The sequence below is a fragment of the Rhizobium sp. FKY42 genome (assembly GCF_005222835.1).
Lineage (GTDB): Bacteria > Pseudomonadota > Alphaproteobacteria > Rhizobiales > Rhizobiaceae > Neorhizobium.
The window spans coordinates 1-43,660 of record NZ_STGA01000025.1 but is presented as its reverse complement, the minus strand read 5'-3'; the positions used below and the strand labels follow the sequence as shown (position 1 = coordinate 43,660).

The window sequence follows — 43,660 nt, the reverse complement described above, 5'->3', positions numbered from 1 at the left end:
AAACGGCGCCGGTATAGTTGCTTCGATGACCGAGTAGTCAGTCAAGGCGAGGGGACATGGTCTCTTCGCTCGTAGGTTTGAAATAATCGTGCGCAAGCTCTTTTAGGGGCTTGCGTATGACATCAAAATGTTGCAAATGGCGCGCGAGCGCGATTTCCGACCTGCTTCGTAGTTTGCAGGTCCAATAATCCAAAAGGTGGGCCCTCTGGCCCGAAGAGTGGATGATGATCAATTTGGTCATCCTCGATCTTTGACACCGGTGGTCCGCCTTTAGATAGAAACGCCCCATGCTGCTTGTCAGTATTGGGTCAAGTTAGAACAAGGATAACGTCGAATGAACGGCCAAAATATCCGCATTCGCCTGAAGGCATTCGATCATCGTATTCTCGACGCTTCCACGCGCGAGATCGTGTCGACGGCGAAGCGCACCGGTGCTAGCGTCCGGGGCCCCGTTCCGCTTCCGACTCGCATCGAGAAGTTTACGGTAAACCGGTCCCCTCACATTGATAAGAAAAGCCGCGAGCAGTTCGAGATGCGCACTCATAAGCGCTTGCTCGATATCGTGGATCCCACCCCGCAGACGGTAGACGCGCTGATGAAGCTCGATCTCGCCGCAGGCGTAGACGTGGAAATCAAGCTCTGAGGTCTGCCCTCGGGCTGAGTGAGAAGGATTGAACCGATGCGTTCAGGTGTAATTGCACAGAAGGTCGGAATGACCCGCGTCTATAATGACGCTGGCGAGCATGTTCCAGTCACGGTTCTTCGTGTTGAGAACTGCCAGGTCGTTGCCCACCGTACAGACGAAAAGAATGGCTACACAGCTGTTCAGCTTGGTGCAGGCCAGGCGAAGGTTAAGAATACAAGCAAGGCTCTTCGTGGCCATTTTGCTGTGGCTCAGGTTGAGCCTAAGCAGAAGGTTGTCGAATTTCGCGTTGATGCAGACAATCTCATTGATGTTGGTGCTACGGTTTCCCCTAGCCACTTTACCGCAGGTCAACTGGTCGATGTGACCGGTACGACGATCGGTAAGGGTTTTGCCGGTGCTATGAAGCGTCACAACTTCGGTGGTTTGCGCGCGACTCACGGTGTTTCCGTATCGCACCGTTCGCACGGTTCGACCGGTAACAACCAGGATCCGGGCAAGGTCTGGAAGGGTAAGCGCATGGCTGGTCATATGGGCCAGACTCGCGTAACGACCCAGAACCTGGAAGTCGTGTCTACCGATGAAGATCGCGGCCTGATCCTGGTCAAGGGTGCCGTTCCCGGCTCCAAGGGCGCCTGGATTATCGTCCGCGACGCCATCAAGTCGGCTGCGAAGTAAGGGAGCCTAGTAACATGGAATTCAACGTCAAGACCCTCGAGGGTACGGACGCTGGCAAGGTCTCCCTTTCTGACGAGATCTTTGGCCTCGATCCGCGCCAGGATATCCTGGCACGTATGGTGCGTTGGCAGCTTGCAAAGAAGCAGCAGGGCACTCACAAGTCCAAGGGCCGTTCCGAGGTAGCTCGCACCGGTTCTAAGATGTACAAGCAAAAGGGTACGGGTCGCGCTCGTCACCATTCCGCTCGTGCTCCACAGTTCCGTGGCGGTGGTAAGGCTCACGGTCCGGTTGTTCGCAGCCATGAACATGACCTTCCGAAGAAGGTTCGGGCATTGGCCCTGCGTCACGCGCTTTCGGCGAAGCTGAAGGCAGAAGACCTGATCATCGTTGACCAGCTCGTTGCTTCTGAAGCTAAGACCAAGATTGTTGCTGGTACGCTGGCTTCGCTTGGCCTGACGAACGCTCTCGTTGTTGGCGGTGCTGAACTGGACAACAACTTCAAGCTCGCCGCTCAGAACATTCCGAACATCGACGTTCTGCCGGTTCAGGGCATCAACGTTTACGATATCCTGCGTCGTGGCAAGCTCGTGCTGTCCAAGGCTGCGGTTGAAGCTCTGGAGGAGCGGTTCAAATGACAGATCTTCGCCACTATGATGTGATCGTAGCTCCTTCGATCACGGAAAAGTCGACGCTGCTCTCTGAACAGAACCAGGTCGTCTTCAACGTCGCCAAGGATGCGTCGAAGCCTGAAATCAAGGCTGCTGTCGAAGCTCTCTTTGGCGTCAAGGTTAAGGCCGTCAATACGCTCGTTCGCCTTGGCAAGACCAAGCGGTTCCGCGGCTTTATCGGCAAGCAGAAGGACGTCAAGAAGGCGATCGTCACGCTTGCCGACGGTCAGTCCATCGACGTTTCGACGGGCGTCTGAGGTAGGGAACAAGAACAATGGCATTGAAAAGCTTTAACCCGACGACCCCAAGCCAGCGTCAGCTGGTTATCGTCGACCGCTCTGGCCTTTGGAAGGGCAAGCCGGTCAAGGCGTTGACGGAAGGCCTCTCCAAGAGCGGCGGCCGCAACAACCTTGGTCGTATTACGGCTCGCTTCATCGGCGGCGGTCACAAGCGTACCTACCGTCTCGTAGACTTCAAGCGTCGCAAGTTCGACGTTGAAGGTACAGTGGAGCGTCTTGAGTACGACCCTAACCGCACCGCGTTCATCGCGCTGATCAGCTACGCCGATGGCGAGCAGGCCTACATCATCGCTCCTCAGCGTCTGGCTGTCGGCGATAAGGTCATCGCTTCGGATAAGGCGGTAGACGTGAAGCCCGGCAACACCATGCCGCTTCAGTACATCCCGGTTGGCTCCATTCTCCACAATGTTGAGATGAAGCCAGGCAAGGGTGGTCAGATTGCTCGTTCTGCTGGTACCTACGTCCAGCTCGTTGGTCGTGACCAGGGGATGGCAATCCTTCGCCTGAACTCCGGCGAGCAGCGTCTGGTTCATGGGACTTGCCTTGCGTCTGTTGGTGCAGTTTCCAACCCGGACCATGGCAACATCAACGACGGTAAGGCTGGTCGTACGCGCTGGCGCGGCAAGACCCCGCATAACCGCGGTGTCGTCATGAACCCTGTCGATCACCCACACGGTGGTGGTGAAGGTCGTACCTCTGGTGGCCGTCATCCGGTTTCGCCTTGGGGCAAGCCGACGAAGGGCAAGCGCACTCGTTCGAACAAGTCCACGGACAAGTTCATCATGCGTTCGCGCCACTTGAAGAAGAAGTAAGAGAGGTAGTCAGGAATGGCTCGTTCAGTTTGGAAAGGCCCGTTTGTTGACGGCTATCTTCTCAAGAAGGCTGAGAAGGTTCGTGAAGGCGGCCGAAGCGAAGTAATCAAGATCTGGAGCCGTCGCTCCACGATTCTTCCTCAGTTCGTCGGTTTGACGTTCGGCGTCTACAACGGCAACAAGCATGTGCCGGTCAGTGTCAACGAAGACATGGTCGGTCACAAGTTTGGTGAATTCTCTCCGACCCGGACCTATTACGGTCACGGTGCGGACAAGAAGGCGAAGAGGAAGTAATCATGGCGAAGGCAAAGACCGAACGCCGGCTGAAGGACAACGAAGCACAGGCTGTCGCCCGTACGCTTCGCGTCAGCCCGCAGAAGCTCAACCTTGTTGCTGCCATGATCCGTGGTAAAAAGGTCGAGCGCGCCCTGGCGGAACTCGAGTTCTCCCGTAAGCGCATCGCTGGCACCGTGAAGAAGACTCTCGAGTCTGCTATCGCGAATGCAGAAAACAACCACGACCTCGACGTCGACTCGCTTGTCGTTGCAGAGGCCTATGTCGGCAAGTCGATCGTCATGAAGCGGTTCCACGCTCGTGGTCGCGGTCGTGCTTCCCGCATTGAAAAGCCCTACGCGCACCTCACGATCGTCGTGCGCGAAGTCGAGGAAAAAGGGGAGGCCGCATAATGGGTCAGAAAATCAATCCAATCGGCTTCCGTCTTGGCATTAACCGGACTTGGGATAGCCGTTGGTTCGCCGACAATGCGGAGTACGGCCAGCTTCTTCATGAAGACCTGAAGATTCGTGCCTACCTCATGTCAGAACTGAAGCAGGCAGGCATTGCTAAGGTGGTCATCGAGCGTCCGCACAAGAAGTGCCGCGTCACGATCCACTCCGCACGTCCGGGTTTGATCATCGGTAAGAAGGGTGCAGACATCGAAAAGCTTCGCAAGAAGATCTCTTCGATGACCAACTCTGAAACGCACCTCAACATCGTTGAAGTTCGCAAGCCAGAAGTTGACGCAACACTCGTTGCTCAGTCGATTGCTCAGCAGCTTGAACGCCGCGTTGCTTTCCGTCGCGCTATGAAGCGTGCCGTTCAGTCGGCTATGCGTCTGGGCGCAGAAGGCATCAAGATCACCTGCGCAGGTCGTCTTGGTGGCGCTGAAATCGCTCGTACCGAATGGTACCGCGAAGGCCGCGTTCCGCTTCATACGCTGCGCGCAGACATCGACTACGGTACGGCTGAAGCTGAAACCGCGTTCGGTATCTGCGGCATCAAGGTCTGGATCTTCAAGGGCGAAATCCTTGAGCACGATCCGATGGCTTCTGAACGCCGTGCTCTCGAGGGTGATGCTCAGGGTCCGGCTAGCCGTGACCGCGATCGTCGTCGCGAGAACGCTTGATTAGCGCTGGCGAAAGATAAGTTCGAGGAATAAGAAAATGTTGCAGCCAAAGCGTACCAAGTATCGCAAGCAGTTCAAGGGTCGCATCAAGGGCGTTGCCAAGGGCGGTTTCGACCTGGCATTCGGCGAATTCGGCCTCAAGGCTCAGGAGCCTAACCGCGTGAATGCACGTGAGATCGAAGCGGCCCGCCGCGCGATCACCCGTTATATGAAGCGCGCAGGCCGAGTCTGGATCCGCGTTTTCCCTGACACTCCGGTCACTGCAAAGCCGACCGAAGTTCGTATGGGTAAGGGTAAGGGTTCTGTCGAGTACTGGGCTTGCAAGGTCAAGCCTGGTCGAATGATGTTCGAAATCGATGGTGTATCCGAGGATATCGCACGCGAGGCACTTCGTCTCGGCGCTGCCAAGCTCTCGGTTAAGACGCGCTTTGTACAGCGCATCGCAGAGTAAGGGGTTAGGCACATGAAAGCCGAAGAAGTTCGCGGCCTCACGGCCGACCAGCTCAAGGACAAGCTCGCAGACCTGAAGAAGGAGCAGTTCAATCTGCGCTTTCAGAAGGCGACGGGCCAGCTTGAGAAGTCCTCGCGCATCAACGAAGTTCGTAAGGACATCGCTCGCGTAAAAACCATTGCCCGCCAGAAGGCGGCAGAAGCAAAGGCCTAAGGGAAGAATAATATGCCGAAGCGCATTCTGCAGGGCGTCGTGGTCAGCGACAAGAACGAAAAGACCGTTGTGGTCCGGGTTGAGCGTCGTTTCGCTCACCCGCTGCTTCAGAAGACAGTTCGTCGTTCGAAGAAGTACAAGGCCCACGACGAAAACAATCAATACAAGGTCGGCGATGTTGTCTCCATTCAGGAGTGCGCGCCGATCTCCAAGGATAAGTGCTGGACGGTTATCGCCGCCCAGGCTTAATTTGCAGGAAACTACGGCAGGCCCTTGCGTCTGCCGTAGAATTCTGTATGAAGCAGCGCATTGGCGCAGGACGCCCGTACTCGCGGGCGTTCTTTTGCTTTGAAGCGCAGGGAAGGTCCTGGTCAGGAAACCACCTTGGCAAGTACCCACCTCGCGCGAAAATAAGTATGTCATTGAGCTGGAATAGGGGGCGCATGCCCAACCGTTCCAGTCATTACGAGAAGGCGACCTGACATGATTCAGATGCAAACAAACCTCGACGTTGCCGATAATTCCGGCGCGCGTCGTGTCATGTGCATCAAGGTGCTGGGCGGCTCAAAGCGTAAGTATGCTTCCGTAGGCGACATTATTGTCGTCTCCATCAAGGAAGCTATTCCGCGCGGCCGCGTGAAGAAGGGCGACGTTATGAAAGCCGTCGTTGTTCGCACCGCAAAGGACATCCGCCGCCCGGACGGCAGCGTGATTCGCTTCGATAACAACGCAGCGGTCCTCATCGACAACAAGAAAGAGCCCATCGGCACCCGCATCTTCGGACCGGTTCCGCGCGAACTTCGCGCCAAGAACCATATGAAGATCATCTCGCTGGCTCCGGAAGTACTCTAAGGGAGCGGATAGCCATGCAGAAGATTCGTAAAGGCGACAACGTTGTCGTTATTGCTGGTAAGGACAAGGGCCGTACCGGTGAAGTAGTCCAGGTGCTGCCGAAGGAAGACCGTGCGGTGGTCCGTGGGATCAATATGGTAAAGCGCCACCAGCGCCAGACCCAGACCCAGGAAGCTGGCATCATCAACAAGGAAGCTTCGATCCATCTGTCGAACATCGCGATCGTCGCGAAGGACGGAAAGCCCACACGTGTTGGCTTTAGCGTTGTCGATGGCAAGAAGGTCCGTGTAGCCAAGCGTACGGGAGATGTGATCGATGGCTGAGAACAAGTACGAGCCCCGTCTGAAGACGGAGTACGTTTCTCGTATTCGTAAGGCGCTTCTGGAGCAGTTCTCCTACGCCAACGAGATGCAGATTCCGAAGATCGACAAGATCGTCATCAACATGGGTGTTGGTGAAGCGACTGCCGACTCGAAGAAGCCTACGATCGCTGCTGCCGATCTGGCTGCGATCGCCGGTCAGAAGCCGGTCATCACGCGCGCCCGCAATTCGATTGCAGGCTTCAAGGTGCGTGAAAACATGCCGATTGGCGCAAAGGTAACTCTGCGCGGCGCTCGCATGTACGAATTCCTGGATCGTCTGGTCAACATCGCGCTTCCGCGCGTTCGCGACTTCCGCGGTCTGAACCCGAAGAGCTTTGACGGCCGTGGCAACTTCGCCATGGGTATCAAGGAGCACATCGTGTTCCCTGAGATCAACTACGATAAGGTTGATCAGATGTGGGGCATGGACATCATCGTTTGCACGACGGCAAACACGGACGACGAAGCACGGGCTCTTCTGAAAGAGTTCAACTTCCCGTTCCGTCAGTAACCGTAACGACGAGCGTAGAAAAGGAACTCGATATGGCGAAGACAAGCGCAATCGAAAAGAACAAGCGCCGCCGCAAGACGGTCGCCAACCAGGCAGCGAAGCGCGCTGCTTTGAAGGCGATCATCATGAAACAGGACCTGCCGATCGAAGAGCGTTTCAAGGCTACCTTGAAGCTCGCTTCGTTGCCGCGCGATGGTTCCAAGACCCGCATCCGCAATCGCTGCGAAGTCACCGGTCGTCCGCGTGCCTTCTACCGGAAGCTCAAGATGTCCCGTATCGCCCTGCGCGAACTCGGCAATCTGGGCAAGGTTCCGGGCGTTGTGAAGTCCAGCTGGTAAGGAGACGGTTAACATGACCATGACTGATCCTCTGGGCGATATGCTCACACGTATCCGCAACGGCGCTGCCCGTCGCAAGTCTTCCGTTACGACGCCGGCTTCCAAGCTGCGCGTTCGCGTTCTCGACGTTCTGCAGGCTGAGGGATATATCCGCGGCTACACGCAGGTCGATCACGGCGACGGTAAGTCCGAGATTGAAATCGAACTGAAGTACTACGAAGGTGCTTCCGTAATTCGTGAAATTGGCCGCGTTTCTAAGCCCGGTCGACGGGTTTACGTTTCGGTTAAGTCTATTCCGCAGGTCGCGAACGGCCTCGGCATCACTATCCTTTCGACTCCGAAGGGCGTGATGGCCGATCATCAGGCGCGCGAACAGAACGTAGGTGGCGAGGTTCTCTGCTCGGTCTTCTAAGGCCCGCAGGATCTCTAACGGACAGACAGGATTGAACTATGTCTCGTATCGGTAAAAAGCCCGTTCAGGTTCCCGCAGGTGTGACGGCCTCTGTCGAAGGACAGACGGTCACGGCAAAGGGTCCGAAGGGCGAGCTGATCTTTGTAGCAAACGACGAAGTAAAGCTTTCTTTCGAAAATAACGCGGTGTCTGTTGCTCCGGTAACCGACACGAAGGATGCTCGTGCAAAGTGGGGCATGTCCCGCACGATGATCGAGAACATCTTCAAGGGTGTGAAGGACGGTTTTGAGCGCAAGCTCGAGATCAACGGCGTTGGTTACCGCGCCGCCATGCAGGGCAAGAACCTGCAGCTCTCGCTTGGTTTCAGCCACGATGTGGTCTATGAGCCGCCGCAGGGTATCACTATTGCCGTGCCGAAGCCGACGGAAATCGTCGTCACCGGCATCAATAAGCAGCAGGTCGGTCAGGTTGCAGCGGAAATCCGCGAATACCGCGGTCCGGAGCCCTATAAGGGCAAGGGCGTCAAGTACGCCGAAGAACGGATCGTCCGCAAGGAAGGCAAGAAGAAGTAAGGTTGACGCGAAATGGCTAGCAGGAAAGAAGCACTTGCAAAGCGCGCGAGCCGTGTTCGTCGCCAGATCAAGGCGGTCGCTAACGGTCGCCCGCGTCTGTCGGTTCATCGCTCGTCGAAGAACATCTATGCCCAGATCATTGACGATGTGGCCGGTCGCACGCTTGCTGCCGCCTCCACGCTCGATGGTGGCTTGCGTACGTCTCTGAAGACCGGCGCCGACACTGCTGCCGCTGCAGCGGTCGGTAAGCTCGTTGCCGAGCGTGCAGTTGCCGCGGGTGTCAAGGAAGTCGTATTCGATCGTGGCGCATTCATTTATCACGGTCGTATCAAGGCTCTCGCAGAGGCTGCCCGCGAAGGCGGTCTGGCGTTCTAATAAATATGACGACCGGTCTTCACGGATCGGTCGTTTTGGCTTAAGAGGCCACTCATCACTGGCCGACCAGATTCCCTGACGGGCGTTTGGTCGGCTTTTCGAAGTCTGCCGTTTGTACCGGAAAAGAAAAAGGAACAGGAAAATGGCACAGGAAAAGAGAGGCTCGCGCGAAGAGCGTCAGAGCCGCGAAGAGCGCGACAGCGAGTTTGTTGATAAGCTGGTAGCTATCAACCGCGTTGCCAAAGTTGTTAAGGGTGGTCGTCGTTTCGGCTTTGCCGCCCTGGTCGTTGTCGGCGATCAGAAGGGCCGCGTGGGCTTTGGGCACGGCAAGGCTCGCGAAGTGCCGGAAGCAATCCGCAAGGCAACCGAAGCTGCCAAGCGCGATCTGATTTTCGTCCCGCTGCGCGACGGCCGTACATTGCATCACGATGTGAATGGTCGCCATGGCGCTGGTAAGGTTCTGCTTCGTTCGGCCAAGGCCGGTACGGGAATCATCGCTGGCGGTCCAATGCGTGCCGTTTTCGAAACGCTGGGCGTTCATGACGTTGTTGCCAAGTCGACCGGTTCGTCGAACCCTTACAACATGGTTCGGGCCACGTTCGACGCGTTGAAGCACCAGGTGCATCCGAAGGACATCGCAGCACAGCGCGGCATCAAGTATGCTACGCTTCAGGCTCGCCGTGCCGCTTCCGGCAATGCAGCGGAAGAATAAGGAGCTGTTTGATGGCTAACGAAACCAAGAAGACGGTTACGGTCGAGCAGATCGGTAGCCCCATTCGCCGGCCTTCCGTTCAGCGTCAGACGCTGATCGGTCTCGGCCTTAACAAGATGCACCGGGTTCGGACTCTGGAAGACACTCCATCAGTTCGTGGGATGATCCGGTCTGTCCAGCATCTCGTTCGCGTCGTCGACGAGAAGTGAGACGGGAGTAGGAACGATGAAACTTAACGAAATCAAAGACAACGAAGGCTCCAGCAAGGATCGTATTCGCGTAGGTCGCGGTATCGGTTCGGGCAAGGGCAAGACTGGTGGACGCGGCGTCAAGGGTCAGAAGGCTCGTTCTGGCGTTGCTATCAACGGTTTCGAAGGCGGTCAGATGCCAATCTACCGTCGCCTTCCGAAGCGCGGCTTCAACAACATTTTCTCGTCTGACTTCGTCATTGTATCGCTGGGCCGGATCCAGGCTGCGATTGATGCAAAGAAGCTCGATGCGTCTGCAACAATTGATGCCGCTTCCTTGAAGGCCGCTGGCGTTATCCGTCGCGAAAAGGATGGTGTTCGTATTCTCGCAGACGGCGAACTGAAGGCAAAGGTTTCGATCGAGGCTGCGGGCGCTTCCAAGGCGGCTGTAGAGAAGATTGAAAAGGCTGGCGGCTCGATCAAGCTTCCAGAAGCTGCAGCTACTGTTGAATAATGTGTCGATGAATCGCCCGGGGTGCTTCACGCCGGGCGATTTTGCTCCCATATGTGGGCCTCACGAACCCGGCGGGACGCGGCGTTTAGCCGGGGTGTAACGGAAAATGGGGTGGGGCGTCGAGATTGGTTTCTGCACCTTCCATCTCCCGATTTTCTGAAATTGGAAATGAGACTGCTTTCTGCCTGGAGCCTGTTTGGCCGGCGGAACTGGTCAGGCGGAGATAGGCATGGCATCTGCAGCTGAGCAACTGGCCTCGAATCTGAACTTTTCTACTTTCTCGAAGGCAACGGACCTGAAGAAGCGCCTGTGGTTTACCTTGGCTGCGCTTCTCGTCTATCGTCTCGGAACACATATTCCTCTTCCGGGGCTTAATCCGGAAGCCTATGCGCAGGCATTCAAGGGGCAGGCCGGGGGTATCCTGGGTTTGTTCAATATGTTCGCGGGTGGCGCCGTGCAGCGTATGGCTATCTTTGCCTTGGGCATCATGCCATACATCTCTGCTTCCATCATTGTACAGCTCATGACGTCAGTCGTCCCGTCGCTTGAAAACCTCAAGAAGGAAGGTGAGCAGGGCCGAAAGATCATCAACCAGTACACGCGATATGGCACTGTGCTGCTCGGAACGCTGCAAGCTTACGGTATTGCAGTCGGTCTTGAAGGCGGCAACGGTATTGTTTTGGATCCAGGTTGGTTCTTCCGAATTTCGACTGTGGTGACGCTGCTCGGTGGTACCATGTTCCTGATGTGGCTCGGTGAACAGATCACATCGCGCGGTATCGGTAACGGCATTTCCTTGATCATCTTCGCTGGCATTGCCGCTGGCCTGCCGACTGCATTGGCTGGCACGCTTGAGCTGGGTCGTACAGGCGCGTTGTCGACAGCACTGATTCTCACAGTAGTGGTCGTCGCAATCGGCGTTATTGCTCTGATCGTATTTGTGGAGCGGGCGCAGCGCCGCTTGCTTATTCAGTATCCGAAGCGTCAGGTCGGAAATCGGATGTTCCAGGGCGATACGTCGCACCTTCCCCTGAAGCTCAACACGTCTGGTGTCATTCCGGCAATTTTCGCATCGTCCCTGTTGCTTCTGCCCGCGACTGCGGCTGGCTTCGCTGGCAATACAAGCCTGCCAACCTGGGCAACGGCAATTATTGCCTCGCTGCAGCATGGTCAACCATTGTTCATGCTTTTCTACGGTCTGCTGATTGCCTTCTTTGCTTTCTTCTACACGGCAATCGTCTTCAACCCGAAAGACACTGCCGACAATCTCAAGAAGCATGGCGGCTTTATTCCTGGCATTCGTCCGGGCGAGCGGACTGCGGAATACATTGATTACGTCTTGACCAGAATCACAGTTGTCGGTGCGGTCTATCTCGTTTTTGTCTGCATTCTGCCTGAGACACTGATTGCACGGACCGGAATCCCATTAGCCCTTGGTGGTACTTCGCTTTTGATCGTTGTCAGTGTTACCCTTGATACGGTAGCACAGATTCAGGGGCACCTCATTGCTCAGCAATATGAGGGGCTGATCAAGAAGTCCAAGTTGCGTGGAGGAAAGAGGGGACGATGAGACTGATCTTTTTGGGACCGCCGGGAGCGGGGAAGGGTACGCAGGCCAAGCGTCTGACGGACAGGTATGGCATCCCGCAGTTGTCCACAGGAGATATGCTTCGTGCAGCCGTTAAGGCTGAGTCGGACATTGGAAAAAGGGCGAAGGCTGTCATGGATGCGGGTGGACTTGTATCCGATGACATCGTGAACCAGATCGTGTCTGAGCGTATCGAGGCTCCGGATTGCGCCAAAGGTTTCATCCTTGACGGCTATCCGCGCACAGTGCCTCAGGCGAAGGCGTTGGCGGAAAACCTTCTTGCGAAGAGTATCGAGCTCGATGCAGTTATCGAGCTGAAAGTCGATGAGGAAGCGCTTGTTCGCCGAATCGAATCGCGGGTTGCGGAAACAGTTGCTGCAGGTGGAACTGTGCGATCCGACGACAATCCCGAGTCATTCCGCAAGCGTCTCGCGGAGTATCGCGAAAAGACTGCCCCGCTGTCCGAATACTATGCAGGTCAAGGGCAATTGGTGGTCCTGGATGGTATGGCGGATATGGATGTCGTGACGAAGTCTATTGAAGACGTCCTGGAAACGTCAGCCGCTTGACCGATAGCAACGCTGTTTGTTGTTAAAGATTCTTGGCGGGGCCGGTTGCTTTTGGGCACCGATTCCGCTAAACACCGCGCCAACTCGCGACATTTGATAGCGACTGGCTCGGCCTGATGTATTGGTCCGTTCTCGTCGCTATGACTATATCGGATGAGATTTGAACTGGCGGCCTTTTGAGGCTGCTCTCATGGAAGAAGCACCACTTGCCGGATGGCAACTGGAACGCAAGGAGAATAGGCGTGGCACGTATCGCTGGCGTCAACATCCCGACTGCGAAGCGCGTTGTTATTGCGCTGACCTACATTCACGGGATCGGCCCGAAGTTTGCGCAGGAAATCGTCGAGAAGGTTGGCATTACTGCTGACCGTCGCGTACATCAGTTGACGGACGCTGAAGTTCTTCAGATCCGTGAAACGATTGACCGCGATTATCAGGTTGAGGGCGATCTTCGCCGCGAAACCGCTATGAATATCAAGCGTCTGATGGACCTTGGCTGCTACCGCGGTCTTCGTCATCGTCGTGGTCTGCCGGTGCGCGGTCAGCGTACCCATACCAATGCGCGCACGCGTAAGGGTCCGGCCAAGGCTATCGCTGGTAAGAAGAAGTAAGTTCGGTTGAATCCGGATTTCTGGAGGTTGGTGCCGCTGCATCGGCCTCCTTTTTGAGTTTGGGGTGAGCTTCACCCTGGTGGAGCCGCTGGCGTTACGGCGGTGACGAGATCAACGAAAGGAATACTATGGCCAAGGAAGCCACACGCGTACGCCGTCGCGAACGCAAAAACATCACGTCTGGCGTTGCGCACGTCAACTCGACCTTCAACAACACCATGATCACGATCACTGACGCGCAGGGCAATGCGATTGCGTGGTCGTCTGCTGGTGCAAAGGGTTTCAAGGGTTCGCGTAAGTCTACGCCGTTCGCCGCTCAGATTGCTGCTGAAGACTGCGCCAAGAAGGCCCAGGAACACGGCATGAAGTCTTTGGAAGTGGAAGTTTGCGGTCCCGGTTCTGGTCGCGAGTCTGCTCTGCGTGCACTCCAGGCTGCTGGTTTCATGATTACGTCTATTCGCGACGTAACTCCGATCCCGCACAATGGTTGCCGTCCGCGCAAGAAGCGCCGCGTCTAATGCGTGAAGGGAGGTCTGCTATTGCGGGCCTTCGTTAAGTTGGAGTGATGCCGCCTGACTTCGATATGAGGTCTGGCGGCTTTGCCGTAACGCCGATGAGCATTTATCGGTGCTTCTCATGCTCGGTTGTCACGATTGGATAGTGGCAGCGAATGGAAGGTTTGAAACATATGATCCAGAAGAACTGGCAGGAACTGATCAAGCCGAACAAGGTGGAGTTTAGCTCCTCCGGCCGTACCAAGGTTACGCTGGTTGCGGAACCGTTGGAGCGGGGATTCGGTCTGACGCTCGGCAATGCGTTGCGTCGCGTGCTCTTGTCGTCGCTGCGCGGTGCTGCGGTCACCGCAGTCCAGATCGATGGTGTTCTGCACGAGTTTTCGTCTATTCCGGGCGTCCGCGAAGATGTCACGGATATCGTTCTGAACATCAAGGAAATTGCCATCAAGATGGATGGCGATGACTCTAAGCGCATGGTTGTGCGCAAGCAGGGTCCAGGTGTTGTCAAGGCTGGTGATATCCAGACTGTCGGCGATATCGAAATCCTGAATCCGGATCACGTTATCTGCACCCTCGATGACGGTGCGGAGATCCGCATGGAATTCACGGTCAACAATGGTAAGGGCTATGTTCCTGCCGAGCGTAACCGTGCAGAAGACGCGCCGATTGGTCTCATCCCGGTCGACAGTCTCTACTCGCCGGTCAAGAAGGTGTCCTACAAGGTGGAAAACACCCGTGAAGGACAGGTTCTGGACTACGATAAGCTGACGATGACGATTGAGACAAATGGCTCAGTCACGGGTGAAGACGCTGTCGCGTTTGCTGCCCGCATTCTTCAGGACCAGTTGTCTGTCTTCGTGAACTTTGACGAACCGCAGAAGGAAGCTGAAGAAGAAGCTGTCACTGAACTTGCGTTCAATCCGGCGCTTCTCAAGAAGGTGGACGAACTGGAGCTTTCGGTCCGTTCGGCGAACTGCTTGAAGAATGACAATATCGTCTACATCGGCGATCTCATCCAGAAGACCGAGGCGGAAATGCTGCGCACGCCGAACTTCGGTCGCAAGTCGCTGAACGAGATCAAGGAAGTGCTGGCATCCATGGGTCTCCATCTTGGTATGGAAGTTCCCGCTTGGCCGCCGGAAAACATCGAAGATCTCGCAAAGCGCTACGAAGATCAGTACTAACCCGCACGCATTTCCGGGTGGGGCCAATTGTGCTTCACCTGGTTCAATGGAATGCGAATTTAAACTGCAGGCAAATGCTTGCAAGTAAAGGAGACACGAGATGCGTCACCAGAATTCCGGCCGCAAGCTCAACCGCACCGCCAGCCACCGTAAGGCAATGTTCGCCAACATGGCTGCTTCGCTCATAACGCATGAGCAGATCGTAACGACCCTGCCGAAGGCAAAGGACCTTCGTCCGATCGTTGAAAAGCTGGTTACCCTCGGCAAGCGTGGCGACCTGCATGCGCGTCGCCAGGCGATTTCTCAGATCAAGGATCAGGACGCCGTACGCAAGCTGTTCGACGCGATCGCAACCCGTTACGCTTCGCGCAACGGTGGTTACCTTCGGATCATGAAGGCTGGCTACCGTCAGGGCGACAATGCTCCGCTCGCAGTCATCGAATTCGTCGAGCGCGACGTCGATGCCAAGGGCGCCGCCGACAAGGCCCGCGTTGCAGCCGAAGCAGAAGCTGCTGAGGCCGCTTAATCTGATCCTAATCGATCAATCGCTGACTATAAGAACCGGTAGGGCGACCTACCGGTTTTTCGTTTTGTGGCGTGCGCCCTTCTCTAGATGGTGTTTGGGTTCTCGAAGATGAGGACACCGCGAGAATCCATTCGGCTGTGGTTGTGCAGTATGATGTGCGATCGAGTGCGGGCCAGCTCAGCGTCGACAATGACTTTCACCATCTCGGCTTTTCAGTTTTGTCGGACCGGTTGATTGTGACGCTTGGGTCGCTTCCATCTCAGAACCGGTTTGCGGACTACCCGGTAGCCCAGTAAGACTGCCGCGATCGCAATATATGCGGCGGGTTCAAGCGTCAGACTTTTCCGAGCCAGCATGAAATGCAGGACTGCCCCCGCCAGGATGATGTAGCTGAGTTTGTGCAGAGTATGCCATCGGGTGCCCAATGTACGAATTGACCATCCATTGGAAGTAGCGGCTAAAGGTAGCAGTAGGATCAGGCACGCCATACCGATCGTGATGTAGGGCCTTCGCACGATGTCAGCCCAGACGGCATGAATATCGAGCCGAAGATCCAGCACGGCATATACGGTAAAGTGGAAGAGCACATAGTAGAAACCGAGGAGACCAAGCGCCCGCCTGTAGCGAAGCCAGTTTATGCCCGTAAGGTCGCGCAAGGGGGTAAGGACAAGAGCAGCAAATAAAAAACGCAGCGCCCAAATGCCCAGTAGGTGCTCGAATCCCTTAACGGGATTGAAACCAAGACCACCAGTCAGTGCCTGGTAAAGATACCACGCCGCAGGCAATAGGCCCAGGAGGTAGAGGGCCCAGACGCTTGGGTCGTGCAAGCGTCGTGGAAGTACAGGGAATGAAGGCATCAGTAATTCGCCTTGAGGTCCATTCCGGCATAGAGGCTGGCAACTTCTTCGGCATAGCCGTTGAATGGTAGCGTTGGCCTGCGATCGGGGAACAGGCCGCTGCCCTCTCCAATTCGTTGTTCTGTTGCCTGGCTCCAGCGCGGGTGGTCCACGGCCGGGTTCACATTGGAATAGAAGCCATATTCTTTTGCATTGGCATTCTTCCACGTCGTTTCCGGCTGCTTTTCAACGAGCTTGATCTTGACGATCGACTTGATGCTCTTGAATCCGTATTTCCATGGCACAACCAGCCGAATGGGGGCGCCATTTTGGTTAGGAAGAGTTTCGCCGTAGAGCCCAACAGCCAGAATGGTTAAAGGATGAGTAGCCTCGTCGAGGCGTAGCCCTTCGATGTAAGGCCAGGATAAAGGCTGGAAGAAGCCGCTCTGGCCGGGCATTTCGGAAGGCCGCACAACGGTTTCGAATGCCACATACTTGGCGCTTCCCTGTGGCTCCGCCTGATCGAGCAAGGCCTTGAGCGGAAAGCCGATCCACGGAATGACCATCGACCACCCTTCGACGCAGCGCATCCGATAGGTGCGCTCCTCGAGTTGCATTTTCATCAGTTCTTCTAGACCGAAGGTCTTCGGCTTGTTTACAAGACCCTCCACCGCTACAGCCCAAGGTGTCGGCTTGAAGTCTCCCGAATTCTGGGCGGGATCGGACTTGTTGACGCCGAACTCGTAGAAATTGTTATAGGTTGTCACAGCCTCTTTCGGCGTCAGTTTTTCATCGAGCTTGTAAGGCCCAGGCTTTGCCTGCAGTGGTGCAGCAGTGGCAGTTACCGCCGTTCCTGAAAGCGCAAGCCCTGCTGCTGCGCCGCCGATAAATGTTCTGCGTGAAAGATAAACCCGCTGGGGTGTGATTTCGTTCGAGGAGATTTTGGGAGGGTGGTAGACGCTCATGGCAGTTCTCTCTCAACACTATGTTGGATCTTTCTATCACTACGTAAACTGTTGGAGGAGAGTTTCAGGCCTCACGCAAATTAAATCGAGAGGAACATTTTCGTGTATGTGGCAGAGCGGGAGGCGTACCGCTTTGACCTGTGCTGATAGTGACAGCAAAATTCCTTTGGAGTAGGGAATAGACATAACAATTGGTCTTGCCGCCTATATGGCTGGCGGATTTCTAATCGAGGATTACACCATGCCTGCTTATCGGTCCAGAACGACGACACACGGCCGCAATATGGCGGGTGCGCGCGGTTTGTGGCGTGCTACCGGCGTGAAAGACAGTGATTTTGGCAAGCCGATCATTGCCGTCGTTAACTCCTTTACTCAGTTTGTGCCTGGCCACGTTCATCTGAAGGATCTCGGCCAACTGGTCGCGCGTGAGATCGAGGCGGCGGGCGGCATCGCCAAGGAATTCAATACCATTGCGGTAGATGACGGAATCGCGATGGGACACGATGGCATGCTTTACTCGCTGCCCTCACGTGAAATCATTGCCGATAGCGTGGAATACATGGTGAATGCCCATTGTGCTGACGCCATGGTCTGCATCTCGAACTGCGACAAGATCACGCCCGGCATGCTGAATGCAGCAATGCGCCTCAATATTCCGGCTGTGTTCGTTTCCGGTGGTCCGATGGAAGCCGGAAAGGTCGTTCTGCATGGCAAGACTGTCGCGCTTGATCTGGTCGACGCAATGGTTGCTGCTGCCGACGACAAGATTTCGGATGAGGAAGTGGCCGTCATCGAGCGTTCAGCCTGTCCCACCTGCGGTTCCTGCTCCGGCATGTTCACCGCCAATTCAATGAACTGTTTGACAGAGGCCCTTGGTCTTTCGCTTCCGGGCAATGGTTCTACTCTCGCAACCCATTCGGATCGCAAGCGGCTGTTCGTCGAGGCCGGTCACCTGATCGTGGATCTCGCCCGCCGTTACTACGAGCAGGAAGACGAGTGCGTGCTGCCGCGTAACATTGCCACGAAGCAGGCGTTCGAAAATGCCATGGCACTCGATATCGCGATGGGCGGCTCGACAAACACCGTCCTGCATATCCTCGCCGCGGCCCACGAAGGCGGGGTCGATTTCACGATGGATGATATCGACCGCCTCTCGCGCAAGGTGCCATGCCTTTCGAAGGTCGCACCCGCGAAGCAGGATGTCCATATGGAGGATGTCCATCGAGCAGGCGGCATCATGCGCATTCTGGGTGAACTGGAGCGGGGCGGTCTGTTGAATACTGACTGTAAGACCGTCCACGAGGCAACGCTCGGCGACGCCATCAACAGGTGGGATATCACACGCACCAACTCCGAAACCGTTCGAACCTTTTTCAAGGCTGCGCCGGGTGGAGTGCCGACGCAAGTTGCATTTTCTCAGTCTTCACGCTGGGACGATCTCGATACGGACAGCGAAAAGGGCGTTATCCGCTCGGTTGAAAGCCCATTCTCGAAGGATGGCGGCCTCGCGGTGCTTTACGGGAATATCGCGCTGGATGGCTGCATCGTGAAAACCGCTGGTGTCGATGAATCGATTCTCAAGTTCACCGGGCCTGCCAAGGTCTACGAAAGCCAGGATGCGGCTGTTAAGTCTATTCTCGGCAATGAAGTCGTTGCTGGCGACGTCGTCGTCATCCGCTACGAGGGACCGAAGGGTGGGCCGGGCATGCAAGAAATGCTCTACCCAACGAGCTATTTGAAGTCGAAGGGCCTGGGTAAGGCCTGCGCGCTCATCACCGATGGCCGCTTTTCTGGCGGTACCTCTGGTCTCTCGATCGGTCATGCTTCACCCGAAGCGGCAAACGGCGGGGCAATTGGGTTGGTAAAGAATGGCGATCTGATCGAAATCGATATTCCGAACCGCACAATCAACCTGAAGATAACCGATGGCGAACTGGCTGCTCGCCGCGCCGAGCAGGATAAGCTGGGCTGGAAGCCGGTTGCTCCGCGCAAGCGTAACGTAACAACTGCATTGAAAGCCTATGCTGCTTTCGCGTCTAGCGCAGACAAGGGCGCGGTCCGTATTCTTCCCGAATAATCAGTTGGAAGGCTAGCCAATGTTTAGAGAGGTGCTCGCTCCGGCGGCGCCTTTCTTTGTTTGAATTTATAGTTGCAGGGAAGGCAGTAAATACAGAATACATATCGTATTTTTCATTCAGGCCGTATTCATGAACTGGAAGTATTTTGAATCACAGAAGATCGAACGATCTTCAATTATTGTTGCCCCCCGTCTTCGCTTCTGAGGATCCATCCATGAAAAAGCTCGGCTTGGCATTTTGCCTGGCGTTCGCAGCATCTGCACTTGCAAGCATTCCTGCATCTGCCAGCGATTATGCGTTTCGACTTCATAACAGAGCCAATGGTTACACCATAAATGGCTTTTATACATACCAGAATGGCAAATGGAGCGAGAACTGGCTCGATTCGCGCATTAGACCGGGCGAATACGCCAACATGGACTGGTTCAGCAACGAAGGAAATTGCGTTGTACCATTCCGCGTGAGCTGGGACGGATACGGTGCTGACGACTTCAAGGTCGACTGGTGCAAGGGTGTTAGCAATATCTATATGAAAGATAAAGGCTTTAGCTGGGATTGATCCCAGCCATGGCGACCGGGGCCGTTGGCGACCGGTCGCTCTTGCCGCATCACAGGGGCTTGATCAAGCCCTTGTAGGCCTCGTTGAGCTGCTTCAACCGCCCCTCATACGCACTCCGCAAGCAAGCCGCATCAGCTGCGCATGTCGTTCGCTTCTTCAGCCAAGTCGCTTGCTCATCCCGCACCAGATCCCGGTTCCCCATGGGCATCAAGCCGGTAAGAATTTCAAAAGTCGTAGCCATCTTGACGTCGAGGTCGTTCAGGGCCCTGTCTTCGCAAATCGTCGTTTCGTCTGCCGCAAGCTCGCTCTTCGTGCAATCGAAGCTGGCAGCATGGCTCGTCTTTGGCAGCATGATGTTGCTTGCAAGGGTCGCCAGAACGGCCACCAGAAGCGCTGGTTTGACATATTTCATCAGCTATCTCCGTCTTGAGCGGAAATTACGGATGGATTGCAAAATGGTTCCAAGAGGCCTTCGCAATGAAGGCGCCGCATACGACCCAAAGCGCAATAATGGCGACCATGCCCCATTTGCTGACAGGCTTCTGGCGGCTTGAAGCCCGTTGACGCAAATCTTCCATCACAGGTACCGGAATAAGCCGAACCGCAAGCAGAATGCCGAGCGGAACAAGCACTACGTCATCCAGATAGCCCAGAACCGGTATGAAATCCGGTATTAGATCGATAGGCGAGAGAGCATAGGCTGCGACCAAGCCAGCGACAAGCTTCGCTGCCAGCGGAACTCTCGGATCGCGTGCGGCAAGCCAAAGGGCAATGACATCTCTTTTGACGAGACGCGCCCAGCTTCTGGCATTTCTCAGCAGTGATCCTAAGTAACCAGTCACGATCATCTTTCACCTTGTTCGGCCATCTTTCATTTCTAACCTATCCAGCTACAAGGTCACCATCGCTTTGTTGAAGAGGAATCACATGCTCCACCTGCCGAAAACCCTATTCAGTATGTTGATAGCCTTTGCATTCCTGCAGCCGCTACCCGGCATGGCGCAAGAGAAGACGCTTCCGCAAAGCCAGCAGCAAATGCAACTCTCCTTTGCACCGCTTGTGAAACAGACCGCTGGAGCGGTGGTCAACGTCTATGCTGAGCGCGTGGTCCAGCGGCTCAATCCTTTCGCAGGCGATCCGTTCTTCGAACGTTTTTTCAACCAGCGCATGCCGAACCGGTCGGAGAAGCAGTCGTCGCTAGGGTCCGGCGTGATTGTTTCCCAGAACGGACTCGTTGTGACGAATACGCACGTCATTGAAGGCGCTGATGATATCAAGATCGCGCTTCCGGACGGTCGTGAATTCCCGTGCGAAGTGCTGCTCAAGGATGAAAGTATTGATCTGGCTGTTCTGAAGATCAAGGCGAATGAGCAGTTCCCGGTTCTCGGTATTGGCAATTCCGACGCGGTAGAGGTCGGCGATCTGGTTCTAGCAATCGGAAATCCCTTTGGTGTTGGTCAGACCGTAACCAGCGGCATAGTTTCGGCCCTTGCCCGAAATCAGGTAACCGACGGCGATGTCGGTTTCTTCATCCAGACGGATGCCTCGATCAATCCGGGTAACTCGGGCGGCGCCTTGATGAACATGAAAGGCGAGCTGATAGGCATCAACACGGCTATCTTTTCAAGAGGGGGAGGCTCAAACGGCATTGGCTTCGCTATTCCCGCAAATCTCGTAAAGGTCTTCCTTCAGGCGGCAGAAGCCGGCAAGAAATCGTTCGAGCGTCCTTATGTCGGCGCAACGTTCCAGCCGGTGACCTCCGAAGTGGCTGAAGCACTCGGGTTGAAGACGGCGCGTGGCGCTTTGGTGGTTAGCGTGACTGAGGGAGGCCCAGCGGACAAGGCAGGCCTGAAGGCTGGCGAAGTCGTGACGGGCGTCAACGGCATCTCGGTCGAACACCCAGATGCGCTTTGGTATCGCCTGACGACAGCTGGCCTTGGCAATGCAACGAAGCTGACCGTCCAGCAGGGTGGCGCACAGCGTGAACTCAGCATGGTCATTGGTGCCGCTCCGGAAAGCGTGCCGCGCGATGTTCGCCTGATCGAGGGCAGAAATCCTTTTGCCGGATTGCGGGTCGCCAATCTCTCGCCGCGTCTTGCGACGGAAGTGCGTTTACCGACAGACAAGACCGGAGTTGTCGTTACGGAAGTCGTCAAAAACTCTCCGGGTGCGCGTCTCGGTTTCCAGGTGGGCGATATCATTGTATCGGTGAACGGCGACCCTGTGCCGTCTACAAAAGCCATGGCTGCTCTGGTGGAAGACAATCCGGGCTTTTGGCGTGTAGAGATCGAGCGTGGCGGTCAGCGTATCCGTCAATTCTTCAGATGAGCGGCGATCTATTCGCCCCCAGGATTCCGGAGGCCGTCGCAAACCGTCGGCCGCTCGCGGACAGGCTGCGCCCGACCTCCCTGGCGGAGGTGACGGGCCAGTCGCACCTCACGGGCGAAGATGGTGTCTTACGCCGTATGATAGCGTCAGGTTCGCTCGGATCGATGATCTTCTGGGGCCCGCCGGGCACCGGTAAAACAACGGTCGCCAGATTGCTGTCTGGCGAAGCCGGCCTGGCGTTCGAGCAGATATCGGCCATCTTCTCGGGCGTGGCCGACCTCAAGAAAGTGTTCGAGACAGCACGGCTCCGCAGGCATGATGGGCGACAGACACTGCTGTTCGTCGACGAGATCCATCGCTTCAACCGGGCGCAGCAGGATAGCTTCCTGCCAGTCATGGAAGACGGCACGGTGATCCTTGTCGGCGCAACCACAGAGAACCCCAGCTTCGAATTGAACGCAGCTCTTCTGTCCAGGGCGCGGGTTCTGACTTTTCGTTCCCATGACGAGGAGAGCCTGAGCGAACTCCTGCTGCGTGCCGAGCAAGCAGAAGGTAAGCCGCTGCCGCTCGATGATAGCGCGCGCGCTGCACTGTTACGGATGGCGGATGGTGATGGGCGTGCGGTTCTGACGCTTGCTGAGGAAGTCTGGCGTGCGGCTCGGGCGAACGAAATTTTTGATGTCGACGGATTGAGCGCAATCGTCCAAAGGCGAGCACCAGTCTATGACAAGAGTCAGGACGGCCACTACAATCTGATTTCCGCTCTGCATAAATCCGTGCGCGGGTCCGATCCTGATGCTGCGCTCTATTACCTCTGTCGAATGTTCGACGCGGGCGAGGATCCTCTTTACATCGGCCGCCGATTGGTTCGCATGGCGGTGGAAGACATCGGGCTGGCCGATCCGCAGGCATTGGTAGTCTGTAATGCGGCCAAGGATGCCTATGATTATCTCGGATCACCAGAGGGTGAACTGGCTTTGGCACAGGCCTGCGTATACCTGGCAACCGCTCCCAAGTCGAATGGTGTCTACACCGCCTATAAAGCTGCAATGCGCGCCGCCAAGGAGCACGGCTCTCTGGTGCCGCCAAAGCATATTCTGAACGCACCCACCAAGCTTATGAAAGGTGAGGGCTATGGCGATGGATACCGTTACGATCACGACGAGCCCGATGCCTTTTCCGGTCAGGATTACTTCCCGGAAAAGATGGGCAGGGTGACTTTCTACGACCCACCGGAGCGTGGCTTTGAACGTGAGATCCGCAAGCGCCTCGATTGGTGGGAAAAGCTGAGACGCGAACGTAATCCGCGTTAGCGTCCAAACCCAATTGGATTGCAGGTTTGGCGCGTGCGGATTGCGCGGCTTAAGCGAACGCGTATGAAGTTCCGCTTAAGCCTGACGCTTCACCATGGTAGAGCGTCGTTTCCGGCAGCCAGCAAGGGACTTGATATTCTTGTCAGCTTCCGCCTGGGTTATGCCCGGTTCTGCTTGGGAGCTGGAACGCTATTTGCTGGCGGCGCAACCATCTTCACCGACGAATCGGCCAGTCCGTGGTGCCCCTCGGCGTCGACAAGCAAATGCCAAGTACCATCTTCCGGAACAACCAAACGAATAGGGGATTTCTTGGCAACTCCCCCAACGTATTTGAAGTCCAGTCGTTCATTGAAGCGCTGCCAATTGGTAGCATTCATCAGTCGGACGTTATTCACCGCGTTCATTGTCACTTCGATCGTGGTGCCAGCGCGCTGCTGTTTGAGATCATAATGTGTGAAACGAAAACTCGGGCCTGCCATTTCTAACTCCGCAACACTCGTTGAGCGCCCTAGTTAGACGGGAAAATGTTAAAGTTCGGTGCTTCAACTTTATGCTCAGCGGCTTCAGCGGAAGAATTTCCAGCAAAGTAAAATATTACTTTACTGCGCTGTCTCCGACGGAAAATCTACAAATGCTGGCATGTGGCAATGAAATATAACATTTATTGAAAATTTTGAAACGAAGTCGAATTCCGTAGGTTGAGTGAAAGAAGAAGCCACATCGGGAACCAGGGGGACCATCTAAATCGATATAAAATGCAATATCCTAAAAATTTAATATGATATGAGAATTAATTGCTTAGTTGAATTTCAAAATTTTTTATAGAATTTTTCATAAAATTTACAAAAAGGAGATGAAAATCCAAATTTTCTATGCTAGATGGCCGCCAACGCTGAACAAGGTCAGAAAAAAAGGGCTGACACAGAGTTATGTAACCTCAGGTGTTTATGTTTAGGTTGCATTCGCGAATGTTTAAAATTCGCATCGGTGATTTTCACCGCAATAAAGGTAAGAACAATGATGTATTCCTCGAAGGGATCGAACTTACTGGACTGGTATAAGTTCTTAGTCGCGCCAATCCTAAGGAAGATCTCGAAGCAGTGGCAAGAGTAGAGCAGATTGCTTCTCTAACCAGGTATCAAGCAACGCCTGAAAAAAGCAGGCGGGCGAAAAGAAAGAAGGCCAAGCTCCATAAAATCGCTCCGCATTGATGTCGGTAGGGTTGCGATGATTGAGGGGCAGGCTTCCACAGAGTGTCGTGCGCTTGGTTTGCGACAGCAGTGTAATTTGAGACAAAAATAACAATCTAGATTATCAGGAGAGGGCGTGATGACGTCAAACTCGAATGACCACTTTTATGAAGACAATGAACTGACCGAGGAATTTGAAACGGTCTACGACGATTACGCTGGTCCGCGAAAAATCCAGCCAGAGCACTACATGGAATCCCGCATCACGCTGCGGGGGCATACCCCTTGGATTCCTCTTCGCTATCAAGTGGATCCAGATACAAAGCTACCGAAGGCTGCCTGATCACCGCTCCTTGCGTTAGATGCCGGGGAAGCCGTGTATTGGCTTCCCGTTGTTCAGTGAGAGCGTTATGAAGATTCTATGCGCTCTCTCTTTGATGTTCTGTTCACAAGCATTTTTAGTGTTGTAGTACTCTCCACTGGATCCGCGAGAGCAGCCGATGTCCGGGCTGGCGAGCGGATCTTTCAGAAGTGCGCGAGTTGCCATTCCCTGACCTCCGACAGCAACGGCTTCGGTCCCAGTTTGAAGGGGGTCATCGGCAGACCTGCAGGAAGTCTGCATGGTTTCCGTTATTCGCCAGCGATGGTGCAGGCAGGTGCCGCGGGCCTCACATGGGATGAGGCCGCGCTTTCCGATTTTCTACGCAGCCCCAAGGATAAAGTGCCGGGCACAAGCATGCGTTTCTGGGGCTTTTGGTTCCAGTCGGAAATCGATGATGTAGTAGCCTACATCAAGGCGAACCAGTGACGAATTCAAGGTCATTTCGTGCCTCACGACGAGGTGAGCAAATTCCTGTCGCGTGGAGCGCTCTGGTTAAGGATGCGTTTATAGATTCATGAAAAATGGAAGGGGTATTGGCAAGGTCTGCTGATTGAGGCTGGGGCAAAGGGAGGCCGCTTTCACAGACTGAGGAAGTCCCGATGATCGCCCGCGCATCGGCCGTACGTGGGCTGTGTATGGAGTTTACGAATATGATCAATAAGCCGCTCGCCCTGGCGCTTGCCGCCAGCCTTACTGCTCCGCTGGCCACCACCGCTTCCGCAGCAGATCTGACCTCATCCTATCAGGAACCCCCGGCCTACAACGAGCCTGCTGCGCGTAGCGGCAACTGGGATGGTGCCTATGTCGGCGCGCATGGTGGATTTGTGTCTCGCCGCCTGAACCCGTTCAAGGGTGGCAAGGGCGTAGCCGCTGGCGTGCAGGGTGGCTATCAGGCAGATGTCGGCGGCGTTGTCGTCGGCGGCGAGGGTGAACTTTCTTACCTCGGCGATGCCGAAGTCAAGGTCAATGGTGGCAAGCTGGAAGAGCGCCATCGTCTGGGCCTGAAGGCCAAGGCTGGTGTACCGCTCGATCAGACCCTGCTTTACGGCACGGCCGGTATGGCAATGACCAATTTCCGCGATAGTGGCGGCGTTTCCGGCCCGGATGGCTGGAAGGCCGGTTACATCGTCGGTGCTGGCATCGAACAGAAGTTCAATGACAAGATATCTGCCAAGGTTGAGTACAATTACACCGGAACGCCGAACGTTCGCAGCTTTGCGGGCGGTGTTGCCTCCGAGCAGGATGTGCACGATCACACGGTCAAGGCTGGCGTGAACTACAAGTTCTGATCACGCGCCTTCGTCAGGAATTCCAATGGCTCTCTCGCAATTCGGGAGGGCCATTTTGTTTGAACTGCCCGTGCAACTCAATTTAGCGGTATTTCGCCTTGCCAATGCCATGTTTGGCGGGGCACTCGAAATGGGATACGGGCCGGGCCTGTCTGATTCGAGCGCTCGTACAGCTCATCGGATTTCAAAGCGGCACAATCCGGCCCGGCAACGAATGTGAAGACTGAAGGGCTTCGAGAGAAGCCGATGAAATTGAAGCGACAAGGAGAGAGCGATGATCGACGCCAGAGGCGGCATTTCCGGTTTGCAGCCGCACATCACAGTTATCGGCGTCGGCGGTGGCGGCGGCAACGCGATCAACAACATGATTGCGGAAGAGCTGGCAGGCGTCGAATTCATCGCCGCCAACACGGATGCGCAGGTGCTGGCCACGTCCAAGGCGCAGCGCCGTATTCAGCTCGGTGCCCATGTGACCGAGGGTCTGGGCGCCGGCTCGCTGCCGGATGTTGGTCGTGCCGCCGCAGAAGAATCCATCGATGAGATCATGGATCATCTCTCCGGCTCCCATATGTGCTTTGTAACGGCAGGCATGGGCGGCGGAACCGGCACGGGTGCAGCTCCGGTCATCGCGCGGGCTGCCCGCTCTGCCGGTATCCTCACCGTCGGTGTCGTCACCAAGCCTTTCACCTTCGAAGGCAATCGCCGCATGAAGACGGCTGAAGCCGGCATCGAGGAACTGCGTCAGGCCGCTGATACGGTGATCGTGATACCGAACCAGAACCTCTTCCGTATTGCGGACGCCAAGACTACCTTTGCTGATGCCTTCATGACCGCGGACCGCGTTCTTTTCGCAGGCGTTGGCTGCATCACGGATCTCATCGTGAAGGAAGGCCTCATCAACCTCGATTTCGCCGATGTGAAATCCGTCATGCGTGGCATGGGCCGCGCCATGATGGGCACGGGCGAGGCGGAAGGCCAGGGCCGCGCCATGCGCGCTGCGGAAGCCGCCATCGCAAACCCGCTGCTGGACGATATCTCGGTGCGCGGCGCGCGCGGCGTTCTCATCTCCATTTCCGGCGGCATGGATATGACGCTATTCGAAGTGGATGAGGCCGCCAGCCGTATCCGCGATGAAGTGCAGGATGAGGCTGATATCGTGGTAGGCGCTATCTTCGACCGTAATCTCGACGGACGCTTCCGCGTTTCCGTCGTTGCGACGGGTCTGGAAGGTCAGCCGCTCGCGGCTGAGTGATCGGCCAAACCATTGCCGGATGAGCAAGCGGCGGGGCTGGAAACGGCTCCGCCGCTTTTTTATGACCTTCTGCTCCCGCTCTATGCAAAGGCGCTTATGAACTCTATCCATTGCTGAACGAATGGGTCGGGAGGAAGCCATGAGTCGGATTGAGGGAAAAATCGCGGTTATCACGGGCGGTACGCAAGGACTGGGCGCAGCCATTGCAGAGCGCTTTGCCGCGGCAGGCGCAGGCGGCATCGTTATCGTCGGGCGCGATGTGGAAAAGGGCCGGGGAGTGGCAAACCGCATTACCGGTGAGACCGGAGTTGCGGTCGAGGTGGTCGCTGCCGATCTTGCCGATATCGACGCCGTGCGCACCGTCGTTCCAGCAGCCGACAAACGTTTCGGCAAGGTTGATATTCTCGTCAATGCGGCGGGGTTGACCGATCGCGGCAATATTCTCAATACGACGCCGGAACTGTTCGACCGCATGTTTGCGATCAATACCCGTGCGCCGTTCTTCCTGCTGCAGGATGCGGCCAGGCTGATGATCCGCGATGGCATCGAGGGCAGGGTGGTGAATATCGGCTCCATGTCCAGCCTGGCAGGTCAGCCATTCCTTGCCCCCTATTCCGCCTCCAAGGGCGCACTGGCCACGCTGACCCGCAATGCGGCTTACGCGCTCATGCGGCACCGCATCCATGTCAACCAGTTGGATATTGGCTGGATGAACTCGGATCACGAGCGCAAGCTGATCCTCTCTGAAACCGGAGATCCGGATTTCATCGATCGTGCCGCGGCGACCAAACCCTTCGGCCGAATTCTCGACCCGAAGGAGGTGGCTCGCACGGTTCTCTGGATGGCATCCGAGGAAAGCGGCATGATGACGGGCGCCGTCATCCCCTTCGATCAGTCCGTCTATGGCGGTTATGACGATGCACCGGTGCCGAAGGAAAAGCTTTCGAGCTAAAATGCGACTGGCACAATATTAGTCGACGACCCCGGAAAAAGAGGAATGAGCTGCGGAACGGACAGTGCCGCAGCCCAGTTTTCGTTGGATATGGCGCTGGGCCGGAGTTCAATCGTAATCTGGAGAAGTATATCAAAAAATTCTGTGACATGCCTTAAATTTGATCGTTTCGGCGACTTATTGTGCGCTGCAACTTGTTATTAGAAGCTCGGCTGAAGAGTCGTTTTTAGAGCACAACTTATTGAATTTTAATATTTTAGGAGAATTTTATGCGCGGTATAGATGGAGATGATTGGCACACCAATAGTCAGCCGATCTCAGATCTGCCGACACCGACCGGGGCTCGCGTCGAGGATGAGAGAAAACAGTTGGAGAAGCGGGAAGGCGGGCGGAAAGGGCGCCGGACCATGGCTCCTTTCACCTCTAGAGCTAGTATGCGATTTGGTAATCTGCCGCCTCCCGGCGTTGAGTTGCAGCCTTCCTTTTTCGTCAAAACCACATCCAACGGTAAACGTTCAGGCCATGGCGGAGGCGTCGTGAAATTCAAGAGCTCAAGCGGTATCGGCGTTGAAGGTTCACTTGAATTCAGCTCTCCTGAATTAGAGTCTTTGCCTAATTGCATGCCAGACATGAACGGCGGGCCGCGGATGCCGCGTCCTCATTTTCCGCAAACGCATGAAGACTTGGTCCAAAGCGTTGATGCCGGATCCCCTGATCGAGAGTAATTCCCCTTAAACTTGAAACGCCCGTTCGATTGACGGGCGTTTTTCGTTGTTGGGTCAGCGACCGGTGCCGCGCATCGCAAAGCTTCGATTCCGATCCGCGGGAGCTTATCCGCGGATAGATCTTCACCAGCTTACTTCAAGCATCTGCGCATCCACGGAAAATAATCACCACTTCTCGCAATGGATGTAACAACCAGAGTGACATAGTGTGGTTGCGGGATCGGCTTGAACGGGTCGATTCTGGGGCTCGTAACCCCACACACTTCGACTGGCATCCGCTGAACGAGATGCCCTCTCAGCTACTATTCGGTGGCTGAGTGCTTGAGTTTGCCCTATAAGGCTCTCCCACCCTCTATGGCTGGGGAGGCCCCGACGTATGTCCAAGGTGCTTGCACCTAAAGGTCGGGGCGGTCGTCTGTGTGCGATTTACGAACTCCCCGGCCGCCAGAGGCGCGCATTGCGCCTGCTGGTGTCCCGTTGTCCGTTCGGTTTGAACTCGCAACAGAGCAGGGCGGCTTGCCTCATGCAGGACTATAATCTCTGGGCCGATCTACTGGCCACGTTTCGCGCGTCTCCAGATGCCATCAAAGCCCTGTGGCTGCTTGTGCCGCCGGTGTTTGTGCTGGGCGTGCTGTGTCTCATGATTCGCCTGATCGGCCAGCGCAGGCCACGAACCGAGCCGCAGCCAATAACACGCAGTCGCGATCAAGGTCCGCTACTGGATCATACCGATTTCCAATCGTTGACGATCGCCAGTGAGGCCCAGCCGCAGCCGTTACCATTGTCCTCCCGCAAGACAATCACGCTCGGGGACCCATCCTGATCATGCTGAGGCGGGTGATTTTGCAAGGCTTCGGGCAATTCCAGCAGAAAAGCAGCATGTCTCGCTGTAAACGCTCGAACAGGAAAAGCCGCAAGCGCCACCGCCGTGCTTTCAGAATGGGCAATGCCGACCGCTCATAACGAGCGGTCGGCATTGAAGTTTCTAACCCATTGGTTGATCGTGCGAGTTGTCAGTGCAGCGGTGGACTATGCCACGCTCTTCTGCAAAGCCTCTGCAGTACCGACCGGATTTTTCGCGATGACCCTCAAATAGGCCCGCGCCGTCTGGTCCGGTACTGAGCGCCCCTGTTCCCAATCCCGCAGAGTGCCGAGCGGGATCTGATAGCGTTCGGCAAATTCTTCCTGGGTGAGCCTCAATGCGCGCCGCATGACTTTCACTTGCGGCATGCGCTGTGCCGCCCGCAACTGCTCTTGCGTTACAGGCGGATTATCGGGGTCGGCAAGCGCATTGGCTTCCGCTTCCTCGTCGGTCATGGCGTCGAGGTAGGCCCAGTCGGTTTCAGCCATCTTTACAAATTTTGCCAAGGTGTCACGTACATTACATCTCGGACTTATCAAGGAGCGAGATCCTCGTCTGAGAAATGTTCCTTACGCTCAATCGCTTGGATGCAGAAATTGCCGCCTTCGCTACATGAACAGGAACACGCATAAGTGATGCTAAATGAATCGGGTCCTGCCGAAAAGTAAAAGCTGTAGCAGGGTGTACTAGAAAATGTTGAGCAAACATATCTGCCTGGATTTCCGTACTTTCTGTGGCATTTAAGCCTTTCATTGATTCATAGGCGCCATCACGTGTCTTATGCATCATCGATGCACCTTTTCCGCGATGAAGTAAATAATGGCCGAGCTCGTGAGCCAAAATCATTCTGGATCTCGGGTCACCTTCGTGAGCTGCTATATAAACAGACTCGCGTACAATGATCTGCTCTAGATCGAAATTGGTGTAAGCTTCGTCTGCGAAATCATTATCGCGCTTGACGACTAGACGAAACTTGGGGTGGATCTTGACGACCTTGAACTCAAGTATATCGATTATATCGACTTGCTCGCCATCTGAGATGCCGAGCAATTTCTTGTAGTGATTTGCAACTCTTGCCATCTGCGGAGTATTATACCCCCGGATATGGTAGTCCTTTGCCATTTTTGTTCCTGTAGTTCGTGAGGCTAACTACATTCGGCGTATTATCTAGCTGCAACTTGCGCAAGATTTTGTCGAAGGCATCGACACCATAACCCAGAAAATCCGATATGGCTTCTCTGTCGGTAGCAGTTGGCCATATCTCCCCATTTTCCACAGCGCTGATTGTGGGGATTGGAACACCAATCTTTTCAGAAAGCCGTAAAAATGACCATTCGCTTTGTTGTCTGCGATTTCGCATCATATCACCAAATCGCTTAAGCGCTTGCATAGTTACTTCATCAACAACTACTTCCATGATAAAGCCTCCGATCAGCTGCACCCGCTCGTGGCGCCGCACGTATCGCACTTCTCGCAGGTGCCATTGCGCACCATGGTGAAGTTCTGGCACTCGGTGCACATGTTGCCGGTGTAGCCCTGCGCGATGGAGCGCATGCGGCGTTCGGCTTCCACCTTCTTGGCTTCCGTCTTGGCTGTTGCTGCGTCGGCGGCGGCCTTGTCGGAGAAGAGGGCGGTTGCAGCCTGCTGACCTTCGTCGGCCACCACTTCATCGGCAATCTCTTCCGCCAGTTCCTTGGCGCGCTCTTCATAATCGCGCTTGAAGGAAACGACTTCAGAGGTCGAGATAGCAACGGTTGCTTCCAGCTTGCGGGCGGCAGAGCCCGCAAAGGCGGTTACATTGCCAGCGCCCGAAGCCTTGGCCGGTGCTGCGGTGGCGGCACCCTTAGGCTCAGAACCGGTACGGTCCAATCCGCTGCTAGAAACCAGCGTCGGCTTGTGGCCGCGGGTCCAGCCCGTGGAAACCAGATTGGTCTTGCCTTCCTGAATGCCCTTGCCGAGTGCCGTGTTCGAGAAGTCCGACGTATCGACATGCGCCAGATCGTGACGTCCAAGATAGGACACGGCGAGTTCGCGGAACACGTAGTCGAGGATCGACGTGGCGTTCTTGATCGCGTCGTTGCCGGTCACGATGCCAGCCGGTTCGAACTTGGTGAAGGTGAAGGCCTCCACATATTCTTCCAGCGGCACGCCGTACTGCAGACCCAGCGAGATGGCGATGGCGAAGTTGTTCATCATTGCACGGAAGGCAGCGCCTTCCTTGTGCATATCGATGAAGATTTCGCCGATGCGACCGTCACCGAATTCACCGGTGCGCAGATACACCTTGTGTCCGCCGACATTGGCCTTCTGGGTGTAACCCTGACGGCGGTTTGGCAGCTTTTCCCGCTCGCGGGTGACGCGTTCGATGACGCGCTCGATGATCTTCTCCGTCACCTGAACGGCCTGCGCCGCTGCCGGTGCCTGGATGAAGTCCTCGACTGCATCCTCATCATCCTCGTCTTCGATCAGCGAGGCGTTGAGCGGCTGGGAAAGTTTGGAACCATCGCGGTACAGCGCGTTGGCTTTCAGCGCCAGCTTCCAGGAGAGCATGTAGGCGTTACCGCAATCTTCAACAGTTGCCTCGTTCGGCATGTTGATCGTCTTGGAAATCGCACCCGAGATGAAGGGCTGTGCAGCCGCCATCATGCGGATGTGGGATTCCACGGAGAGGTAACGCTTGCCGATCTTGCCACATGGATTGGCACAATCGAACACCGGCAGATGCTCTGCCTTCAGGAACGGTGCGCCTTCCAGCGTCATTGCGCCGCAAACATGCACGTTTGCCGCTTCGATGTCCTTCTTCGCAAAGCCGAGATGCTCAAGCAGATTGAAGCTCATGTCGGAAAGCTGCTCATCGGAAACCTTGAGGGTGTCCTTGAGGAAGTCCGCACCGAGCGTCCACTGGTTGAAGACGAACTTGATGTCGAAGGCAGCCTTCAGCGCGCCGTTGACGGCTTCGATCTTCTCATCGGTAAAGCCCTTGGCACGCAGCGTCGAAGGGTTCACGCCCGGCGCCTGGTTCAAGTTGCCGTGGCCAACCGCGTAGGCTTCGATCTCGGCAATCTGGCTTTCCGAGTAACCTAGCGTGCGCAGAGCTTCCGGAACGGCACCGTTGATGATCTTGAAGTAGCCGCCACCGGCCAGCTTCTTGAACTTCACCAGAGCGAAGTCTGGTTCGATACCGGTCGTGTCGCAATCCATCACGAGGCCAATCGTACCGGTCGGCGCGATAACCGTGGTCTGGGCGTTGCGGTAGCCGTGCTTTTCGCCAAGCTCCAGCGCCTTGTCCCAGGCAGCCTTTGCATGAGCAACCAGATCCTGATCCGGGTTTTCCGAATGGGTCAGCGGAACCGGGTTGACGGAGAGACCTTCGTAACCGGTCGCCTCGCCATAGGCCGCGCGGCGATGGTTGCGCATGACGCGCAGCATGTTTTCGCGGTTCGGGGCAAAACCGGGGAAGGGGCCGAGTTCGGAGGCCATTTCCGCAGAGGTCGCATAGGCAACGCCCGTCATGATCGCAGTCAGCGAACCGGCAATGGCGCGGCCCTCTGCCGAGTCATATGGGATGCCGGACGACATCAGTAGGCCGCCAATATTGGCGTACCCAAGACCCAGCGTGCGGTATTCATAAGACTGTTCCGCAATCCGGCGCGAGGGGAATTGCGCCATCATCACGGAGACTTCGAGCACCACCGTCCACAACCGGCAAGCATGCTCATAATCAGCAATGTTGATGCGCTTGGTCTTGGCGTCCTTGAACTGCAGAAGGTTCAGCGAGGCCAGGTTGCACGCAGTATCATCCAGGAACATGTATTCCGAGCACGGGTTGGATGCACGGATCGGGCCAGTTGCCGGGCAGGTGTGCCAGTCGTTCATGGTCGTGTTGAAGTGCAGGCCCGGATCGGCAGAAGCCCAGGCGGCGTAAGAGATCTTCTCCCACAGATCACGTGCCTTCAGCGTCTTCATAACCTTGCCGTCCTTGCGGGCGGTCAGGTTCCATGTGCCGTCGTTTTCAACTGCACGCAGGAAGTCATCCTTCAGCGAAACAGAGTTGTTGGAGTTCTGCCCGGCAACCGTCAGATAGGCTTCCGAATCCCAGTCCGTGTCATAGGTCTTGAAATCCAGGTCCTTGTAACCCTGTTTTGCGAACTGGATGACACGCTTGACGTAGTTTTCCGGAACCTGATCCTTTTTGGCGGCGCGAATTTCGCGCTTCAGGGCAGGGTTCTTGTTCGGGTCGAAGCAATCGTCGCCGTCAGCCTCGCAATTCACGCAGGCCTTCATGATGGCCTTCAGGTGCTTGGATACGACCTTGGAGCCGGTGACGAGGGCGGCAACCTTCTGCTCTTCCTTCACCTTCCAGTCGATATATTCCTCGATATCCGGATGGTCGATATCGACGACGACCATCTTGGCCGCACGGCGCGTCGTGCCGCCGGACTTGATCGCGCCCGCTGCACGGTCACCGATCTTCAGGAAGCTCATAAGGCCGGACGAGCGGCCGCCGCCGGAAAGCTTTTCGCCTTCGCCGCGCAGATACGAGAAGTTGGAACCGGTGCCGGAACCATATTTAAACAGGCGCGCTTCACGAACCCATAGGTCCATGATGCCTCCTTCGTTGACCAGATCGTCCTCGACGGACTGGATGAAGCAGGCATGCGGCTGAGGATGCTCGTAGGACGACTTCGACTTCGTCAGCTTGCCCGTGAAGGGATCGACATAAAAGTGGCCTTGACCCGGACCATCGATACCATAGGCCCAGTGCAGGCCGGTGTTGAACCATTGCGGGCTGTTGGGGGCAACACGCTGGGTTGCCAGCATATAGGCCAGTTCATCGCGGAACGCCGCTGCATCTTCTTCGGACGAGAAATAGCCGCCCTTCCAGCCCCAGTAGGTCCAGGTACCGGCAAGACGGTCGAAGACCTGGCGTGCATCGACTTCAGAACCGTAGCGTTCGCCTTCCGGCAGTTCCTTCAGCGCCTTCTCATCTGCAACGGAGCGCCAGAGGAAGGAAGGAACATCGTTCTCTTCAACCTTCTTCAGGATCTTCGGAACGCCAGCCTTGCGGAAATACTTCTGCGCCAGAACGTCTGTCGCAACCTGGCTGAACTGTGCGGGCACATCAATATCCGCAAGGCGGAACACAATGGATCCGTCCGGATTGCGGATCTCACTCGTCGCCTTGCGGAATTCGATTTCCGCATAGGCGCCAACGCCTGGCTTTGTGAAACGACGTTCAATGCGCATGTCTCTCGTCCTTGTTATGCGCCCCGCTCAGGCGCAGAAAGTCCCCGCGGCAGCCGTTGGGTCAACACCGGCAGCCGTGCCCTGTCTCAGTCCGAATGGTAAATCATCCGTAGATGGTCGACCTGTATCTTGTGGCGAGTTTGGCTGCAAACACTAAATATAGCGTAAAAGCAGTTTTCCACCACCCCATGTCACGGAAGAAATCAGACGAAACGACACAAAAATCCTGCCGGGAAAACACGCAAGTTTTGCCCGTCTCATGCCTGCAGGATACAGGGTTTCATTCTGTCAGAACCGATCTCGTCATGCCCGGTTCAGTCGCCGCCGCAACATGACATCTATCTTGTTCGAATGTGCGATTCCGTCAAGGTCTCGTTTGCAATGGATTTTTAACCACAAGATATTGTGGTGCTTGCCTGTGGAAACTGGGGACAAGCGAATCACTTAGTGAAGTCAACGACTTGTAGCTGGAAGTGCAAAAGCTGCACCCCGAGGCGAAAAATCACTTGACCGCCACATGCCCTTGAAAACGGCGGGAAAACCGACAACCGCACAATTTTAACCTTCCTGGATTAGGGTTTCGGAAAATTCGATTGGACGCGCCTTCTCATGCGTCCGTCTGCCGCCGGGGGTGTCTCGTGAATATCAAGAATTTCTCAATCCTGAAAAAGGTTGGCGTCGTCATGACGTTGATGAGCCTGTCTGCTGTCGTCATCGCGGGCGTAGGGGCGCAGGGACTGAGCGTGCTGGGATCTTCCTTGAAGAATACCGGCGCTCGTGAAGAGGTTGCCCGCGAGGCGATGGATCTGCGTGTCGATATTATCGCAATCAGTCGCATGACCTATCAACTGGCCATGGCGCCGGAAAAGGCAGCGGATTTCGCAGCCGAAACTGAAAAGCGCGCCAAGGAAATGCTGGACCGTTTGCCGAAGATTGCGGCTACGGCAGACGCGGAAGAGCAGAGGCAACTGGCAGATGTTCGTACGTCGCTCGCCTTCTATTTCGACAGTATCCGCGCGATGGTGAAGATCGCTGGTTCGGAGCAAGGCAAGGACCCCGCCGTGCTGCGTACTGCGCTCGACAAGGCTCTTGACGGGCAAAAGGCCGTAACCGCAGCGGTGAAGGTTTACAGCACATACTCCGCCAACACTCTGGCAACGGCGCGCGCCGGTGCGCTGGCGGATTCACGCATGACCATGACAATCCTGCTGGCGACCGCGCTGGTCTGCATTGGTCTCGGTATCGCCATCAGCTTCCTCGTGGCTCGACGCGGCATCTCGGCACCAATCCGCAGTCTGACGGCGGTCATGACCGAAATGGCCAACGGCAATGTCCGCAATGTGGTGATCGATACGGACCGTGCAGACGAAATCGGCGAAATGGCGAGAGCGCTGGAGATCTTCCGAGCGAACGAATTGCATATGCGCGAAATGGAGGCGCAGGAGCAGGCGCTCAATCGCCAGAGCAAGGATTTGCAGCAATCGATCAGCGGCATTGTTGCAGCCGCCGCCGCTGGTGACTTCAGCCAGCGCATTACCAAGACTTACGAAGATGCCGACCTCACGCGCTTTGCTTCTGGTGTCAACGAACTGGTCGAGAATGTCGACCGTGGCATCAACGAGGTCCGTCGCGTCATCGCGGCGCTTGCCGAGCAGGATTTGACTCAGGACATGCAGGGGCATTTCCAGGGCGCCTTTGCCGAACTGCAATCGAACGTCAACGCGACCATGGCTTCGCTGCGTTCGACCATGGACAATGTCCGTGCGGCAGCCGGGACGATTACCGACAGCTCCGGCGAGCTTTCCGCGGCATCGAACCAGCTAGCCCGCAGAACGGAGCAGCAGGCCGCAGCGCTGGAAGAAACAGCCGCAGCGCTCGAGGAAATCACGACGACGGTCAGGACCTCCACTCAGCGCGCAAACGAGGCGACCCGAATGGTGGCCGCGACGAAGGAAAGCGCGGGTCGTTCCGGCGGTATCGTGCGAGACGCGATCAATGCGATGGAGCGTATCGAGCAGTCGTCACAGAAGATCAGCCAGATCATCTCGGTTATCGATGAGATCGCCTTCCAGACGAACCTGCTCGCGCTGAATGCCGGTGTGGAAGCAGCCCGTGCCGGTGAGGCGGGGCGCGGTTTTGCCGTTGTCGCGCAGGAAGTCCGCGAACTCGCCCAGCGTTCCGCCAATGCAGCGAAGGAAATCAAATCCCTGATCAACAATTCTGCTCATGAGGTGCAGGGCGGGGTGAAACTGGTTCTTTCCACCGGCGAGGCGCTGAAGGAAATCGAGGATCTCGTTCATCATGTCAACGAACAGGTTTCGATGATCGCTCGTGCAGCGACGGAACAGTCGGCGGCCCTGGGAGAGATCAACACTTCTGTCAATCACATGGACCAGATGACCCAGCAGAATGCTGCCATGGTCGAGGAGACGACCGCCTCCAGCCAGGTTCTGGCCAACGAAAGCAGGCAGCTAACCGATCTGCTGTCTCACTTCCGTGTCAGCGGTTCGGCGCAAGCCTATCGTTCCGCTGCGTAAGGCTTCTTAAGGTCATGCACAAAATGAAATCGGTCAATCCATCACCGCAGTGGCGAGAGGGATTGACCGATCTGATCAGGATCGCCCGGATCTAATTTCGGGCCTTTACAGGGCGTCTACGTTGATGCCGATGGTTACCGCACCAATTGGTGCGCCTGCTTCATCAACGATCGTCAGTGAGACCTGAGACTGCAAGGCTTGCGTTGATTCGTCCTTCTCAACACCATCGACGAAGATGGCGTCCTTGCCCACGCCGAAGCTTTTCTTGAACTTTGCTTCATCGCCCTGCCAATAGTCGGAAGTTATCTCGCTCTGGCCGACATTCAGCCCCTTGTTATCCATGACGAATACCTCAGAGATGACGCCGGAAGAGGCTGCCTGCTGTGCCTTCAGGAATTTGGAAGCCTCGTTATCGAGGATAGCCTTGATCATCGGCTTGTCCGCTGCTTCCACCTCTGCGCGCCATTTCTTGTCGAGTGCGATGATCTCGGCCTCGCTGAGCGCTGCGTTTTTGGCATTCTGCGCCTTGATCGCAGCAATGAGGGCAGGGTCCTTCAGCCAAGTCACCTTGGATGTCACGTAGCTCTTGATCGGCGCGACATGCGCGTCTTCGGCAAATGCAGCGTGGGAGCAGGCAGCAGCAATCACAGCTACGACAACGCCTTTCAGGAAATGCTTCATATGGTTCTCCTCTCGAGAGTCTGGACTAGGTTGGCACCGGTTTAAGGGGTGCTGTCGATCATGAGTGGCAGTGAAGAGCGCGTGTCCGTTATGCGACACGGCGGAAAGGCCCGCTTCCTCCGGCGGATGAAAGACGGAAACGATCGGCGTTCGTTTGCAGAATCCGACTCTGCGCCAGAAGATCGTGCGAAGCAGCACTCACCTCTTCCACCATGGCGGCATTCTGCTGAGTGGTGTGATCCATGCTGTTGACGCTGGTGTTGATCTCTTGAAGGCCCGCAGATTGTTGACGGTAGGATTCGACGATCTCTCCGATACCCTCGGCAATGGCGGTGATTTGCTGCTCTATCTTCAGCAGAGCGTCGCCCGTCTGGTTGACGAGTTCGACACCGCTGCCGACCTCCGCATTGGACACCTGAACCAGTTGCTTGATTTCCTTTGCCGCGTTTGCTGAACGTTGCGCGAGCTCGCGAACCTCCTGGGCGACAACGGCAAAGCCTTTACCTGCTTCACCCGCTCGGGCAGCTTCAACCCCCGCATTGAGCGCCAATAGATTGGTTTGAAACGCGATTTCATCGATCACACCGATAATCTGGCCAATCTGCGATGACGAGTGCTGAATACGGTCCATCGCGCCAATCGCATTGCGGACAACATGCGCAGAGTGATGGGCTTCGGTCTTGGCGTTATTGACCATAGCACCTGTGTTCGATGCGCGTTGTGAGGAGGCACGAACGGTGACGGTTACTTGTTCGATCGCAGCCGCAGTTTCCTCCAGCGCGGCGGCCTGTTGCTCTGTCCGCTTTGCCAATTGTTCGGCCTGATTTGACAGATCGCCCGCCCCACCTTGTACATTTTCTGCGGCCTCCTTGATTTCAGTTATCGTTGTGGCGACCGCATCCACCATACGGTTGAAGTCTGCCTGAAGCTTTTCAAACTCTGGCCCCAGGTCGCGCAGTCGGGCGTCCAGATCACCTTGGGCCAACCGCTCAAGGGCGGAACCGAGATCGCTTATGATGCGTCTTTGTGTTGTGGCATTCTGCTCTGCCATCAGTGCGTTGCGTGATCGTTCCTCGTTGATTGTTGCCTGCTGCGCCTCCGCCAGATGGCGATGCGCCTGCTGATCGATGGCATCCTTGCGAAACCGCTCGATTGAGCGGGCGAGAAAGCCCATCTCGTCTCCCTTGTGCTGGAACACGACTTCGCCTTCCAGATCCCCCTCTTGAAGAGCAGAAATGCGCGCAGACAGCAGTTTCAAAGGTTGGCCTACAATGCGCCTCATAGCGAAAACAAATATGCCGAGCGACACGAAGACCACGCTAACCTGAAATGAAATCGCCAACAGAACCTGCTGTGCGATCTGTTGCAGAATTGCCTCTGCCGTCCATGTCGCGACAACGTAGCCACCGGCTTTTCCATTTTTGTCGGCAGGCAGGGGGGCTGTAATGACGAAAAGCTGCCCATCACTTCCTTCTGGCAGGATGGATGGCTTTTCGGGACGCGCTTCCGCAGCTTTCAACAACTCGTTCTCGGATGGAAGGTCACGGACATCTGCGCGCGCCCATGTGTTGACCGGCTTCAGGTCTGCGTTGAACGCTGTGAATTGAACGAGCTGAAGAGTTGGGTCGTTTCGGTAGAGAGCGTAAGCGTCAGCAACAACGTCTGCCTTGCCCCATTTTACGCCGCCGGCGGAAAGCGTGGCGAACTGGTTTGTGGTCTGGCTCCAGTTTCGGGAGGCCATTAACATATAGTTTTCGCTCTCGGCCTTCCACGTTAGGAAGGCCAAGCCCAGGATACCTACCAAGTTGATCGAAATGATGATGCCAGCGAGTTTGGCTGTCAAAGACAATGAATGTATGGAACGCACAATCGACACCTCATTACAAGAGCTGCCCATTCCAGCTCAAGTGACGGATCTATGCGTTCAAATGAGGTCCATCATGGTCCACCTGCATCATATACAGGGACGCTTTATGTTCTTATCTGTAGAAAACTAATGAATAATGAAATGTACACTTTTAATTGTCCCGATCCCTCATGCGGCATAATAGTTGAGTGCGAATTTCATTTAGGACTTCTATAAAAATAAGGGTTTACTAAAATAAACCCTTATTTTTAGAAGACAGTACTTCGGATTTCAGCCCTTATGGCCCTTGGCAATTGGCTCCTGATAGGTGAAGCCCATGTCCCAAGGGAAGTAAATCCAGGTGTCCTGGCTGACTTCGGTGATGAAGGTATCGACGGTCGGCACCCCCTTCGGCTTTGCATAAACGCAGGCGAAGTGTGCATTCGGCATCAAGCTTCGGACTTCCGAGGCAGTCTTGCCGGTATCCGTCAGGTCGTCCACGACAAGTACGCCTTTGCCGCCATCGACCATCAGGCTGGCATCAATACCCTTCAGCAGGTTCATTTCACCCTGATTGACGTAGTCATGGTAAGAGGCGACGCAAACGGTATCGATCAAGCGGATGTTCAGTTCGCGCGAAATGATCGCTGCCGGTACGAGACCGCCACGTGTGATGCAGACGATTGCGCGGAACTCCTGTCCTGATCCTGCCAGACGCCAAGCAAGCGCGCGTGCATCACGATGGAACTGATCCCAGGAAACGGGGAAGGCTTTATCAGGAAGAGACATGTGGTTCGCTCCGGGCGCGCTCGAGTTGAACAGGCGCGCCGAATACGAACGGGCAGCCTGCGGAGCAACCGATAAAAGCTGCTCCGTTGGCCGTTGCTATTAGCTTTAATTCCTACAATTAGGCAAGATGGATGAAAGGCGAGTTTATGCGGTTCGCGTTCATCGCGAAAGAAGCGTAAACGCGTTCATCGAGCTGAGTAGTGAGCGAGTGACACCGCCGAACAGCATCTCCCACCAACGAGAATGGCCGTAGCCACCCATGACCAACAAATCGACGCTCTCGTCTGCAAGGCGGGCAGTGATGGCTTCAGATGTCGAGATTTGGCAGTTTTCCTCTGTGCGGATGCTGACCTTGACGCCATGCCGTGCAAGCGCAGTGGCCAGATCGGCACCGGCAAGTTCCGGGTTCTGACGTGGCATGTCCGGCGGATCGACGGAAAAGATCTCGACACTTTCCGCTTGTTGGAGAAACGGCAACGCATCAAATGCGGCACGAGACGCTTCCTTCGACCCGTTCCAGGCAATAAGCGCGCGGCGAACGGGAAGCGAGCGGTTTGAACCGTGCGGAAGAAGCAGAACAGGACGTCCACTTTCAAGGATGAAGGTCTCGATATCGGAGCTATTGTCTGCTTCCGCTTTGGCGTCGTTCTGTCGCGCGACGATCAGGTCACAGGTTCGGGCAAGTTCAAGAACTGCTTCGGAGGAGGTTCCACCGGTCGATACGTAAGATCTGAATTCGAAAGGAACGCCGGAGGGTTCGATGCGCTGCCGGAAAGCCGCTTCTATCTTCTGGGTCTCTTCCTGCGCCACTCGCTGCAAGGTCTCAATCGCTGTTGGGTCTGGAATCTCCATCGGGGCGATCAATGGGATTGTCGCGAGTGTTTCCGCTCGGAGCGCCATGATGTGCGCGGAAAACTGGCGCGCCAGCTGCATGGCAAACTCAGTGACGGGAGCGACGTTATGCTCGCTGTCCAGAACTGCAAGAATTGTCCGATAGCTCATTGTCTGATCTCCTCGGCAGGGCGGGATAGAGTTATCCCACCATCATCAAAGGAGATGGTCCTTGCATTGAGATGGGTCAAGAAGCCCTTTGAGGGAAGCGCAATCTTGGATCAGGCTTCAGGCCCTGGATTGCTGCCTGCACGTGCCGCATCGAGCACGCGAATCATGTCGGAAATCGCTTTAGCGGCAGCGTCGAGTTTCGCTTCATCTCGCGCTCTGACAACGAGTTCCGTGGAGAAGCGCTGACCGTCGTACTTGGGATAGGAGCCGATGCTTGTTTCTGGATGAGCCTTCTGGATCGCGCCAAGCAGTGTGCCGATATCTCCTTCTCCGTAAGGGCAGGGCAGCGAGCGTGTCAGCAAGTGCGACCCTTTTTGAAGTTCTGGCAGAACGTTATCCAGCATGGCCTGAAATACCTGCGGCACCCCGGCCATCACATAGACGTTTTCCACGATGAAGCCCGGTGCGGTGGAGACGGGGTTCGCGATATGACGCGCGCCCCTTGGCATGCGCGCCATCCGCTGACGGGCCTCGGTGAATTCCATTTCTCGTCGCTTGTACATTTCCGCCAGCAGGCGCATCGCTTCAGCATCGTGCTCGCAAGGCAAACCGAATGCTGCCGACACGGCATCTGCGGTTATATCGTCATGTGTTGGGCCAATACCACCGGAGGTGAAGACATAGGTGTAACGCTTGCGCAGTGCATTGAGCGCATCCACGATTGCGTCCTGCTCATCTGCGACGATCCGCACTTCCTTGAGGTCAATGCCGGAAAGGAGAAGGACATCTGCAAGGTGGCCAATGTTCTTGTCCTTGGTTCGCCCGGAAAGAAGCTCGTCGCCTATGGCCAGCATGGCCGCGGTCACGATCGTCGATGTCATTTTAGCCCTCGTGAAGTCTGCAACTGAATCATGATGTATGCGGATTCCCCTCGCGACAGAAGACGAATTCCGGCTGCCACTGTTACGAATTCATGATCACAACAGATCTTCTGTCTTCAATTAATGAACAGTGCGTACCGCGCCTCAAGGCTGGAAGTTAGTATTTGCGCGGATAAGTATGGTCTATCAGACGCGCTTCAATTGTTGGAGCCGAAACAGGAGGAATGGATGGCAAAGGTTCTCGTACTCTACCACTCGACGTATGGTCATATCGAAACCATGGCGTATGCCGTTGCAGAGGGGGCAAAATCGGCCGGCGCCGAGGTTACCGTTCTGCGCGTTCCAGAACTGGTTCCGGAAGACGTCGCCAAGGCTTCTCACTACAAGATGGAACAACCTGCGTCAGTTGCCAAGGTTGATGATCTCACGGAATATGATGCCATCATTGTAGGTGCAGGCACGCGTTTCGGCACCGTGGCCTCGCAGATGCGTAACTTCTGGGATCAGACCGGTGGTCTATGGTTCCAGGGCAAGCTGGTGGGCAAGGTCGGATCGGTCTTCACATCCACGGCAACGCAGCATGGCGGCCAGGAGTCGACGATTCTGTCGTTCATCCCGACCTTCCTGCATCATGGGATGGTCGTTGCTGGGCTTCCCTATGCGTTCCAGGGCCAGATGGGCGTCGAGCAGGTCAAGGGTGGCTCACCTTATGGCGCATCCACGATCACGGACGGCGACGGTTCCCGTCAGCCTTCGGAAATCGAGTTGGAAGGCGCACGCTACCAAGGGGTGCATGTGGCCAAGATCGCGACGAAACTCGCTGGCTGATTGACTGAGCACTCCATGTGCGAGAGGGGCGCGGGATCATGAATCCGCGCCCTTCTTTGCAATCAAAGTAAACCTCCACCTACGGTGGAGGACTGGACGAGTTCTACATCGTAGTGGAGA

General features: G+C 55.8%; 54 protein-coding genes. 40 read left to right on the top strand and 14 right to left on the bottom strand.

Annotated elements, in window-relative coordinates:
- Window positions 1-334: 334 nt before the first annotated feature.
- The 27 genes from rpsJ to rplQ all read left to right on the top strand — a co-directional run bounded on the left by rpsJ (window position 335) and on the right by rplQ (window position 14,998).
- Window positions 335-643: a 30S ribosomal protein S10 gene (rpsJ, locus tag E8M78_RS09265; protein ID WP_003547547.1), complete on the top strand. Its 309-nt coding sequence runs from the start codon at window positions 335-337 to the stop codon at window positions 641-643.
- A 36-nt stretch (window positions 644-679) separates the two neighbouring features.
- Window positions 680-1,321 carry a 50S ribosomal protein L3 gene (gene rplC / locus E8M78_RS09260; RefSeq protein ID WP_062554723.1) on the top strand — a complete coding sequence of 214 codons (642 nt, stop codon included), beginning with the start codon at window positions 680-682 and terminating at the stop codon, window positions 1,319-1,321.
- Window positions 1,322-1,335: 14 nt separating this feature from the next.
- Window positions 1,336-1,956, top strand: coding sequence for a 50S ribosomal protein L4 (gene rplD, locus E8M78_RS09255; protein ID WP_062554722.1), 621 nt, complete (start codon window positions 1,336-1,338; stop codon window positions 1,954-1,956).
- The gene (locus tag E8M78_RS09250) at window positions 1,953-2,246 is read left to right on the top strand and encodes a 50S ribosomal protein L23 (protein ID WP_137134785.1); all 294 of its coding nucleotides are present in this window, start codon (window positions 1,953-1,955) and stop codon (window positions 2,244-2,246) included. Before rplD ends, E8M78_RS09250 begins: the two co-directional genes overlap by 4 nt.
- Window positions 2,247-2,263: 17 nt before the next feature.
- Window positions 2,264-3,100: a 50S ribosomal protein L2 gene (rplB, locus tag E8M78_RS09245; protein ID WP_062554720.1), complete on the top strand. Its 837-nt coding sequence runs from the start codon at window positions 2,264-2,266 to the stop codon at window positions 3,098-3,100.
- Between the two features lie 15 nt (window positions 3,101-3,115).
- A complete protein-coding gene (rpsS, locus tag E8M78_RS09240; RefSeq protein ID WP_062554719.1) occupies window positions 3,116-3,394 on the top strand; it encodes a 30S ribosomal protein S19 in 279 nt (92 codons plus the stop codon).
- 2 nt (window positions 3,395-3,396) lie between these two features.
- Window positions 3,397-3,786 carry a 50S ribosomal protein L22 gene (rplV, locus tag E8M78_RS09235; RefSeq protein WP_062554718.1) on the top strand — a complete coding sequence of 130 codons (390 nt, stop codon included), beginning with the start codon at window positions 3,397-3,399 and terminating at the stop codon, window positions 3,784-3,786.
- Window positions 3,786-4,505, top strand: a complete 720-nt coding sequence (gene rpsC / locus E8M78_RS09230; RefSeq protein ID WP_137134784.1) for a 30S ribosomal protein S3 — start codon at window positions 3,786-3,788, stop codon at window positions 4,503-4,505. Before rplV ends, rpsC begins: the two co-directional genes overlap by 1 nt.
- Before the next feature lie 37 nt (window positions 4,506-4,542).
- Complete coding sequence (gene rplP, locus E8M78_RS09225; RefSeq protein ID WP_062554716.1) at window positions 4,543-4,956, top strand: 50S ribosomal protein L16; 414 nt, start codon at window positions 4,543-4,545, stop codon at window positions 4,954-4,956.
- A 12-nt stretch (window positions 4,957-4,968) separates the two neighbouring features.
- Window positions 4,969-5,169: a 50S ribosomal protein L29 gene (gene rpmC, locus E8M78_RS09220; RefSeq protein ID WP_007531673.1), complete on the top strand. Its 201-nt coding sequence runs from the start codon at window positions 4,969-4,971 to the stop codon at window positions 5,167-5,169.
- Window positions 5,170-5,181: 12 nt separating this feature from the next.
- Window positions 5,182-5,418: a 30S ribosomal protein S17 gene (rpsQ, locus tag E8M78_RS09215; protein ID WP_062554715.1), complete on the top strand. Its 237-nt coding sequence runs from the start codon at window positions 5,182-5,184 to the stop codon at window positions 5,416-5,418.
- 234 nt (window positions 5,419-5,652) lie between these two features.
- A complete protein-coding gene (gene rplN, locus E8M78_RS09210) occupies window positions 5,653-6,021 on the top strand; it encodes a 50S ribosomal protein L14 (protein WP_018328276.1) in 369 nt (122 codons plus the stop codon).
- A 14-nt stretch (window positions 6,022-6,035) separates the two neighbouring features.
- The gene (gene rplX, locus E8M78_RS09205) at window positions 6,036-6,344 is read left to right on the top strand and encodes a 50S ribosomal protein L24 (RefSeq protein WP_062554714.1); all 309 of its coding nucleotides are present in this window, start codon (window positions 6,036-6,038) and stop codon (window positions 6,342-6,344) included.
- Window positions 6,337-6,894 (top strand): 50S ribosomal protein L5, encoded by a 558-nt coding sequence (gene rplE, locus E8M78_RS09200; protein ID WP_062554713.1) that lies wholly within the window; start codon window positions 6,337-6,339, stop codon window positions 6,892-6,894. Before rplX ends, rplE begins: the two co-directional genes overlap by 8 nt.
- A gap of 32 nt (window positions 6,895-6,926) precedes the next feature.
- Window positions 6,927-7,232: a 30S ribosomal protein S14 gene (gene rpsN / locus E8M78_RS09195; RefSeq protein WP_062554712.1), complete on the top strand. Its 306-nt coding sequence runs from the start codon at window positions 6,927-6,929 to the stop codon at window positions 7,230-7,232.
- A gap of 13 nt (window positions 7,233-7,245) precedes the next feature.
- Window positions 7,246-7,644 carry a 30S ribosomal protein S8 gene (gene rpsH, locus E8M78_RS09190; RefSeq protein WP_062554711.1) on the top strand — a complete coding sequence of 133 codons (399 nt, stop codon included), beginning with the start codon at window positions 7,246-7,248 and terminating at the stop codon, window positions 7,642-7,644.
- 38 nt (window positions 7,645-7,682) lie between these two features.
- Window positions 7,683-8,216, top strand: a complete 534-nt coding sequence (gene rplF, locus E8M78_RS09185; RefSeq protein ID WP_062554710.1) for a 50S ribosomal protein L6 — start codon at window positions 7,683-7,685, stop codon at window positions 8,214-8,216.
- Window positions 8,217-8,228: 12 nt separating this feature from the next.
- Window positions 8,229-8,591 carry a 50S ribosomal protein L18 gene (rplR, locus tag E8M78_RS09180; RefSeq protein ID WP_137134783.1) on the top strand — a complete coding sequence of 121 codons (363 nt, stop codon included), beginning with the start codon at window positions 8,229-8,231 and terminating at the stop codon, window positions 8,589-8,591.
- A gap of 142 nt (window positions 8,592-8,733) precedes the next feature.
- Window positions 8,734-9,303 carry a 30S ribosomal protein S5 gene (gene rpsE, locus E8M78_RS09175; RefSeq protein ID WP_062554708.1) on the top strand — a complete coding sequence of 190 codons (570 nt, stop codon included), beginning with the start codon at window positions 8,734-8,736 and terminating at the stop codon, window positions 9,301-9,303.
- A gap of 11 nt (window positions 9,304-9,314) precedes the next feature.
- The gene (rpmD, locus tag E8M78_RS09170; protein WP_062554707.1) at window positions 9,315-9,512 is read left to right on the top strand and encodes a 50S ribosomal protein L30; all 198 of its coding nucleotides are present in this window, start codon (window positions 9,315-9,317) and stop codon (window positions 9,510-9,512) included.
- A gap of 16 nt (window positions 9,513-9,528) precedes the next feature.
- Window positions 9,529-10,005 (top strand): 50S ribosomal protein L15, encoded by a 477-nt coding sequence (gene rplO, locus E8M78_RS09165; protein WP_137134782.1) that lies wholly within the window; start codon window positions 9,529-9,531, stop codon window positions 10,003-10,005.
- 229 nt (window positions 10,006-10,234) lie between these two features.
- On the top strand, window positions 10,235-11,575 hold the full coding sequence (gene secY, locus E8M78_RS09160) for a preprotein translocase subunit SecY (protein ID WP_062554705.1): 1,341 nt from the start codon (window positions 10,235-10,237) through the stop codon (window positions 11,573-11,575).
- Window positions 11,572-12,162, top strand: a complete 591-nt coding sequence (locus E8M78_RS09155; RefSeq protein WP_137134781.1) for an adenylate kinase — start codon at window positions 11,572-11,574, stop codon at window positions 12,160-12,162. The genes secY and E8M78_RS09155 overlap by 4 nt, the downstream gene beginning before the upstream one ends.
- 242 nt (window positions 12,163-12,404) lie before the next feature.
- Window positions 12,405-12,773, top strand: coding sequence for a 30S ribosomal protein S13 (gene rpsM / locus E8M78_RS09150; RefSeq protein WP_137134780.1), 369 nt, complete (start codon window positions 12,405-12,407; stop codon window positions 12,771-12,773).
- A 128-nt stretch (window positions 12,774-12,901) separates the two neighbouring features.
- Entirely contained in the window at window positions 12,902-13,291 is a 390-nt protein-coding gene (gene rpsK, locus E8M78_RS09145) for a 30S ribosomal protein S11 (RefSeq protein ID WP_007766864.1), read from the top strand.
- A gap of 170 nt (window positions 13,292-13,461) precedes the next feature.
- Window positions 13,462-14,472 carry a DNA-directed RNA polymerase subunit alpha gene (locus tag E8M78_RS09140; RefSeq protein ID WP_062554820.1) on the top strand — a complete coding sequence of 337 codons (1,011 nt, stop codon included), beginning with the start codon at window positions 13,462-13,464 and terminating at the stop codon, window positions 14,470-14,472.
- Window positions 14,473-14,572: 100 nt separating this feature from the next.
- Window positions 14,573-14,998: a 50S ribosomal protein L17 gene (gene rplQ, locus E8M78_RS09135; RefSeq protein WP_062554702.1), complete on the top strand. Its 426-nt coding sequence runs from the start codon at window positions 14,573-14,575 to the stop codon at window positions 14,996-14,998.
- Window positions 14,999-15,210: 212 nt separating this feature from the next.
- Here the strand turns inward: rplQ and msrQ are convergent, their stop codons facing one another.
- Together msrQ and msrP are read right to left on the bottom strand one after the other, a co-directional pair.
- Window positions 15,211-15,855 carry a protein-methionine-sulfoxide reductase heme-binding subunit MsrQ gene (msrQ, locus tag E8M78_RS09130; protein WP_137134779.1) on the bottom strand — a complete coding sequence of 215 codons (645 nt, stop codon included), beginning with the start codon at window positions 15,853-15,855 and terminating at the stop codon, window positions 15,211-15,213.
- Complete coding sequence (msrP, locus tag E8M78_RS09125) at window positions 15,855-16,799, bottom strand: protein-methionine-sulfoxide reductase catalytic subunit MsrP (protein WP_137134778.1); 945 nt, start codon at window positions 16,797-16,799, stop codon at window positions 15,855-15,857. Before msrP ends, msrQ begins: the two co-directional genes overlap by 1 nt.
- A gap of 241 nt (window positions 16,800-17,040) precedes the next feature.
- Here msrP and ilvD point away from each other — a divergent pair, with 241 nt between their 5' ends.
- Together ilvD and E8M78_RS09115 are read left to right on the top strand one after the other, a co-directional pair.
- Window positions 17,041-18,876 (top strand): dihydroxy-acid dehydratase, encoded by a 1,836-nt coding sequence (ilvD, locus tag E8M78_RS09120; RefSeq protein ID WP_137134777.1) that lies wholly within the window; start codon window positions 17,041-17,043, stop codon window positions 18,874-18,876.
- 215 nt (window positions 18,877-19,091) lie between these two features.
- Window positions 19,092-19,436, top strand: coding sequence for a hypothetical protein (locus E8M78_RS09115; RefSeq protein ID WP_246658280.1), 345 nt, complete (start codon window positions 19,092-19,094; stop codon window positions 19,434-19,436).
- Between the two features lie 49 nt (window positions 19,437-19,485).
- Here the strand turns inward: E8M78_RS09115 and E8M78_RS09110 are convergent, their stop codons facing one another.
- Complete coding sequence (locus tag E8M78_RS09110; RefSeq protein ID WP_348640113.1) at window positions 19,486-19,788, bottom strand: hypothetical protein; 303 nt, start codon at window positions 19,786-19,788, stop codon at window positions 19,486-19,488.
- Between the two features lie 85 nt (window positions 19,789-19,873).
- Window positions 19,874-20,278, bottom strand: a complete 405-nt coding sequence (locus tag E8M78_RS09105; RefSeq protein WP_246658279.1) for a YkvA family protein — start codon at window positions 20,276-20,278, stop codon at window positions 19,874-19,876.
- Between the two features lie 115 nt (window positions 20,279-20,393).
- On the opposite strand from E8M78_RS09105, the gene E8M78_RS09100 reads away from it, so the two are divergent.
- The gene (locus E8M78_RS09100; RefSeq protein ID WP_246658281.1) at window positions 20,394-21,764 is read left to right on the top strand and encodes a DegQ family serine endoprotease; all 1,371 of its coding nucleotides are present in this window, start codon (window positions 20,394-20,396) and stop codon (window positions 21,762-21,764) included.
- Window positions 21,761-23,077, top strand: a complete 1,317-nt coding sequence (locus tag E8M78_RS09095; protein ID WP_137134773.1) for a replication-associated recombination protein A — start codon at window positions 21,761-21,763, stop codon at window positions 23,075-23,077. The genes E8M78_RS09100 and E8M78_RS09095 overlap by 4 nt, the downstream gene beginning before the upstream one ends.
- 158 nt (window positions 23,078-23,235) lie before the next feature.
- On the opposite strand, the gene E8M78_RS09090 is transcribed toward E8M78_RS09095, so the two are convergent.
- Window positions 23,236-23,556: a DUF1883 domain-containing protein gene (locus tag E8M78_RS09090; protein ID WP_137134772.1), complete on the bottom strand. Its 321-nt coding sequence runs from the start codon at window positions 23,554-23,556 to the stop codon at window positions 23,236-23,238.
- A gap of 850 nt (window positions 23,557-24,406) precedes the next feature.
- Here E8M78_RS09090 and E8M78_RS09085 point away from each other — a divergent pair.
- From E8M78_RS09085 to E8M78_RS09055, 7 genes are all read left to right on the top strand, one after another.
- Window positions 24,407-24,610 (top strand): hypothetical protein, encoded by a 204-nt coding sequence (locus E8M78_RS09085; RefSeq protein ID WP_137134771.1) that lies wholly within the window; start codon window positions 24,407-24,409, stop codon window positions 24,608-24,610.
- Between the two features lie 78 nt (window positions 24,611-24,688).
- Window positions 24,689-25,075 carry a cytochrome c family protein gene (locus E8M78_RS09080; protein ID WP_137134770.1) on the top strand — a complete coding sequence of 129 codons (387 nt, stop codon included), beginning with the start codon at window positions 24,689-24,691 and terminating at the stop codon, window positions 25,073-25,075.
- A gap of 224 nt (window positions 25,076-25,299) precedes the next feature.
- Window positions 25,300-25,938, top strand: coding sequence for an outer membrane beta-barrel protein (locus E8M78_RS09075; protein ID WP_137134769.1), 639 nt, complete (start codon window positions 25,300-25,302; stop codon window positions 25,936-25,938).
- A 274-nt stretch (window positions 25,939-26,212) separates the two neighbouring features.
- Complete coding sequence (gene ftsZ, locus E8M78_RS09070; RefSeq protein ID WP_062554690.1) at window positions 26,213-27,190, top strand: cell division protein FtsZ; 978 nt, start codon at window positions 26,213-26,215, stop codon at window positions 27,188-27,190.
- A gap of 139 nt (window positions 27,191-27,329) precedes the next feature.
- Window positions 27,330-28,142 (top strand): SDR family oxidoreductase, encoded by an 813-nt coding sequence (locus tag E8M78_RS09065; RefSeq protein ID WP_137134768.1) that lies wholly within the window; start codon window positions 27,330-27,332, stop codon window positions 28,140-28,142.
- Between the two features lie 269 nt (window positions 28,143-28,411).
- On the top strand, window positions 28,412-28,867 hold the full coding sequence (locus tag E8M78_RS09060; protein WP_137134767.1) for a hypothetical protein: 456 nt from the start codon (window positions 28,412-28,414) through the stop codon (window positions 28,865-28,867).
- Window positions 28,868-29,243: 376 nt separating this feature from the next.
- The gene (locus E8M78_RS09055; RefSeq protein ID WP_137134766.1) at window positions 29,244-29,690 is read left to right on the top strand and encodes a hypothetical protein; all 447 of its coding nucleotides are present in this window, start codon (window positions 29,244-29,246) and stop codon (window positions 29,688-29,690) included.
- 206 nt (window positions 29,691-29,896) lie between these two features.
- On the opposite strand, the gene E8M78_RS09050 is transcribed toward E8M78_RS09055, so the two are convergent.
- Genes E8M78_RS09050 through E8M78_RS09035 form a run of 4 tightly spaced genes read right to left on the bottom strand, consistent with a single transcriptional unit; the run spans window position 29,897 to window position 34,976 of the window.
- The gene (locus E8M78_RS09050; protein ID WP_246658278.1) at window positions 29,897-30,217 is read right to left on the bottom strand and encodes a helix-turn-helix domain-containing protein; all 321 of its coding nucleotides are present in this window, start codon (window positions 30,215-30,217) and stop codon (window positions 29,897-29,899) included.
- A 31-nt stretch (window positions 30,218-30,248) separates the two neighbouring features.
- A complete protein-coding gene (locus tag E8M78_RS09045) occupies window positions 30,249-30,851 on the bottom strand; it encodes an ImmA/IrrE family metallo-endopeptidase (RefSeq protein WP_137134765.1) in 603 nt (200 codons plus the stop codon).
- The gene (locus E8M78_RS09040; RefSeq protein ID WP_137134764.1) at window positions 30,820-31,146 is read right to left on the bottom strand and encodes a helix-turn-helix transcriptional regulator; all 327 of its coding nucleotides are present in this window, start codon (window positions 31,144-31,146) and stop codon (window positions 30,820-30,822) included. The genes E8M78_RS09045 and E8M78_RS09040 overlap by 32 nt, the downstream gene beginning before the upstream one ends.
- A 14-nt stretch (window positions 31,147-31,160) precedes the next feature.
- Window positions 31,161-34,976, bottom strand: coding sequence for a vitamin B12-dependent ribonucleotide reductase (locus E8M78_RS09035; RefSeq protein ID WP_137134763.1), 3,816 nt, complete (start codon window positions 34,974-34,976; stop codon window positions 31,161-31,163).
- Window positions 34,977-35,614: 638 nt separating this feature from the next.
- Here E8M78_RS09035 and E8M78_RS09030 point away from each other — a divergent pair.
- Window positions 35,615-37,513, top strand: coding sequence for a methyl-accepting chemotaxis protein (locus E8M78_RS09030; RefSeq protein WP_170973376.1), 1,899 nt, complete (start codon window positions 35,615-35,617; stop codon window positions 37,511-37,513).
- A gap of 105 nt (window positions 37,514-37,618) precedes the next feature.
- Here E8M78_RS09030 and E8M78_RS09025 read toward each other — a convergent pair whose 3' ends face one another.
- The 5 genes from E8M78_RS09025 to E8M78_RS09005 form a co-directional block, all read right to left on the bottom strand.
- A complete protein-coding gene (locus E8M78_RS09025) occupies window positions 37,619-38,194 on the bottom strand; it encodes a hypothetical protein (protein WP_137134762.1) in 576 nt (191 codons plus the stop codon).
- An 88-nt stretch (window positions 38,195-38,282) separates the two neighbouring features.
- Entirely contained in the window at window positions 38,283-40,061 is a 1,779-nt protein-coding gene (locus tag E8M78_RS09020) for a methyl-accepting chemotaxis protein (RefSeq protein WP_170973375.1), read from the bottom strand.
- Between the two features lie 270 nt (window positions 40,062-40,331).
- Window positions 40,332-40,829 carry a xanthine phosphoribosyltransferase gene (gene gpt, locus E8M78_RS09015; RefSeq protein ID WP_137134760.1) on the bottom strand — a complete coding sequence of 166 codons (498 nt, stop codon included), beginning with the start codon at window positions 40,827-40,829 and terminating at the stop codon, window positions 40,332-40,334.
- Window positions 40,830-40,988: 159 nt separating this feature from the next.
- Window positions 40,989-41,831 carry a universal stress protein gene (locus E8M78_RS09010; RefSeq protein ID WP_137134759.1) on the bottom strand — a complete coding sequence of 281 codons (843 nt, stop codon included), beginning with the start codon at window positions 41,829-41,831 and terminating at the stop codon, window positions 40,989-40,991.
- A 110-nt stretch (window positions 41,832-41,941) separates the two neighbouring features.
- A complete protein-coding gene (locus E8M78_RS09005; RefSeq protein WP_137134758.1) occupies window positions 41,942-42,712 on the bottom strand; it encodes a competence/damage-inducible protein A in 771 nt (256 codons plus the stop codon).
- Between the two features lie 228 nt (window positions 42,713-42,940).
- On the opposite strand from E8M78_RS09005, the gene wrbA reads away from it, so the two are divergent.
- The gene (gene wrbA / locus E8M78_RS09000; protein ID WP_137134757.1) at window positions 42,941-43,540 is read left to right on the top strand and encodes an NAD(P)H:quinone oxidoreductase type IV; all 600 of its coding nucleotides are present in this window, start codon (window positions 42,941-42,943) and stop codon (window positions 43,538-43,540) included.
- Window positions 43,541-43,660: the final 120 nt, after the last annotated feature.

What these genes read in the sequence shown, in the direction of transcription:
- E8M78_RS09100 (WP_246658281.1), top strand. Translation starts at nt 20,394, where the DNA reads ATGTTGATAGCCTTTGCATTCCTGCAGCCGCTACCCGGCATGGCGCAA.
- E8M78_RS09025 (WP_137134762.1), bottom strand. Translation starts at nt 38,194, where the DNA reads ATGAAGCATTTCCTGAAAGGCGTTGTCGTAGCTGTGATTGCTGCTGCC.
- E8M78_RS09115 (WP_246658280.1), top strand. Translation starts at nt 19,092, where the DNA reads ATGAAAAAGCTCGGCTTGGCATTTTGCCTGGCGTTCGCAGCATCTGCA.
- E8M78_RS09075 (WP_137134769.1), top strand. Translation starts at nt 25,300, where the DNA reads ATGATCAATAAGCCGCTCGCCCTGGCGCTTGCCGCCAGCCTTACTGCT.
- rplO (WP_137134782.1), top strand. Translation starts at nt 9,529, where the DNA reads ATGAAACTTAACGAAATCAAAGACAACGAAGGCTCCAGCAAGGATCGT.
- E8M78_RS09010 (WP_137134759.1), bottom strand. Translation starts at nt 41,831, where the DNA reads ATGAGCTATCGGACAATTCTTGCAGTTCTGGACAGCGAGCATAACGTC.
- E8M78_RS09040 (WP_137134764.1), bottom strand. Translation starts at nt 31,146, where the DNA reads ATGGAAGTAGTTGTTGATGAAGTAACTATGCAAGCGCTTAAGCGATTT.
- rpsQ (WP_062554715.1), top strand. Translation starts at nt 5,182, where the DNA reads ATGCCGAAGCGCATTCTGCAGGGCGTCGTGGTCAGCGACAAGAACGAA.
- E8M78_RS09035 (WP_137134763.1), bottom strand. Translation starts at nt 34,976, where the DNA reads ATGCGCATTGAACGTCGTTTCACAAAGCCAGGCGTTGGCGCCTATGCG.
- rpsE (WP_062554708.1), top strand. Translation starts at nt 8,734, where the DNA reads ATGGCACAGGAAAAGAGAGGCTCGCGCGAAGAGCGTCAGAGCCGCGAA.
- rpsC (WP_137134784.1), top strand. Translation starts at nt 3,786, where the DNA reads ATGGGTCAGAAAATCAATCCAATCGGCTTCCGTCTTGGCATTAACCGG.
- wrbA (WP_137134757.1), top strand. Translation starts at nt 42,941, where the DNA reads ATGGCAAAGGTTCTCGTACTCTACCACTCGACGTATGGTCATATCGAA.
- E8M78_RS09155 (WP_137134781.1), top strand. Translation starts at nt 11,572, where the DNA reads ATGAGACTGATCTTTTTGGGACCGCCGGGAGCGGGGAAGGGTACGCAG.
- E8M78_RS09055 (WP_137134766.1), top strand. Translation starts at nt 29,244, where the DNA reads ATGTCCAAGGTGCTTGCACCTAAAGGTCGGGGCGGTCGTCTGTGTGCG.
- E8M78_RS09080 (WP_137134770.1), top strand. Translation starts at nt 24,689, where the DNA reads ATGCGCTCTCTCTTTGATGTTCTGTTCACAAGCATTTTTAGTGTTGTA.
- E8M78_RS09005 (WP_137134758.1), bottom strand. Translation starts at nt 42,712, where the DNA reads ATGACATCGACGATCGTGACCGCGGCCATGCTGGCCATAGGCGACGAG.
- rplF (WP_062554710.1), top strand. Translation starts at nt 7,683, where the DNA reads ATGTCTCGTATCGGTAAAAAGCCCGTTCAGGTTCCCGCAGGTGTGACG.
- rpsN (WP_062554712.1), top strand. Translation starts at nt 6,927, where the DNA reads ATGGCGAAGACAAGCGCAATCGAAAAGAACAAGCGCCGCCGCAAGACG.
- rplX (WP_062554714.1), top strand. Translation starts at nt 6,036, where the DNA reads ATGCAGAAGATTCGTAAAGGCGACAACGTTGTCGTTATTGCTGGTAAG.
- gpt (WP_137134760.1), bottom strand. Translation starts at nt 40,829, where the DNA reads ATGTCTCTTCCTGATAAAGCCTTCCCCGTTTCCTGGGATCAGTTCCAT.
- E8M78_RS09085 (WP_137134771.1), top strand. Translation starts at nt 24,407, where the DNA reads ATGACGTCAAACTCGAATGACCACTTTTATGAAGACAATGAACTGACC.
- rplR (WP_137134783.1), top strand. Translation starts at nt 8,229, where the DNA reads ATGGCTAGCAGGAAAGAAGCACTTGCAAAGCGCGCGAGCCGTGTTCGT.
- rplD (WP_062554722.1), top strand. Translation starts at nt 1,336, where the DNA reads ATGGAATTCAACGTCAAGACCCTCGAGGGTACGGACGCTGGCAAGGTC.
- msrP (WP_137134778.1), bottom strand. Translation starts at nt 16,799, where the DNA reads ATGAGCGTCTACCACCCTCCCAAAATCTCCTCGAACGAAATCACACCC.
- rpsH (WP_062554711.1), top strand. Translation starts at nt 7,246, where the DNA reads ATGACCATGACTGATCCTCTGGGCGATATGCTCACACGTATCCGCAAC.
- rpsK (WP_007766864.1), top strand. Translation starts at nt 12,902, where the DNA reads ATGGCCAAGGAAGCCACACGCGTACGCCGTCGCGAACGCAAAAACATC.
- ftsZ (WP_062554690.1), top strand. Translation starts at nt 26,213, where the DNA reads ATGATCGACGCCAGAGGCGGCATTTCCGGTTTGCAGCCGCACATCACA.
- rpmD (WP_062554707.1), top strand. Translation starts at nt 9,315, where the DNA reads ATGGCTAACGAAACCAAGAAGACGGTTACGGTCGAGCAGATCGGTAGC.
- rpmC (WP_007531673.1), top strand. Translation starts at nt 4,969, where the DNA reads ATGAAAGCCGAAGAAGTTCGCGGCCTCACGGCCGACCAGCTCAAGGAC.
- rplB (WP_062554720.1), top strand. Translation starts at nt 2,264, where the DNA reads ATGGCATTGAAAAGCTTTAACCCGACGACCCCAAGCCAGCGTCAGCTG.
- rpsJ (WP_003547547.1), top strand. Translation starts at nt 335, where the DNA reads ATGAACGGCCAAAATATCCGCATTCGCCTGAAGGCATTCGATCATCGT.
- E8M78_RS09065 (WP_137134768.1), top strand. Translation starts at nt 27,330, where the DNA reads ATGAGTCGGATTGAGGGAAAAATCGCGGTTATCACGGGCGGTACGCAA.
- rplP (WP_062554716.1), top strand. Translation starts at nt 4,543, where the DNA reads ATGTTGCAGCCAAAGCGTACCAAGTATCGCAAGCAGTTCAAGGGTCGC.
- E8M78_RS09095 (WP_137134773.1), top strand. Translation starts at nt 21,761, where the DNA reads ATGAGCGGCGATCTATTCGCCCCCAGGATTCCGGAGGCCGTCGCAAAC.
- E8M78_RS09050 (WP_246658278.1), bottom strand. Translation starts at nt 30,217, where the DNA reads ATGGCTGAAACCGACTGGGCCTACCTCGACGCCATGACCGACGAGGAA.
- E8M78_RS09090 (WP_137134772.1), bottom strand. Translation starts at nt 23,556, where the DNA reads ATGGCAGGCCCGAGTTTTCGTTTCACACATTATGATCTCAAACAGCAG.
- rplQ (WP_062554702.1), top strand. Translation starts at nt 14,573, where the DNA reads ATGCGTCACCAGAATTCCGGCCGCAAGCTCAACCGCACCGCCAGCCAC.
- rplE (WP_062554713.1), top strand. Translation starts at nt 6,337, where the DNA reads ATGGCTGAGAACAAGTACGAGCCCCGTCTGAAGACGGAGTACGTTTCT.
- rplC (WP_062554723.1), top strand. Translation starts at nt 680, where the DNA reads ATGCGTTCAGGTGTAATTGCACAGAAGGTCGGAATGACCCGCGTCTAT.
- E8M78_RS09045 (WP_137134765.1), bottom strand. Translation starts at nt 30,851, where the DNA reads ATGGCAAAGGACTACCATATCCGGGGGTATAATACTCCGCAGATGGCA.
- rplN (WP_018328276.1), top strand. Translation starts at nt 5,653, where the DNA reads ATGATTCAGATGCAAACAAACCTCGACGTTGCCGATAATTCCGGCGCG.
- rplV (WP_062554718.1), top strand. Translation starts at nt 3,397, where the DNA reads ATGGCGAAGGCAAAGACCGAACGCCGGCTGAAGGACAACGAAGCACAG.
- E8M78_RS09110 (WP_348640113.1), bottom strand. Translation starts at nt 19,788, where the DNA reads ATGCTGCCAAAGACGAGCCATGCTGCCAGCTTCGATTGCACGAAGAGC.
- msrQ (WP_137134779.1), bottom strand. Translation starts at nt 15,855, where the DNA reads ATGCCTTCATTCCCTGTACTTCCACGACGCTTGCACGACCCAAGCGTC.
- E8M78_RS09060 (WP_137134767.1), top strand. Translation starts at nt 28,412, where the DNA reads ATGCGCGGTATAGATGGAGATGATTGGCACACCAATAGTCAGCCGATC.
- ilvD (WP_137134777.1), top strand. Translation starts at nt 17,041, where the DNA reads ATGCCTGCTTATCGGTCCAGAACGACGACACACGGCCGCAATATGGCG.
- E8M78_RS09250 (WP_137134785.1), top strand. Translation starts at nt 1,953, where the DNA reads ATGACAGATCTTCGCCACTATGATGTGATCGTAGCTCCTTCGATCACG.
- secY (WP_062554705.1), top strand. Translation starts at nt 10,235, where the DNA reads ATGGCATCTGCAGCTGAGCAACTGGCCTCGAATCTGAACTTTTCTACT.
- rpsS (WP_062554719.1), top strand. Translation starts at nt 3,116, where the DNA reads ATGGCTCGTTCAGTTTGGAAAGGCCCGTTTGTTGACGGCTATCTTCTC.
- E8M78_RS09140 (WP_062554820.1), top strand. Translation starts at nt 13,462, where the DNA reads ATGATCCAGAAGAACTGGCAGGAACTGATCAAGCCGAACAAGGTGGAG.